This is a genomic window from Bacillus sp. MMSF_3353, assembly GCF_030733445.1.
GTDB classification, from domain to species: domain Bacteria; phylum Bacillota; class Bacilli; order Bacillales; family Bacillaceae_G; genus Bacillus_A; species Bacillus_A wiedmannii.
On record NZ_JASHJA010000017.1, the window covers coordinates 1 to 57,671 of the forward strand.

Below are 57,671 nucleotides of genomic sequence, written 5' to 3' on the forward strand. Positions count from 1 at the left end.
AAAGAAAGAGGGAGACGTTTACGTCTCCCTCTTTCTTTATTATATATTACGCCTTATGACACTCTGGACAAACGCCATAAATTTCTAAGCGATGACTATTAATAACGAAGCCTGTCGTTTTCGCAGCTTCCTCTTCAAACTGTTCCAAACCTCCATAAGGAAAATCAACAATCTTACCACATTTTTCGCAAATCACATGATAATGTTGACTTGTAACATAATCAAATCTACTTGAAGCGTCTCCATAAGTTAATTCCTTTACAAGTCCAACCTCTTTAAATACACGTAAGTTATTATAGACAGTTGCAACACTCATATTTGGAAACTTACCTTCTAATGCTTTATAAATGTCATCCGCTGTTGGGTGCGTCATAGATTCCACAAGGTACTCTAAAATAGCATGACGCTGTGGAGTAATGCGTACACCCGTATTTTTCAGCATTTCTAGCGCTTCTTTTAATTCTTCTTTGACCACCGTCATGCACCCCGATTCTATACGGATTATTATTTTATAATTCTTATAAAGAGTGTACTCCTTTTCTTATAAATCGTCAATATTTCTACTATAAGTATGTGGTTTATTTTTGTATATAGCCTTATTCTTATATATCCTTCCCCATTTTCTATACATTTACATAGAAAAAAAGTGCGACATAATCGCACTTGGAATACTATCATCTGAGGAGGTATGCCCTACACTTCACTTTATGTAAGACGATAAAATATGTATAGACACTCGCCTTACTTCTATATATTTTATCTCCACAATGAATTTACTTTATATAAGAAAGAACCTCGTCAGTATGTCCCTTCACTTTCACTTTACGCCACTCTTTTACAAGCTCACCGTCTTTATTAATAAGGAATGTAGAACGCTCGATTCCCATATACTCTTTTCCAAAGTTCTTTTTCAATTTCCAAACATCGTATAATTCCGCTACCTTATGATCTTCATCTACTAAAAGTACAAATGGAAGCTCATGCTTCTCAATGAATTTCAGATGTCTGTTCGCTGAATCAGGACTTACACCAAGAATAACTGTATCTTTCTCTTGAAATAATCCATACGCATCGCGAAAATCACATGCTTCAGTTGTACACCCTGGAGTCATATCTTTCGGATAAAAATATAGCACTACGTTTTTACCACGAAAATCAGCTAAGCGAACTTGTTCCCCGTTACTTCCCTCTAATGTAAATTCTGGAGCCATTTCTCCTACTGTGATCATTGTTATCACTCCTACTCTTTTCTTTTACTATATCAAATGCTATCTTATTTTTCATTGTCTATTACAGACCTCATTACAAAAGCAAACGGTAATGTATATCCAATTAGCGCTTCTGCAATCGCAATCCATCTCCCTATTCCAATCGGAGCTATATCACCGTACCCAACGGACAATAAAGTAACCGCGCTAAAATATAAGCAAATTTCTACAAGTTGAAAAGATTGGGCATGCAAGCTTTCTCCATCTTCTTTCAAAACTGCAAAACCCATTTCTTCTAATACAACATAACTTAACCCAAACGCAATCAATACCGTTGTATAAATTAAAAATAAGGAGGCTAAATTATAAAGCGAAAAGAAACGCCTAGAATCTGAATATGAACTCCATAACAATTGGACACTTCTCAAAATAGCAATTGCTGCAATTAATAGAATAAATCCCCATAACATGTCCTCCACCTCATTTTATATGTATGAGACGGCCATTGGATTTATCCCTTAGAAACAAACAAGCTTCTATAATTAATTCCCAGCACCACGGTACCTTTTTACCCCTTGATTCCAAAGAGTAATTGCAATCGTAAAACAGATAACACCAACGAATGGTGTTGCAAATGCATAGCTATTCCACTCTGTTTTTCTTAAAAAGTATGCTGCTGGATACACTCCGACAAACGCAAATGGTAAAACAAACGTTAAAATGAAGCGAATCACACGGTTATAAATGTTAACAGGATAGCGACCATAGTTACCTATGTTATACATTAGCGGCATAATTGAACTTTTCGCATCCGACCAAAAACCAAGGCTCGCAAGCGTAACAAATATCCCTCCGTATACAAGTGCTCCTCCTCCTACCATCAGTAAGAATAAGAAGAAATCGTACCAGTAAAAAGATAATTGCAGCTCCACTGCTGCATATCCCATTACAATTATTCCTGTAATCGCTCCAATTAAAGATTCCAGTTCCATTCTTTCTAATATAATTTGAAATAAACTATGAATCGGTCTCGTTAATATACGATCCATTTCTCCTTTAATAATGTAACGATCATTAAAGTCCCATATGTTAAAGAAAGCTGAGAAAATGGCAAACGGCACTAAAAAGAAACCATAAATAAAGATTACTTCTTCTCTACTCCAGCCCTTTAATGCTTGTGTATGCCCAAACACAACGAGAATAAAGATTAAATTAACAGCCTGTAGTGCTAAATCAGAAAGTAATCCAACGATAAAATCGCCCCGATACTCCAATTTTGTTTTTATATATTGGCTTGCATATTGCAAAAATAGGTTTATATATATCATCTCATCATCCCCCTTGTACAATTAGACGTTTTCTCGCCGTTCTCCACATGAGTACAATTGGAATAATAAGTACAATTGCCCAAATTACTTGGAATAATAATGCCTCATACAATTTACTTCCTTGTATACCTTCTGAAAAAATCATACTCGGAATATAACTAATCGCCTGAAACGGTAAAAACATCATTGCCTTTTGGGCCCATAACGGATAAAAACTAATTGGTAATAATAGACCTGAAAATAAATCAATAACGACACGTTTCGCATACATAATTCCACTATTATTAAATAGGAAGAACGTGAGCATTCCCGTCATTAAATTAATTTGTGTATTAATAATAAAACTAAATATTAAAGATAAGAAGAAATATAACCACGTTTGAAAATTCGTTGTAATTTGCAATGAAAATAATAAGGTAACGATAACCATACCTGGAATTGAAAAGAAAGCAAAACGAAATATTCCTTCACCAAGACCTTGCATCACTTTCATGCCTAAATAGTTATATGGACGAATGAGTTCTACTGCTACACGTCCTTCTTGAATCTCCATCGCAATTTCCCTGTCTATATTATTAAAATAAAAAGCACGTGCCATCCACGCAATTGCGATATAAGTAGTCATTTGCGAAATAGATAAACTTTCAATATTCTCTTTTCCACTATAAATTGCTTGCCATAAAAAATAATACGCACCGATATTAATTGTATAAATTAAAATCCCACTATAATAGTTTGTACGATACGCAAGCATCATTAAAAAGCGAATCCGAATCATTTCAATGTACTTACCCATGTTTAATACCTTCTTCATAAATGTTACGAATAATTTCCTCTGTAGATACTTCGTTAATTTTTAAATCTTTAATTTGAAAGGCTTGTACTACTTTAGAAATAAGCATTGAAATGATAACTTCTTCATTCGGTATTTTTGCAACCCACGCGTTTTCCTCTTTCGCTTTCGACCAAACGACATGACTATCTGGCATAACCATTGATAAAGCCTGATAGGAAACTGGTGCAATAAATTGAAAATGGATTTCCTTCTCTGCTCCCCACTGTGTACGAAGATTATTTAAAGAACCGTCATACATAATATTTCCTTCATCCAGCATGATAACGCGCTCACATAAAGCTTCAATATCAGTAATATCATGGGTTGTTAATAAGATTGTTGTTTTATAACGTTCATTCATTTCTTTTAAAAATTCACGTATTTTTAATTTCACAAGAACATCCAACCCAATTGTTGGTTCATCTAAAAATAATAACGGTGGATTATGAATTAATGCTGCCGCTAATTCACAACGCATTCTTTGACCTAGAGATAACTTTCGAACTGGCTTATCTAATAAAGGACCAATATCTAACGTTTCAATCACGTGTTCCATATGCTCTTTATACTGAGCGTCTGATACACCGTACACTTTTTTTAATAAACGAAAAGATTCTTGTACAGCAATATCCCACCAAAGTTGTGAGCGTTGACCGAAAACAACACCAATTGTTCTTACGAATTCTTCTCTCTGCTTATGCGGGTTCATCCCATTTACTAAAATTTCTCCTGATGTCGGAGTCAAAATCCCCGTAAGCATTTTAATAGTTGTTGATTTACCAGCACCGTTCTCACCGATATATCCAACCATTTCACCTTGTTTCACATTAAAAGATACATCATTTACTGCTGGTACTATTTTATAATTACGATTTAATAAATCGCGAAAAGCACCCTTTAATCCCGGACGACTTGAATAGGCTGTAAACTCTTTACGTAACCCTTGTACCTCAATTACCGATTTCATAATCGGACCCCCCTTCCTAAATGTCACAACGAATAGTTTACCCAACTGCCTTCTCTATCACAAACAATACGTCTTTTCGAAAAACATGTTAGAATAATACATAGATTTTTGTAAGGAGATGAATTGTAGTGAAATTCACAAAATCAGAAGCATTACATAAAGAAGCTTTAGAACATATCGTTGGTGGCGTTAATAGTCCTTCTCGTTCTTTTAAAGCAGTTGGCGGCGGCGCTCCTGTTGCTATGGAACGTGGAAAAGGTGCTTATTTCTGGGATGTAGACGGAAATAAATATATCGATTATTTAGCAGCATACGGTCCTATTATTACTGGACATGCTCACCCGCACATTACAAAAGCAATTACAACAGCTGCTGAAAATGGTGTACTTTACGGAACACCAACAGCACTAGAAGTAAAATTTGCAAAAATGTTAAAAGAAGCAATGCCTGCATTAGATAAAGTCCGCTTCGTAAACTCTGGTACTGAATCAGTAATGACAACAATTCGTGTCGCTCGTGCTTACACAGGCCGCACAAAAATTATGAAATTTGCTGGTTGTTACCACGGTCATTCTGATTTAGTACTTGTAGCAGCTGGATCTGGCCCTTCTACGCTAGGAACTCCTGACTCAGCCGGTGTACCACAAAGTATCGCTCAAGAAGTTATTACCGTTCCATTTAATAATGTAGAAACTTTAAAAGAAGCATTAGATAAATGGGGACATGAAGTAGCAGCTATCCTTGTAGAACCGATTGTTGGAAACTTCGGTATTGTAGAGCCAAAACCTGGCTTCCTTGAGAAAGTGAATGAACTTGTTCACGAAGCTGGTGCACTAGTAATTTATGATGAAGTTATTACTGCTTTCCGCTTCATGTACGGTGGTGCTCAAGACTTACTTGGCGTAACACCAGACTTAACAGCGCTTGGTAAAGTTATTGGCGGCGGACTTCCGATCGGTGCTTATGGTGGTAAGAAAGAAATTATGGAACAAGTTGCCCCGCTCGGACCTGCATATCAAGCTGGTACAATGGCAGGAAATCCTGCTTCTATGGCATCCGGTATCGCTTGTCTAGAAGTTCTTCAACAAGAAGGTCTTTATGAGAAATTAGATGAACTTGGTGCGATGCTTGAAAAGGGAATTTTAGAGCAAGCTGCAAAACATAATATCGATATTACATTAAACCGACTAAAAGGTGCTTTAACTGTATACTTCACAACAAATACAATTGAAGATTACGATGCAGCACAAGATACAGACGGTGAAATGTTCGGTAAATTCTTCAAGCTTATGCTTCAAGAAGGAGTTAACTTAGCACCTTCTAAATACGAGGCATGGTTCTTAACGACAGAACATACAAAAGAAGATATCGAATATACAATTGAAGCTGTAGGCAGAGCATTCGCTGCTTTAGCGGATAATAAATAATCCCTTCATTAAAAAGGAAAAAAGAAAGCACATCTTTCTTTTTTCCTTTTTTCTATTTCATAAATCCCTTATTAATAGTATAATTATTCATAATTATCTGTTTTATTTTTCTTTTATATCCTTACTATCCTTGTATATAAGGCTGCTCACGCCTTGAATAGTAAGATTATTCAAACTTCAATAAAAGGGGGGATTGACGGATGCTCAATAAAACAAATACATGGACACCGTCTTTATTTCGAGATTATAAAAATGCAGAACATGATGCGTGTGGAATCGTTTCCGTTATGGAGAAACGAAAAGTTGCCACGAAAGAAAACATTGATCTTTGCATACAATCACTTGTCAAAATGAATCATCGAGCTGGTTTCATTAATGGTGAAGGAGATGGTATCGGAATTCACATTGATGTCCCAAAAGCACTTTGGAATGAAAAGCTGAAAAATAACGGATACAATCCAACGATTGTGGATCATCCCCACTTTATCGTTGGACATTTTTTTCTAAACAAAAACGCAAATATCGTTAATTTAAAAAATCATATTCGTACGCAATTAAATAACGAAAGTTTTACTATTATTTTTGAAAGTGATGATGTAATAAATTCCGATGCACTCGGTCCACTTGGTAAACAGGAAGAACCTTTATTTTGGCAAGTTGCTCTTATCGCAGAAAATAAAGTTGAAAATATTGAGCAAACATTATTTTCAGTAACGATAAAAATAGAGGAAAACGAAGCGATTCATGTTGCTTCATTAAGTCGTGACCATGTTGTATATAAAGTTCTAGGCGCTGGGGATACACTTGTTGCCTATTACAATGATTTACAACATCCACTTATCGCTTCAACTATGACACTAGGACATAACCGCTATTCTACTAATACATTATCTAATTTTTTTCGTGTACAACCATTTAGCATTCTCGGACATAATGGTGAAATTAACACAATTGCAAAATTACGTGATCAAGCTGACATGATTCATGTTCCACTTACTGCTGGGGGCAGTGACTCCCAAGATTTAAACCGCACCTTAGAAACTCTACTTGTTCAATACGACTACAGTTTATTTGAAGCAATGGATATACTATTCCCACCAATTATTAATGAAATGAAACTTTATGAACCGCATTTACAAGATTTATATACGTATATACGTGAAGCTTGGGGCCATTTTGCGCAAGGTCCAGCTGGTATTATTTCACGTTATAAAGATGAGGCTGTTTTCAGCGTTGATTCCCTTGGACTACGACCAGTATGGAAAGTAGAGACAGCGAGTTCTTATGTTTTCTCTTCTGAACCTGGAGTTGTATCACCAACTGAATATGTAGCAGAACCAAAACCACTCGCTCCTGGAGAAAAAGTCGGTCTAAAGTGGAATGAACAAGATGAACTTGTACTCTACGAATACGATGACTACCAAACTCAAGTATATAACCGTTTTAAAAAGCGATTTGATACTAAAGATTATCATTTAAACTTATCTATCCCAGAAACGAAAGAAATCCCAGGATTATGTGATTCTATACAAGTCGAAACGAAACAATACGTTGCTTTCGGATGGGACCGAGAACATATTCAGCTTCTTGAACAGATGGCAACAAAAGGCGTTGAGCCAATTCGCTCACTTGGGCATGACTCACCACTTGCAGCACTCGATACTGGTAGACGAAATATCGCTGATTTCATTAAGGAAAGTGTAGCCGTTGTTACAAATCCAGCAATCGATCGTGATCGAGAGGTCGAGCACTTCTCCACACGAACAATACTTGGAGAGCGCCCAAGTTTATTAAGCGGAGCTAAACGGACATTTGTAGTTGAGATGCTTTCCCCCATTATTTTAGAAGGAAGTGTAGCACAATCTATTACAGAGGAATTACACACAATTACGTACGAACAACTTATACAGCTATTCAATACTCATAGCTCTATCGCTACAATCTCTGCTACATTCAGTCCGACAGAAACTTTACAATGCGCCTTAAATCGAATTAGTTCTGAAGCGATAAAGGCCGTGAACGATGGAGCTTCCCTACTATTAATAGACGATGCCAACGCTCATCTAAATGAACAGTTATGGATTGATCCGCATTTAGTTACCGCTAAAGTACATCAAGTATTAAGCGAAAATAAATTACGCCGAAACTGCTCTCTCGTTATACGTTCTGGTGCCCTTCGCTCCTTACATGATATCGTCACACTGTATGGATTAGGAGCAGATGGTATGAATCCATATTTATTATTTGCAACCGTAAATGATGGAACAAAAACGCCAATTACGAATTTGTATAATGCTCTTAATAAAGGACTAGAAAAAGTCATTTCAACAATTGGAATTCATGAATTACGTGGTTACGGCCGCCTCTATTCTTCTATCGGATTACATGAGGAAATCGCAAATATATTACAAATTACGAATTTCTTCGGTTCAAATGATTTAGCTTTTTCGCTTGAATCACTTGCTGAAGATGCACAATTGCGAGCGGATGATTATAACAATCCTAAAGTTAGAATGCGAAAATCTTTTCATATATTCCCGCGAATTTGGAAAGCAATCGGCGATGTCGCAAAAGGAAATTCTTATGATGATTACCGTGACAAATTAAGTGAGTTAGAAGAAAATAATCCAATCGCGATTAGACATCTTGTTCAAACGAAAGAAACAAAACATGTCGTTCCGGCTGAAGAAGTATCCATCAGCATTCAAAATCATGATTTACCATTTATTATTAGTTCCATGTCATTCGGTTCTCAAAATGAAATTGCCTTTCGTGCATATGCAGAAGCGGCCGATCAGCTAAATATGATTAGCTTGAACGGTGAAGGCGGCGAAATTAAAGATATGATTGGAAAATATCCACATACACGTGGACAACAAGTTGCATCTGGGCGATTTGGTGTAAACGCCGAACTACTAAATTCATCAAACTTAATTGAAATAAAAATTGGGCAAGGCGCAAAGCCTGGTGAAGGCGGACATTTGCCTGGTTCAAAAGTAACAGCAAAAATCGCTGAAGCGCGTAATGCTACAATTGGCTCTGATTTAATTTCACCTTCTAACAACCATGATATTTATTCCATTGAAGATTTAGCTCAAATGATTACAGAAATTAAAACGGCTAATCAACTTGCGAAAGTAGCTGTAAAGGTCCCTGTTGTCCCTAACATTGGAACAATTGCTGTCGGTATCGCAAAGGCTGGTGCTGACTTTATTAACATTAGCGGATTTGATGGTGGTACAGGTGCCGCACGTATTCACGCATTGCAACATGTAGGCCTTCCTGTAGAAATTGGTGTGAAAGCCGCTCACAATGCTTTATTAGAAGCAAATATGAGGCACAAGGTAGAAATTTGGGCTGACGGTGGTATTCGAAGTGTTAATGATGCCTTGAAAATCATGCTCCTTGGGGCAAACCGTATTGGATTTGGTACATTATCCATGATTGCAATCGGCTGTACAACTTGCCGCGGATGTCATCTAGATACTTGTCACGTTGGAATTGCAACACAAATTGAGTCTGAAGCTCAGGCGAAAGAACACGGATTACGCCGCTTCGTCCCGCGCGAATTAGAAAGCGCCGTTGCTGGATTATTACATTTATTCACCACTTTTGGCGTAGAACTAAAACGATTAACAGGAAATCTTGGTTATACAAATTTACAAGAAATTGTCGGACATTCCGATTTATTAGAACAAGTTCGAGGCGAAAATTTATTAGACTTATGTAATTTACTACAAACGATAGAACACCCATCTGTTACAAAAACAGAATACGTACCAGAAAAACAATTTGAAACAGTTCATTCCCCTCATTCAAAAGAATTAGTAGGCGTTGGCGTAGAGCAACGCGTTATGGGTGGTCTAGAATCTTGCTATCGCGTTCGTAGTAAATTATATGAAGACACGAAGCTTGAACCACTTACATTAAAGTATACGAATGGCTCTATTCCTGGAAATGGATTAGGTGCTTACAATAGTGAGAACTTATTTATACACGTAAATGGCGGTGCACAAGATGGTATTGGTAAAACCTCCTTTGGTGGTGGTATTTATATAACGAAAGCAAAAGGAAAAGACGGCATATATTATAACGGTTCTGTCGGAAAAGGTTTTGGGTACGGTGCACAAAAAGGATCGCTATACGTTCAAGGTAACGCTGATGCTCGCGCTGGCATTCGCCTCTCTGGAGCAGACATGATAATTGGAGGGCGAATGACAAAGCCACTCCGTGAAAAAGAGCAAGGGAATATAGGTGTATACTCTAATATTAAAGGTTTCGCTTTTGAATATATGACAAATGGGCGAGCGCTTGTTTTAGGGGATCCTGGTCCATGGATTTGTGCTGGTATGACTGGTGGTGTTGTTTATTTACGTCATGATTCAAGCTCGGGTTTAACAGAACACGCCTTAAAAAGAAGAATCGCAAAAGGGGCAAATGTTACATTACAACCAATTAGTAAAAACGGCGTGCAAGATGTGACTGAGTTATTGTTAGATTACATTCGTGTATTAAATGAACATGAGCAATACGAGGAAGTTGCTTTATTAACACCGTTACTCGATGATATGCAGCAACAGTTTTTTGAAATTATCCCGAAAAAAGAGCAGGCTGATCCATCTATCTCAACAGAGTGATATACCAACTTTCCATTTTCAAGAAAAAATTGACGAAGTACACTTCTCATAGTAATCTATAGTAACAATTTGAAACCTGCTGAAATTCAGCAGGTTTTTTCACTAAAAATTGATGTTTAAAAAGAATTAGGAAAAAGTATAAAATGAATCTTAATTTCTTATTAACGTCACTAAAATATCACTTGCTAACATATTGTAATGAATGTATAGTATCATGTTGTACATTCATTATGACAAGAGAAAGGATCTTATTAAGGGTATGAAACTTGGTGCTCGCATTTTAAAAACGGGTATTGCCATCACATTAGCTTTATTTGCTTGTATTTTACTTCAATTACCGAGTCCAGTATTCGCGGGAATCTCAGCTATATTCGCTGTTCAACCGTCTGTATACCGCTCGTATTTAACAGCTCTTGAGCAAATTCAAGCAAACGTCATTGGTGCCGTATTCGCTATCGTATTTGCTACTGCTTTTGGACATAATCCTTTTATTATTGGATTAACATGTATATTAGTAATTGCGCTTACGTTACAATTACGATTAGAAAACACAATATCAATTGCTTTAGTAACAGTTATCGCCATTATGGAGTATCAGGGCGACGATTTCTTTAGTTTTGCCTTACTTCGCTTTGCGACGATTATGATTGGAATTATTGCGGCTTCACTTGTAAATTTAGTGTTTATGCCGCCAAAATACGAAACAAAACTATATCATCGTATCGTTGATAATACAGAAGAAATTGTAAAATGGATTCGAATGAATAGCAGGCAAGCTTCTGATTTTACAACGCTAAAAACTGATATTGATCGTATGAAAGAAAAGATGATTAAACTAAACCATTACTATTTGCTGTATAAAGAAGAAAGAAGCTACACGAAAAAAGTAAAGTTCGCAAAAATTCGTAAGCTCGTTTTATTCAGACAAATGTTAGCGGCGACAAGCCGTGCTTTAAGTACGTTAAAATCATTACATCGTACTGAAAATGAACTGCGCTATATGCCAGAAGAATTTCAGGAATCTATCCAAAACGAACTTGACTCATTAACCCATTACCATGAACAAGTTTTATTAAAATTTATTGGTAAAGCAAAAAAACAACAATCCGTTGAAATGCTTGATGAAGTTGAAACAGGTAAACAAGAATTAATTGATATCTTTATGGATTATCAAAACAAGGACGATGAGGAAGCGTATAAAACATGGCTACACCTCTTCCCTCTTATTTCTGCCATTATTAACTATAGCGAAGAAGTAGAGCATTTAGATTTACTTGTGGATAGCTTCTACACATACCATAAACCAGAAGCAGAACTCCAAATCGAAGATAAAAAAGAAGACGAATAAAGAAAACAGCTCCTTTTACGCTAAAGGAGCTGTTTCTGTTATATGTTGAAGTTGATATAAATTGTAATAAAACCCTCTTTTTTTCATTAACTCTTCATGAGAACCTGTTTCTTTAATTTCACCATCTTCAATGTAAATAATCGTATCCACATGTGTAATCGTCGCCAATCGATGTGCGATTACGATCGTCGTCCGATCAGCAGCTAGCGTCTGAAGCGCCTGCTGAATATACCGTTCATTTTCTAAATCTAAAGCGGAAGTCGCCTCATCTAATATAAGTAACGATGGATTCTTTAGAAACACTCTTGCAATCGCTACACGTTGCCTTTGCCCACCAGATAACTTCACACCGCGTTCCCCAACGACAGTATCATAGCCATCAGGTAACTCTATAATAAAATCATGGATTTGCGCAGCTTTAGCAGCTGCAATCACTTCTTCCTCTGTAGCTTTCGGGTTTCCATATAAAATATTTGCCCCGATTGTATCACTAAATAACAAATTATCTTGCAGTACAATTCCAATATGACTACGTAAATTTCTCATATCATACTTTCTAACATCTATCCCATCTACATAAACTGCACCTGAAGAAACATCATAGAAACGTGGGATTAAGCTAGCAAGAGATGACTTCCCTCCCCCACTTGCTCCTACAAGTGCTACCTTCTCTCCTGGCAACATAGTTAACGAAAGGTTATGTAATATCTCTTTTTCATCCGAATTGTAACGAAAAGATACATTATCAAATATCACTTCACCATTTAATTTTGTCGTTTGTACCGCACTTGGCACATTGACAATATCGTATTTTTCATCTAACAATTCAAACACTCGATCCATCGATGCGAAAGACTGTGTTAATGTTGTAGAGGAATTGACAAGGCGGCGAAGCGGACTATACAAACTATCCATATATCCAACAAAGGCAACCATAGTCCCTAATGTTAACTGCCCCTGAATTACTTCATATGCTGCAAAACCGATTACCAGTAACGGGCCTAAATCGGTTAACGTATTCACTGCTGAAAATGTCCTTGCAGTCCAACTCGTATGCGTTAATGCTTTCGTCAAAAATTCATTATTTCTTTTTTCAAACTGCTTACCCTCATACTCTTCTAATGCAAAGCTACGTGTCACTTGCATCCCTTGAATACGTTCATGTAAATACCCTTGCATCGTTGCTAACGCTTGCGAACGCTCTTTCGTTAATTTTCGAAGACGCCCGAAAAAATATTTCACTGCCACTACATAAATAGGTAAAATTAATAACGCAACAAATGTTAATTTTATATTCATAGAAAACATAACAATAATAGCAATTGCAATTGTTGCAGTATCTAGCCAAACATTCATCAAACCAGTAATTACAAAATCCTTCGTTTGTTCTACATCATGGATTACACGTGAAATAAGCTCTCCTGTTTTTGTATTCGAATAATAGCGTAAACTCAACTTTTGTAAATGACCAAAAATATGTTTTCGTAAATCATATAGTATTGTATTTGCGATACGCTGCGCGAAATATTGACGATAATATTCAATTGGCGGTCTTACTACTGCAAAAATAAAAAAAGCAATCCCAACGGCTGTTACTAATTGGGATGTTTTATCTTGAAGTGACCCTCCCCCTTGAATTACATCATCGATAATATATTTTAATAACCACGGCATAATAAGCGGGATGCCGAATTTAACTAGACCAATCATAATCGTAATAGCAATAAGCCATCGATACGGTTTAACAAATTGCAAATATCTTTTTATACCTTGCACATAATCCCCCCTCTAATAGGACAAACCTGCCGGGAAATCCCCTGCAGGTTTGTTTTAATTTCTGTACATTAAATATCTTTCATACCACATATCTACGAAATCTGGCGCGAATGGCCCTTTTCTTTGATGAATCCATTGTGTTAATTGTGCTACATTTCGTTTTAAAATAGTATCAATAACAGGTGGATACTGCATAATTTGACTATGCTTTTCATACTCATCTTCATCTAAAAGCGTATATGTCATATCTGGATATACTTTAATATCTAAATCATAATCAATGTACTTTAATGCTTCAGAATCATATGCAAAAGGTGAGCCTAAATTACAATAATAATATACTCCCTCTTCCCTTAGCATCCCAATCACATTAAACCAATAATTTGCATGAAAATAACAAATTGCTGGTTCACGAGTAATCCATGTTCGGCCATCTGATTCTGTCACTACTGTACGATCATTTGCTCCGATCACAAGGCTCTGTGTCCCTTTTAAAATTGTTGTCTCTTCCCACATTCTATGAATGGAGCCATTATGTTTATAACTATGTATTTGTACTTTTTCTCCTTCTTTGGGAAATCCCATATATGCTCCCTTCTTTCAACTGCAAATGCCCTTTGAGCTGCATTCACTTTTTTTCTATTATAACTTTTTTGTCGAAATTTTAAAACTAAAGCGACAAGACTCTATTTTTCACACTGAATACTATATCCCTAATCTTCTTAGGAGACGGGGTCTTCGCTGAATGATTTACAAACGAGGAAATAGAAATAGAAAAAGCCCTTCCTTATTTCTATCTAAAGAAGGACCTTTCACCGGAAGGTAGCAACATGCCTTACCCTAAATTCGAAATCATTTTTTCAGTCTCAAAAGATTGAATCACACTATTTGTTTGCTCTTCAAATTTCTCATGTAACAGTTTTAACGCTAATTCTGTTCTATATATTTCTTGGCGGATAAAATGTAATTCCTTTTTATCGCACGTATCCTTTTCGCTCATTTCAATTTGCTGATACTTCTCTAGATGAGCTTGTAACTTTAACAACTCATCCATCGTTTCCAATTGCTCTCCTACCAACTTATCAAAGTCGTTCATTACTTACCCCCTTTTGGACTTATTTATCAGTTATTCTTCCTCATTACATATTTCTCATCTTTAACTTCCTTCTCCTTTGACTACATTTGTTGACTTATTAGAAGTTATGTCGTTCACTTTATTTTCATTACTATGACCCAGGCACAAAGAAAACACTTCTCCCGAATTAGAGAAGTGTTTTTCTTTCATTACTGATTTGAACTAGAAGATTGTGATTGTTTTGCAGCTGATTGTGCATTTTGTTTTTTCACAGCATGCACATCTGTTTCAGTTGCGAATTCTGTACCATAACTAGCGTTTGCACTTTGTGCACCAGAAGCTTGTGCTTTCTTTGCTTCTGATTGTGCATTTGCTTGTTTTACTGCTTGTACATTTGTTTCAGTCGCGAACTCTGTACCATAACTAGCATTTGTACTTTGAATGCTAGCACCAGAAGTTGCCTTGTTATAACCTTGTTGTTTTTTACTCATCTTTCTCACCTCCACAACCAATAATGTAACCAATTCACTTAGAAGTTATCCGTGATTTTCTTTTTTTAATCTCCGTATATATCTCTTATCACTCATTCAAACTATAGGAAATGGAGGTGGAAATATGTATATAGGACGCGATATGACTGAACTAACGATGGTTTCAAAAAATGAGTGGAAAGAAGATGAATTAGCTTATTTTCATCACTCATTACAACAGATTTTGCCGTATTTAAATGCAGAAGGTCAAAGTATCTATAAAGAAATTGTAGTAGAAATTGAATCAAGAGGTGGCTTACAACAAGGTGAAGCTAATTGGACTCATGGGACAAAAATTTCTTACGATTAAAAAAGTGTTCCCAATCTAGGGAACACTTTTTTAATTTATTGCATTGTAATTTTCTCAACGCAATTCTCATAAATCGTACGATGCGATTTCGAGAATGGTAACTGCTCAAATGCTTCTTTCGATACAAATTTCAATGTATCTGTTTCAACAATATCACCAGTTACTTTTCCGTAAAATACGAATATATCCCAAGTGCGATGTGTAAACGTATGTTGTACATTCATTGCGTATTCTTCAATAGAAATCGAGAGCTCAAATTTTTCTTTCATATAATCTGTAAGCTGCTCTTTCTGATTCCGAATCCCTTCTCCAAGTTCAGCATTTGGAAACTCCCACATGTTAGCTAATAACCCGGTACTTGGACGTTTATTAATGACGTAACGACCATCTTCTGTTTGAAGTACCCCTGCAACAATCGGTACCATTGTAGGAGCCTTCGCTTTACTTTTTACTGGTAACTCCTTTTGAACACCTTCAGCATATCCTCGGCAATGTTCACGTACAGGACAAAGTAAGCAAGATGGATTTTTTGGAATACAAATTAGTGCACCTAATTCCATCAAACCTTGATTAAAATAAGATGGATTTTCAGCCGAAATAATTTCACGTACAATCTCTTCAAACACTTTTCTAGTTTTCGGTTTTGCAATGTCATCCCATACTGATAAAATGCGAGATAATACACGCATAACATTTCCGTCAACTGCCGGCTCTGGTATACCATATGCGATACTTAAAATAGCACCTTTTGTATAGGGGCCAACTCCTTTTAATTTTTCAATTTTCTTTACATCACTTGGTACTATCCCGCCGTATACTTCTTTCACTTCTTTTACAGCCGCATGTAAATTTCGTGCTCTAGAATAATATCCTAAACCTTCCCATGCTTTTAACACTTCTTCATCACCAGCATTTGCCAAAGCTTCTAGAGTAGGAAACTTCCCCATAAAATTCGCGTAATATGGTTTTACAGCTTCTACCCTTGTTTGCTGCAACATAATTTCCGAAACCCAGACGCGGTATGGATCTTTATTTTTACGCCACGGTAAGTCGCGTTGCTCTTTTTCAAACCAACCAATTAAATCATTTTGAAACTGCTCTATGTTAAAATTATTTAATATTTCAAGTGTCAAACTTGATCCCCCTCATTTTTTTGCATATAAGTACTATTATAAAGATTTTAGGAAAAAATTTAAGTAAGATGACATAGGAAATAGAAGGCAAAGGACTTGAGGTATCGAATAAAAAGAGTTACATTAATAAAAAACGGAGGTGGATTTCTATGGACACAGCCACTCACCTTGTTATGGGCGTTACTCTAGGCAGTTTGGCAACGTTAGATCCAGCCATAGCACAAAGTGATATTGGGCCACAAGCAGTTATGCTTGCTACAATTGCCGGTTCCAATATTCCTGACATCGATACAGTTTTAAAATTGCGTAATAACGCTAAATATATAAGAAATCATCGCGGGATTACTCATTCCATTCCTGCAGTGATTCTTTGGTCATTCCTTATAAGTGGCATCTCTTTCGCCTTCTTTTCACACGCTCCATATTTGCATCTACTACTTTGGTCATTTATTGCCGTCTTTCTTCATGTCTTTGTAGATATTTTCAACGCCTACGGTACCCAGGCATTACGGCCCTTCACAAAAAAATGGGTAGCGCTCGGCATCATTAATACATTTGATACCGTCATTTTCTTTATCCACCTACTCGCGATTGCTTGTATGCTTGTAGGTTCCCATAAAGGGTATACTGCCTTAGCAGCGTATATATTGATGATTATTTACTATATCGGACGGATTATGATGCATAGAAACATACGTAGCGTCGTATATAAACGTTTCAATCATGTGGAGAAAATAATCATTTCCCCTTCTTACAGATTTTATCATTACCATTTAGCAATCGTTACAACTGATTATTACTACGTTGCTAGATGGCATCGTGGTAACATCATGATATATGATAAGTTCGACCGGGTACCGTTCCCAGATAATGCTATTATGCGCGCAGCTAAACAAGATGAAAACATCTCAGCATTTCTATCTTTCTCCCCTGTGTATCGCTGGGACATTTTCGATTATGATCATTATTACGAAGTTCGCTTCATTGATTTGCGCTATCGCAGTAAAGATTATTATCCATTCGTTGCAATCGTTCAACTCGACCACAATTTAAATATTATTAGTTCCTATACAGGATGGATTTTTAGTGAAGAAAAACTTCGAAAAAAACTGGAATTACTTCCACATTAAAAAAAGCGACTTAAGTCGCTTTTTTTAATGTTTCAAATGATCTTCTTGATTGATTAAATGGCTATATTTCGGATTATTTGTACGCATTTCATGAAGGCGACCTCCATGATTATTAATCCATGTTCGTACCACTTGTTCAGTCATTTCATCACCTTGATAACGACCTGATTTAGCATAAGTTGTTTGAAAGTCTTCCCACAATAATTCAACCCACGCACGAGCTTGTGCGTAAGAAAGTTTGTCATTTTTGTCTAACAATTCTTTTGTTAATGTTTCGTGAATATCATTCATGTTCTATTCTCCTTTTACCTATTTATTCCCTTAATTTCTAAAGGATAGTTTCCTCTATTTTGCACATTCTATAAGTGATACTTCTTAAAGAGGTATCAACTGATGATGAGGAGGGCGTTCGCAATGGGTAAACAAGCCGAATTTTGGTCTGAGTCAAAAAACAACAGCAAAATCGATGGTCAGCCGAAAGCGAAATCACGCTTCGCTTCGAAACGACCTAACGGCACAATTAACACGCACCCACAAGAACGTATGCGTGCTGCAAATCAGCAGGAAGAATAGTTCAGGTACAACCTAAAAAATTAACTTCCTACACGAGGTGATAAAGATGAGCTACCGTGATCGCTTAGATAGTCGTTCTGAATTATTTAACCATACGTGGACTCGTCCGAAACATGCAAAGGCGCAAGTTAACGGACAGACGCAACAAACCCAGTCTCTCATTATACTGGCGAATGAATGTAAAAAACGCCAATTTTAGAATCTCCTATCTCCTGTAACGCCTACCAAAGATGAAAACCAGAGAGATATTCGCTCTCTGGTTTTCATTTTTCTTGCAATAAAGAAATCGGTATTCCAATCTCTTCATTATCATTTTGCTTATGTCCCCAAGCAAATACCCCGTTGAAATACGTAATTTCAAATAATATACCAGGTTCTTCTACTAATTCATATGTCTCACCAATATGGAATTTGTTTATATCAGTCATATAAGCACGAGCCATTGCCATCTTGCGCATTAATACATCGAACTCATTTACAATACCAAGCTGCTCTGCCTTTATTGCTTGCTCTTTCAAAACCCCAATTTCTTCCCTTAGCTCATGTGGTGTCATTTCACTGTAGCGCTTTGGCATATTCATCTTATTCCCCTCATCCCTCTTCACGTTTCATCTGCAAAAATATCTCTATCTCATCAATAGAGAACCCTTTGCGATATAACGCTTGTTTCATCTTATTTTCGAATGTCCATCCATCATACTTCTTATATTTCTCATAATATTTATTCCCATGATAGTGTAACGCTTCTTGTTGCTGTTCGTCATCTTTTTCGTCTTTCAATTCTTCCAAACAAATTTGAATCACATCTCTAGAATATCCTTTACGAACAAGCATTTCGTCTAACTTTAGCTTCATTTGTAAAAAGGAATGCTTTTGATAAGACCTTTTCTTCTTTTCTATAAGAAGTAAAGCATTCTCAATTTGCTTTTCCTTCGGATATTCTTGTAAACTATGTGTAATGATTAGATCCTGAACACCTTTATTTAATAACTCTCTTTTAATAACAGTCGGACCCTTTCGATTCACATTACTTTGCGTTCGCGTATATAAAACAGCGTACTCTTTATCATTAATATATCGATCATGTAATAATTTCGAAACGACTTCAGAGATGACGGCCTGTCCCACTTCTTTTTTTCGTAAATAGTCTTCTACTTCTTTTTTTGTTCTCATTTGATAGGATAGATAGGAAATTGCTTGTAAATATGCTTTTTGTACCTCTTCATTGTATAAAATATTCCCTAACGCTATTTCATCAATTTCTAATCCTTTTTGTAATCCATGTTTCATTAAGATTACTTGATCCACACTAAATCCGTATTCTTCACCTTGACCTTTATCAATATAAATATTAAATCGTTCTTTCGATCGTTTTTGCACTTCTATTTTTGTAATGACAGCCATACTCTCACCTCTCTATTATTTTAACATAGTCAAGGAACGTTTTTGCTTTTCAAGAATATATATAATGAGGAGGAAATAATTGTGAGAATCGCAATTTCTGGTGGTACCGGCTTTATCGGTAAATACCTTTCTACTTTTTTTATTCAAAAAGGATATAATGTTTACATTCTTACTCGAAACAAAACTACTGAAACTTCCCATCCTAACCTTCAGTATGTACAATGGACACCAGATTTACAAACCTTCCCCCTCTCTTCTATCGATGTAGTTATTAATCTAGCTGGAGAGTCTATTAATAGTAGATGGACAAAGAAACAAAAGGAATCCATTTTAAACAGTCGAATTCAAACAACAAAAGGACTCATTAAACAATTGCAAACACTTGGTACAAAGCCAAATACATTTATTAACGCAAGTGCTATTGGATACTATGGAACGTCTGAAACTGAGTCTTTTACAGAACAGCATGAGATTCCTGGAAATGACTTTTTAGCAAATACAGTATATTCATGGGAACAAGAAGCATCTAAAGCACGTTCTCTTGGAATGCGAACAATCTACGCAAGACTTGGAGTTGTATTAGGCGCAGACGGAGGAGCTCTTCCCAAAATGCTACTCCCCTATCAATTCTATATTGGAGGTACAATTGGATCTGGAAACCAATGGTTATCATGGATTCATATAGACGATGTCGTTCGCCTAATTGATTTCATCATACACAAAGAAGAAATTGATGGCCCTTTTAACATCACAGCTCCCCTACCTATAAGAATGAAGGAATTTGGAGAAACCATTGCAACTATAATGAAAAAACCTCATTGGTTACCTGTCCCTTCATTTATGATTCACACTTTATTAGGTGAGATGAGTATACTTGTACTCGAAGGACAACATGTATTACCTAGTAAAGCAATTGAACATGGGTATCAATACACATTTCCGGCAATAGACCATGCATTACAAAATATACTTTCGCATACAATGTAGTACTTCTAAAACACAGTTTTACAGGGTCCCCTTTCAAAACTTTCATTTTCTAGAATCCGGAGCATTATTACACAAATAACCTTTCAGTTACTTTCCCTTAAATTCCATTAACATTGTAAAGTAACAGAAATGAGGTACCTATGAAAATATTGCTCAAACAAGCCATTGTCTATCCTATTACATCCCAAAAATTTCAAGGGGATGTACTCGTTATAGGAGAAAGAATTGCCGAGGTCAAGCCTTCCATTCAACCTACTCAAGATATGACAGTTATAGACGCTCGTGCTCTTCATCTTTTACCTGGATTTATTGATGTCCATACTCATCTTGGTCTCTATGATGAAGGTACTGGTTGGGCTGGCAATGATGCAAATGAAACATCTGAAGTTTCAACACCACATATCCGTTCTTTGGACGGAATCCACCCTTTTGATATTGCCTTTCAAGATGCTGTACAAAACGGAATCACAACTGTTCACGTTATGCCAGGAAGTCAAAACATTATCGGTGGTACGACTTGTGTAATAAAAACAGCTGGAACTTGTATTGATCATATGATTATTCAAGAACCTGCCGGCTTAAAGATTGCCTTCGGAGAAAATCCTAAAAAGGTCCATAGTAATGGAACAAAAGAATCCATAACACGTATGGGAATTATGGGATTACTTCGGGAATCATTCTATGAAGCACAGCACTACGGGCATGAAGCTGATTTTCGAATGCTTCCTATCTTAAAAGCATTACGCCGCGAAATACCCGTACGTATCCACGCTCACCGAGCAGATGATATTAGTTCTGCTCTACGCTTTGCAACAGAGTTCAATCTCGATTTACGTATTGAACATTGTACAGAAGGACACTTTATTGTTGAAGAACTTTCGAAACACAATTTGAAGGTTTCAGTTGGCCCCACTCTTACACGCCGTTCTAAAATCGAACTTAAAAACAAAACATGGGATACTTACCATATATTATCGAAAAATGGTGTGGAAGTTTCTATAACAACAGATCACCCTTATACACCAATTCAATATTTAAATATTTGTGCTGCTGTCGCAGTAAGAGAAGGATTAGACGAAAAAACTGCACTAGAAGGAATCACCATATTTCCAGCACGAAATTTACGTTTAGAGGATAGAATTGGAAGCATTGAGGTCGGAAAAGACGCTGATCTTGTGTTATGGACTCATCATCCTTTCCATTATTTAGCCAAGCCTGTACTAACCATGATTGATGGAAAAATAATTTACAAAAAAAATAAAAAAAACTAGTTTATTTTTTTGACTAGATAAAGTATTATACGATTATAAACTGAATGAAACCATAATCAATTTGTGTCGTGATTATCATTTTCAAATTGATGAATGGGGAAGGCAAATGGTGCGCCACCAGCGTTAGAAACTGGTTCTAGTGGGTTCGATTCCCACCCCGAAATTTTTTAAAGATTGATATAAAAATTTCGAGGGTGGGGTGTTTTTTCGTCATGCTACCCTCGTGTGAGGAGGAGTTAGTATGTTGAAAAAACGCGACTTACACGACAGCCACGTTCTATACGAGTTAATGGTGGACCCAGCTGTCTTCCCTTTTGTGCGTCAAAAGGCTTATTCTTATGAAGAGTATTTATTTTTAACGAAACAAACGATTGAAGCTGAAGAGCGTGGGGAATTAATTTCACGCACAATTTTAGATGAATGGGGTAACCCTATCGGAACAATTACTTTATTTGATGTGCAAGAAAAAGCCGGATTTCTCGGAACATGGCTTGGCAAACCCTATCATGGAAAAGGCTATAATAAATTGGCGAAAGATTCATTTTTTAGTGAACTTTTCTATGAATTAGATATTGAAACAATCTTTATGCGTATTCGTAAAATAAACATTCGTTCTATTAAAGCTGCCGAAAAACTACAATATGTAAATCTAGCAAACGAAACAAGAAAAGCCGTTTATGATGAAATTAACGCAAATGAAGAAGTATATAACTTATATGAAATCCCAAAAGATCAATATACACTTGCTACAATGCGAGATACAACGTTCCAAGATGCTCACCAATTAAAAGAAGCATAATCTAAATTTACAGAAAAAATAATTAATCATTAACATTTTACCATATACGTATATCACCCTATGTCTTTGGAAACGATAGATAGTGACTTTAGGACACGAGGTGATTTGTAATGGATAAAAAGAAACGTGACAAAACAAAAAACACATTATCTAGTACACAAGAAGTTCTTTACCAACGAGAATTTCGCAAAGCAGATCGCGCAGCGGGTTATCGCTCGAAAAGTATTTAAAGTGAGAATGAATAATTAGAAGTTTTCCCCCCCTAATTATTCATTCTCATTACATATTTTTTCTACGTGATAGAATAGACAAAAAGGTTCCTTATTTATAAGGAACCTTTTTTGTGTGGATAACGTTATCCACACAATTTATAGAATTGTGAATAAATTCAACAAATCCTTCACAAGTTTATATGTTGTAACGCATAGTAAATGTTAGAATTGTGGATAGTTTTCTAAAAATTGTGGACAATGTGGATATAGTTGTTAATATTTCGACTTTACTGTTTAATGAAAACGTAATCTTCATGTGGATAAGTTACTACTTTATCTTATAAAACAATAAAGAACCCTCTTTAAACATATAAAAGAGGGTTTCATATTAAGTAAATAATTGTGCAAGAGCAGGTGATTTAATAGGTATATGATTCGGTTCTACATGATTTTCTGTCAAAATTGTATCCACAATATGACCAGCTGGCTCCGGACGATAAATGCTTTTCATCGCTTCTTTCATTTGAAGAAGCTTCATATCATCTTGTAATAACGCCTCTGTCTTTGCAAAAACCTCACTATCATCACGAATGACAACTGCAGCTCCTTTTCTTTCAAAGTACATCGCATTTTCATTTTCTTGCCCTGGAACAGGCTTATATAAAATGACAGGTACTTGCAATGCTGCCGCTTCACTTAACGTAATACCGCCTGGCTTCGTAATCATACAAGAAGTAACACGGAATAATTCATCAATATTTTCAACATAACCAAATACTTTTAATGCATCAGGATTTTTTTCCTGTACTCCTAATAAATCCTGTTTTAACGCTTCATTCTTTCCACAAACGACAACTACTTGTAAATCAGGTAATGACATAAATGATTGGCATAGTTCTTTTACACTTCCTAATACCCCATGAGCACCTGCTACAATTAGTAAAATCTTTTTATTCTTACATAACTGATATTTATTATATATAATGTCTGGATTGATCTTCAGCTCAAAACTACTACGAATCGGAATTCCAGTTTCAACAATTTGCTCCGAGGGCACACCAATATCAACCATAATTTTTTTCACGTGATCCGTTGCTACAAAATAACGATCTACTTCCCGATGAATCCATATTTTGTGCACACAAAAATCCGTTAATACGTTATAAACAGGAATTGAAATACCTGTTTGCTTTTTTAACTCTGGTACAGCTATGATCGGAAAAGTATTAATAACAATATCCGGTTTCTCTGCTTGTAAAAGTAATTTCAAACGTTTTCTTCCAAAGTTCGCATACCAAGATGCTATTTTTTTATCATAAATTTTTTCTACGCCATAATAAAACAAGCGGTATAATTCTTTTCCTATTGTATAACTTTTTAAATATAAATATTTTGTAATATCGGTTATAACTGGATGTGATTCTCCGAACAAATCGCATACAATTACATCTTTAATTCCTTTTTGGCGAAATGTTTGTTCTAATGTTTTCGCTACTTGCACATGACCATTACCGTAATGTGCAGTTAATATTAAAACCTTGGGGTTTTTTATCAAACAAATCCACTCCTAGCTTATTGTTTCTCCATATTGCATATACGACAATAGGAAAAACATTTTCCTTAAAAATTACATAAACAGATTCTAATACTTCTCTTTCAGCTATGTACCTGTCGTGGATATGCAAAGCATATAAGATTGACCCCTTAATCCTATCTGTGCTCATATCTTTACATTATACTTTCCTATAAGAGCTTTCGCAATAACTTACAAATGTTCTCTATTCCATGATACTCACTCTTTTACTTCTTAATTCTTTTTACTATTTTGATTTCCCTTTACAATTATGTAAATTTCTCCACTTATTCCTTACAAAAATATGGATATTCTATTTTTAGTATACTCTTTTCTATATACATACTCTAGGTTTTATTGTAAAGAAAGCAAAAAGCCTAATCCAATATTTGGATTAGACTGCTTGTAAAATATGTCTTGCTTGCTCTACATTTTTTTCAGTAGGTGGTTCTACATTCGCGAGTGGATATTTATGCCCAAGTGCCTCCCATTTATATACACCAAGCTTATGATATGGTAGCACTTCAACCTTCTGAACATTAGACAAGCTTTGAATAAAGCTAGATAATTTTTGTAGATCCTCTTCATTATCCGTAACACCAGGAACTAATACGTGTCTTACCCAAATTGGTTTATTTTTATCCGATAAATAACGAGCAAATTGTAAAATATGTTCATTTGGTTTCCCTGTTAATTTACGGTGTTTCTTTGAATCAATATGTTTCAAATCCAATAAAACTAAATCTGTGTAATCCATTAAAATATCTAGCTTATTTTGGAATTCTGGTTCTTCAGAATAACAACCACCCGAAGAATCAATTGTTGTATGAATTCCAACTTCCTTACATTTCTTAAATAATTCAATTAAGAAATCTAGCTGTAATAATGGTTCACCACCACTAACTGTTATACCGCCTCCAGAAGCTTCAATAAAAGGAAGGTAACATGTCACATCCTGCATTACTTCTTCAACTGTTATTTCTTTTCCTTTACCGATCTCCCACGTATCAGCATTATGACAGTATTGACAACGTAATAAACACCCTTGTGTAAATATGACATAACGAATTCCTGGGCCATCAACAGTACCACAAGACTCTACAGAATGAATTCTTCCTTTTATCATGTTACTTCCTCCTTTATTGAAGCAGCCCCCCTCTGCTATTTATAAAAAGCAGAGGGACACTTTTTCACTTACATACTTTCATGCATTGTACGATTAATTACATCGATTTGTTGTTCACGAGTTAATTTAATAAAGTTTACAGCGTAACCAGATACGCGAATTGTTAATTGTGGATATTTCTCAGGATGTTCCATCGCATCCATTAATGTTTCACGATTAAATACGTTAATATTTAAGTGATGGCCTTCTTTTACTGCATAACCATCAAGCATTGATACTAAGTTACGTACTTGTACATCATCTTCTTTACCAAGTGCTTTTGGAATAATAGAGAATGTATTAGAAATACCATCTTGTGCATCTTCATATGGTAATTTAGCTACAGATAATAATGAAGCTAATGCACCTTTTGTATCACGACCATGCATTGGGTTCGCACCTGGTGCAAATGGTTCTCCAGTACGGCGACCATCTGGAGTGTTACCAGTTTTCTTACCGTATACAACGTTAGATGTGATTGTTAAGATCGACATTGTATGAACAGAATTTCTGTATGTTTTATGTTTACGAAGTTTATTCATAAATGTTTTTACAAGATTTACAGCGATTTCATCTACACGGTCATCATTGTTACCGTATTTAGGGAAATCTCCTTCGATTTCAAAGTCAACTGCAATACCGTTTTCATCACGAATTGGTTTTACTTTTGCGTGTTTAATTGCACTTAAAGAGTCTGCTACTACAGATAGACCCGCGATACCTGTTGCCATTGTACGAAGAACATTTGTATCATGAAGTGCCATTTCAATACGTTCGTAGCTATATTTATCATGCATGTAATGAATAACATTTAATGTGTTTAAATATAGACCTGCTAACCATTCCATTGTCATATCAAACTTACGCATAACTTCTTCATAATCTAATACTTCAGAAGTAATCGGTGCGTACTCAGGACCAACTTGTGCTTTAGATTTTTCATCTTTACCACCGTTAATCGCATATAGTAATGCTTTTGCTAAGTTTGCACGTGCGCCGAAGAACTGCATTTGTTTACCAATTCTCATTGCAGATACACAACAAGCAATTCCGTAGTCATCGCCGTAGTCAGCACGCATAATGTCATCATTTTCATATTGAATTGCTGATGTTTTAATAGACATTTTCGCACAGTAGTTTTTAAAGTTCTGCGGTAATTGTTTAGACCAAAGAACTGTTAAGTTTGGTTCTGGAGCTGGTCCTAAATTATCTAATGTATGCAAGAAACGGAATGAGTTCTTTGTTACTAATGGACGACCATCTAATGCCATACCACCGATAGACTCAGTTACCCAAGTTGGGTCACCAGAGAATAATTCATTATAATCAGGTGTTCTTGCAAATTTCACAAGACGTAATTTCATAATGAAGTGATCCACAATTTCTTGTACTTCTTCTTCTGTTAAAGTACCATTTGCTAAATCTCTTTCAATATAAATATCTAAGAATGTAGAAGTACGTCCAAGACTCATTGCAGCTCCGTTTTGCTCTTTAATTGCTGCAAGATATGCGAAGTATAACCATTGGAATGCTTCTTGTGTGTTTGTTGCTGGCTTAGAAATATCAAAGCCATGAGAAGCAGCCATTTGTTTTAACTCTTGAAGTGCACGCATTTGCTCAGATAACTCTTCGCGTAAACGCATTGTATCTTCGCTCATTACACCGCCAGTTAAATTCAAATCAGCTTTTTTCGCTTCAATTAAATGATCAATACCATATAATGCTACGCGTCGGTAGTCACCGATAATACGTCCACGTCCGTATGCATCTGGAAGACCAGTAATTACACCTGATTTACGTGCATTTCTCATTTCTGGTGTATAAGCATCGAATACACCTTGGTTATGAGTTTTTCTCCAATCTCTAAAAATACGACTAAGCTCTTTATCCATTTCGTATCCATAAGATTCACAAGCTTGTTCCGCCATACGAATACCACCATATGGTTGTAAAGAACGTTTAAATGGTTTTTCAGTTTGGAAACCGACTACTTTTTCAATATCTTTATTTAAATATCCTGGTTCATGTGATGTAATAGAAGAAACAATTTTTGTATCCATATCAAGAACGCCACCGTTTTCACGTTCTTTCGTTGTTAAATCCATTACTTGATCCCAAAGTTGTTTCGTTGCTTCAGTTGCTCCCGCTAAGAAAGATTCGTCTCCTTCGAAAACGTTTACATTATTTAAAATGAAATCGCGAACATCAATCTCTGCTTTCCATTTTTCACCTTTAAAGTTTTCCCATGCGTTTTTAACATTTTCTAATACTTGAGTCATCCTAATCTCCTCCATTTTTGATTAGTACAGGACTAAGATTTTTTATATAACAGCTTACACACTTAGAATACTACTTTTTTGCTAAAGTGAACGAAATAGTTGTGACATGTTTGTGAAATGTTGAGCAAACTACTATATGCACAGTGTTAACTTCACTTAAAAGTCTTTATAATTAACCCTTTCCTTAATTGTATTTTTTTGGTATCCTTAAATACGAGTCCTATTTTGTAATATAAGAACAATACCCATTGTAGAGCTGTAATACTCTTATCTCCTAATCTGTTATAGTTTTTATAACAGAACAAAAAAGTGTACATATGTTGTACACTTTTTTTGTTACTACTCTAAAACATCTCTTTTTCTATTCCCATCATAGAATCCACCACGGCTACCTTCTAATACAATTAATTGCTCTAATCCTTCTATATGATCACCTATAATTCGCAAGACAGCTGGAGGATGACCTATTTTTGCAAAATGTTCACTGGGACGAATGCGGTTCATCTTATCGACCTCTACACGACTTACACACGCAATTTCGAATCCTGAAAGAATAGCTTTCACTTGCGCTACGCAAGGTGACAATAAAGACCTATACCCAATTGATTTCAAACACTTCTGGCTAAACGCATTAGGTACAGCGATAAGAGATCCTACTCCTAAATCTTTTCTATCACAAGCTAAATTTAATGCATATTTAAATGCAGTTACAAGATGAAGCGGTACTCTTAAATCTAAATAATGATTTAGATCATTTAATGCGACATCCATTCCATCTGCAATAGCTTTTGCAAATGGATATAGCTCACTAGCTGGAATAACAAAATCACCGTCTATAAATAATACAATTTCTCCTTTGGCGAAATAAGTCCCAAGTGAACGTCCCACATCGTTGCCAAGTGCTTCTTTATATACAATTGTTGTTGCTCCCTTGTCTTTTGCAATCGTTGCTGTTTTATCAGACGAACCATTTACAACAACGATAATTTCAAAAGGTTCAATTTTGCGAAGCTCTTCTATAACATTTCCAATTGTTTTCTCTTCATCTTGTACAGGAATAATGACTGATAATTGCTTTCCTTTATACAATTTAGATGTAATGCCCCATCCTTGATAAAGATCTTCGAAATCTAAAGTATGATAGACACTATCTCTTTTCCTATTTCCATCATAATATCCTCCGCGCTCATCACTACCTACTATTCGCTCCGCTACAGCTTCTATATGATCACCTATCATCCGTTTTTCAGATTGCGAAAGACCCGTGCCATATGCAGCATGCTCGGCCGGCCGAAATTTATTTGGCGTAATAACGTCAATTGCACAATGTCGACTAATTCTCCATTCGCTTTGAACGAGGCGTAAATGAGCCAAAATAGGATTAACAAAACATTCATATCCGATGCTTTGAACGACCTCTTTCGTCAGCGCATGAGGTGCATCTAATAAGGAATCAATTTTTAATTCTTCACGCTCTAACATTGCATTTAATATTTGGCGCCATACGGTAATAGAATGCGGTTTTTGTTTCTTTAAAAATAATGCGTCCAAATTATTTAAAACGATGTCGGCCTGATCATGTAAAATCGGATTCAGGAATAATTGTAATTTTGAAGTTTGAATAGCAAAATCACCATCTATAAATAGTAATACATCACCTATCGCGTGTTTTGCGCCAATCGCGCGGCCAACATCGTTCCCTAGTAGCTCTATATACTTGATTACTTTACACCCTAAACGATCAGCAACCTCTTCTGTACCATCGTTACAACCGTTTGCTACTACAATAATCTCTATTGGATTTAATCCTTTTGCCGATTGGATAACATCTGAAATCGTTTCAACTTCATTATATACAGGTATAATGACCGATAGTGACTTAGCCATTATTTTCTTCACGGAACCACTTAATAGTTTCTTTCAATCCTTCTTCCCATGTTACTTCTGCTTGAAACTGAACAAGTTCTCTTAATTTCGCAACATCTGGTCTTCTATTTGGAATTTCTTCAAAGCCATGTGGGTACACCTCTTCAAAAGGAACTTGAACAATCTTTGAAGAGGATTTCGTTAGCTTTTTAATTACTTCTGCCACTTCTTTTATACTCTTTTCATTGTCAGAACCTATGTTAATAATTTCACCATTTACATTCTCATCCATCGCTCGAATCGTTGCCTCTACCGCATCACTTACATACGTAAAACAACGTGTCTGCTCTCCATCTCCATATACGAGAATGTCTTCTCCTTGCAAAGCCGCACTAATAAATCGTGGGATTACCCCTGCATACGGACCATCTTTCGCTCTTGGACCATAAATATTAAAATAACGAACAATCGTTACCGGTAAACCTTCTAATGCGTATCCTAAACATAATGTTTCTTCTAATGTTTTACACACTGCATAACTCCAGCGTATTTTAGAAGTTGCCCCGTATAATCGATCTCCCTCTTCAGAGAAGGGTGGCTTTGCCTTACCATATACTTCTGAAGTAGAAGCAAAGACCACTTTCTTCTTTTCTTTTAGCGCTGCTTGTAAAATGTTTCTCGTTCCATCAAAATTCGTTTCAATAAGCTCTATACTCTTTTCCATTGTCGTTTTCACGCCTAAAATTGCTGCTAAATGAAACACTACATCATGTTGGTTTACTAATTCATAAATAGAATTTTTATCTAAAACACTTATTGGAATAACTCGAATTTCTTTCATTAACTCATCATGATATTTATTTTTCCCTTTATAGAAGTTATCAACGATCGTAACCCCATACCCTCTTTTCACCAGCTCTTCAGCTAAATGTGAACCAATAAATCCTGCTCCACCTGTAATTAAACATTTCTTACTCATACACTCACCTTCTTTATAATTCCACGTGTATCTATTACTCGCTTCATACCTTTAAAAAGCTTCCAATCGATATTAGAGTGATCAGTTAAAATTAATATACAACCCGCTTGTTTAACGACATGTTCATCCAAAGAAACAGATTGGTACACCTTGCCTTCAAACTTTGCAGAAGAAATATATGGATCGTGATATTCGATTTCATATCCTTCTTTTAGTAACAATTCAATAATTGGTAAAGCCGGTGATTCTCTCAAATCATTTACATCTTTCTTATATGCAATTCCTACAATTAAAACTGATGCAGGTGATTGCACCATGCCTTTTACTTTCCGGACTATTTTCTCTGGCATTTCTTCATTAATCACATGTGCAGCCTCAATTAATTGACTAATTTCCCCATTCCTTTTTATTCTCCATTGGAAATATAAAGGATCTACTGGAATACAATGTCCTCCTATTCCTGGTCCTGGCCAATATGGGGTAAATCCAAACGGTTTTGTAGATGCGGCTTCAATCGCCTCATAAAAATCAATTCCTAAACTTTCACATAGTGTGTTTAACTCATTTACTAATGAAATATTGACTAGGCGCTGAATATTTTCAAATAACTTACACATTTCCGCTACTTTCGGAGAACTAACTGGAACAACGACATCAAATGTAGTGCTATACAACTCCTGAACTTTTTGTTTACACTTTTCTGTTTGTCCACTAATAACTTTTGGAATCGTTTGAACAGAATAGTGACTATTAGCCGGATCAATTCTCTCAGGGGAATATCCGATATAGAAATCTTCTCCTACCTTTTTACCTGTTTGAGAAATAATAGGAATGATAACTTCCTCGAGTGTACCTGGATATGTGGAGCTTTCAAAAATGAAGGTTTGTCCTTTTTGAAGGTTTTGTTGTATATAATGTGAGGCTGAAATGAGGGCACTTAAGTCTGGTTCTCTTTGTTCATTAATTGGAGTCGGGACAGTAACAATAACATAATCACTATTTTGAAAATCAGCAATGCCTTGATCCGGTGTGTTCACTATTAATTTTTTTTTCACCAATAAACTTTGTAACTCTTTAGAAGAAACATCCGGAATATAGCTTTCTCCTTTTATAATTGATTCTATTTTTCTAATATCTTTATCTAACCCAAGTACTGTATGCCCTCTCTCTGCAAAATGGACTGCTAAAGGAAGGCCAACATACCCTAAGCCAATAATAGCTACTTTACTACTATTCATTTGTATTCTCTTCTTCCCTTCTCAATTGTTGAATGATATCTCTAGCTCTATCTCCATCCGTAAAGCCACCGCGTTCGTCTGTACATTGTAATAAATACGCAATCGCCTCAATTTGATCACCGAAAATACGATCAAATGCTGAAATACGCCCATTTACAAATTCGTGTTGCTCTGGACGTACTCGATTTGTTTTTATAACATCTACTAACTCTACTGCTGTAATAGAGAATCCTTCTAAAATAGCTTTCACCTGAGCTAATGGAGGAATCACAAGAGAATCATAACCAATTTTCTCTATTACTTTTTTATGCATAGCGTGTGGTACTGCTGTTAATGAGTTATTCCATAAATCTGGTCGCTTCGCTATCAAATTCACAAAATATTTTCCCATGCTAATTGGATCTGCTGGATGAAACATATCTAATAAACACTGTAAATCATTTAATGCCACATCACTTCCATCTTCAATAGCACGCAAAAATAGAATTAAATTTGTTGCTGGAATAACAAAATCACTATCAACAAATAAACAAATATCTGCCGTAGCATACATGGCCCCTATCGCCCGTGCTACATTATGCCCAAGCACTTCATCCAACTCAACAACAATAACATTCTCTAGCTTTACTTGTTTAATGGTCTTTACGGCAGCTCCATTCACAACAACTATAATTTCATCTACACCTGCTTTTTTCACTTCTTGTATAACAGACCTTATAGTTGTTTTCTCTTCTGATACTGGGATAATGGCACTATATTTCGCTTTTTTCTTTTGTAATAAAACTGGTTTATACTTTCCTACAAACTCCCTATCTTTATTGCCCTCTGAAAAACCACCGCGATTACCGTATGTTTCGATTACGTATTGTAAAGCTCGCAAATGATCACCCATAATACGACTAGTCGCTTTCGGATAAGGAGAGCCAGGTGATGTGCCCGTATGGACAGGACGAACTTTATTTGTGTAAATGACATCAACTGAAGCCATATCAGAAATATCTACTCCTCTAGACATCGCCATCGCTTGAAATAGTGCTGGATCCGCTAAATTCCACCACCCTAGTTCTTCAATCACTTCACGACTTATCGCATGTGGTATCGCAATTAAAGATCCTACAACAAATTCTTTTTTGTTCAAATAACGGTTTAACATATATTTTCCAACCGTCGTATAATGCGGTCTCATCTTCAAATAAACGGACCATGTTAAATTATTTAAAACAATCTCATGTCCTTGCTGTATTCCTTTAATAAAATTGTATAATTCTTCACTTTTCATGATGATATCGCCATCTAAAAATAAAACAATTTCACCTTTTGCTTCTCTAGCACCAATTGCCCGTCCCACATCATTACCAAGAGAATATCTATAATAAATCACACGGCAATTATGCTGTAACGCTATTTCTTTCGTACCATCTGTCGATCCATTATCTACTATGATAATTTCATATGGTTCCAACTTCCTTACTTCTACTAAAACTTTTGATAAAGTACTTGCTTCATTATGCACTGGAATAACAACTGACACTCTCATACTTGTATCACGCTTACCCTTCCAAGCGAACATAAGCAATAATCGGAATACGTACAACTACATCTTCTGGTGGTCCATAAGAAGGAGAAGTACGAACAATTACTGCCCCATCCGTCACAGATAAAAGAACGCCTGCAATGATTTCTACAGCTGTCACAACTTGCACTAGTTCACCAACATGGTTACGTAATTCATCAGTAAATAACATATATAACTCTCCTTTCTTACGCTTCTTTAATTGATATAATACTTGTAAATGGTAATAAAACTTCTGTTCCTATTCCTTCTTGCAGTGTTAAGAAATCATCACCAACTGCTACAATCACACCCGTTAACTGTCCAACTGTCACAGTAATCTCTACGTTTTTACCCAAATACTGCTCTGCAATTTCTTTAAAAGGTGATGTATTACATTCTTTTAAAATGTTACAAATAATAGATTGAAATCTACTTGATTCAATAACTTCTTCCGTAGCTTGCTTAGAGTTTCTTTGAATAAATCTCGCGAAGTTTTGTGAAAATAAAAGTCTCTCCACAGCAGGCAATAACTTATTATCTAAAAAATAATCTAATTGTCTATTAAACAATCTCGATAGCTTTTTCCAATACTTACCGAACAAACACATACACTTCTCCTCCTATTATTTTTAAAGTATAAAAACACATCCATACATCTTAATGTATACAGAACAGGCTTTTTTTGTGATAGGTAAGGCATACATTTTTCAAAGAAACCATCTTTTCTAGTCACACAAAAAAGATAGATGGTATCCCATCTATCTTTATGTATATTTTAATTTTTAATTGTAACAATGGCAGCTGCACTATAATAAACCGCTCGTGGTAATTCTGCCTGTTCACTTATAGAAGCTGTAACAAGTGAACCACCACTTGCCGAGAAATACTTAACAGCTTCTAAAGGAATACCATCTTCTTTTACATCAATATGCGTTCCATCTCGCCAATCTATTTTCTGCATTGTTGCTGAGAAATCGCCAGCCACTTTACCAATTTCTTCACCATCCATCCCTAAAAAGGTCCATTCCCACTTTGTTAAACTTAGTACTTGTTTCAACTCTCCAATTTTCTTTCCATCTATATTAGAAAAAGTATAGAAGTTTCGTACTCCCATCTCCTTTTGAACACGCAACAATCTTTCTCCCGAGTGATTATATAAATAAAATTGTTGCTTATGTAGTCCCTTTAAAAGAAAAGAAAGTACAACTTGCCATACACGTTGAATAACAAAATCATACTCTTCTTTTAAAAAACCTAATGCACTGCCATCTAATCCAAAGTACGTTATTACTTGAAATATCCCTACCTCTTTACGAACAACAAATTTTTGCTGCTCAAATAATTCAGAATTCTCTATATTATAAATTTCCTTTTTAAGTATTTTTGATCTTCGTTTTTCCATAAAGCTATATATGAATAATCCAAATGCCGGTATTACAACACTTATTAATTTCAAATTTTCTTTCTCCGAAGTGAATAGCGTCCCTTTTTTATATTCCATCACTAATACAATTGTGACAATAACCCATACAATAATAGATACAAAAAAAATGCGTTTTGCATTACGTGCGTGATGCCTATCTATACTCATACTCCTCCCCCTTTTCCATTTATCCCGCTATTCGCCGGGCAGTAAGACCCCCACTTCAAAATTCAGCGAAAGCAAAGAAGTTAGGTGGGGATCGACTGCCCGTAAAAGCCCGATTGGTGAGGGCTAATAATCAGTGAGGGATGAAGAATCCCCCACTGATTAAAGTTTCACTTTATTTCATTATCCCATTGCCCCTACACTTCCTCAATAAAAAAAGACTATCCAATAGGATAGCCTCTTACACTTCAATATTTCGCAACATCGTATAAATGTCGTTATTCACTTTACCAAACGATTTAATATTATTTTGAATATTAGATAATAAAACGACATACACACTTCCGTTTTTGCTAAATCCATTTAAACAATTCCATCCTGGCATTACACCGTGATTCGAATAACTTCCCGGGTCTACATACCAACCAAATCCGTAATCCTTTTTCACAGCCGTAAACATTTGATTATAACTCTCTTTTGAAATCAGCTTTCCAGAGAAGAGTGCTTCATTAAATAAATATAAATCATGTGCACTCGTATATATATCACCACAACCATATAGTTGTGACATACTTGGAATATTAGGTGTTGTCATATTGTTATTTACTATTTTATAACCTGTTGATGGGAACCTTGTTTGCTCTAACGCTTTACCGAAACCAGAATGTTTCATACCCGCAGTAGCAAAAATATGTTGTTTAATATAGTCTTCTAACGGTTGTCCACTTACCTTCTCAGCGATATAGGCGAGTATCGAATAGTTCGAATCGGAATATTTCCATTTCTCTCCTGGGCTCCCAACACGCTTTTGCTTTCCTATTCGTTTTATCAGTTCTTCATGAGAAATATCCTCTGTTCCTTGCTCATACTCTGGAATTCCTGATGTATGTGTTAGTAAATGCTTTAACTGAATCCCATTACCTTGAGGGAAATCTGGAACATACTTTGCAACCGTATCCTCTACATTTAATTTATTTTGATCCTTTAATTGCATAATAGCAGTCGCTACAAATGCCTTTGAAATAGAACCAATATAAAAAGTTGTCTCTGAATTATTCGGTACTTGTTTCTCTTTGTTCGCCATACCGTATCCTTTATTCAAAAGAACTTTTCCGTTCTTCACAATAACAGCTGTTCCGCTAAATCCTGCGTTTTGTAAATATTGATCTAATTGAGCGTTTTCATTAATTTCTTGAGGTGGTCCCTCAGCAGGCTTTTCCACAGCTTGTGCTTGCTTCACTTGTTCTTCTTGTTCTTCTTGTTCTTCTTGTTCTTCCTGCTCTTTTTGTTTTTGTGCTTCTTGTTTCTTTTTTTCTTCTTCTTTCTTTTTCAGCTCTTCTTGTTTCTTCATTTCTGCCGCTGCTTTTAAAGTTTCTTCTTTCTTATTATGCGCAACAATTTTTGTATACATGAAATATACAAGTGAAAATAGTAAGACGAGAATGATTGTTCTTTTTATGTATACAATCGGCCGACGTGCTTTCCCATTCGCATTATTTTTTTCCTGATCCATGATTGCTTTTTTCCCCTTACTCACCAATAATTTACTTCCTCTACTAAAGATTTATTTTAGCAGATTATGGATACTCTATTCTATATCATCCCTACTTTATCACGCACTGCACATATTACCAACCTATATGTATAAAAAAGAAAAAGAAAATTTACAAAAGTAAGATTCCCGTTAAATCGTTAACATAAAAAAGAGGATATCCTCTAAAAAAATTGATGTTATCAATCTTTTGGGATATCCTCTTATCTCATTATTTATACGTGTTTTTTCATATCATCGGCAACAGATTCAACATTTGTACCTACGATAACTTGGACACTCGTGTTACTTAATTTCATAACACCTTTTGCACCAGCACGTTTTAATGCTGCTTCGTTTACTTGACCAGCATCTTTCACTTGTAAGCGTAGACGTGTTGCACAGTTATCAATAACTGTTAAGTTTTCTTTTCCACCTAAAGCTGCTACGTAAGTTTCACCAATTGAACCTGCAACAGGTGCGTCACCCTCTTCAGCTAGCTCGTCGTCATCTTCGCGACCAGGAGTTTTTAGATCGAACTTCTTAATTAAGAAGTAAAATACAACGAAATAAATTACTGCGTAAATTAAACCGACTCCCGCCAGTAATACTGGTTTTGTTGCAATACCGAAGTTTAAGAAGTAATCGATTGCACCGGCACTAAATGTGAAACCATCGTGAATGCCAAGAGTTGTTGTAATAAATAGAGACAGACCTGTTAATACAGCATGAATACCATATAATACTGGTGATAAGAACATGAATGAGAATTCAATTGGTTCTGTAATACCAGTTAAGAATGAAGTTAATGCTAGACCACCTAACATACCTGTAACCATTTTACGTTTTTCTGGTTTAGCAGCCGCAATCATTGCGAAACATGCTGCTGGTAAACCGAACATCATAACTGGGAAGAAACCAGTCATAAACATACCCGCTGTTTTATCTCCTGCAAGGAAGCGAGCAATATCACCATTTACAACATTACCTGCTGCATTTGTAAAGTCACCAAGTACGAACCAGAAGTATGTGTTCATTACGTGGTGTAAACCGATTGGAATTAATAGACGGTTTAATAAACCAAATAGACCTGAACCAACTGCCCCTAAATTAACAATTCCATGAGCTAATGCATCGATAGCATTTTGAATTGCTGGCCAAATTTGTGCGAATAGAATTCCTAATAGTAACATCACAACCGATGTAACAATCGGAACGAAGCGTTTTCCAGCAAAGAACCCTAACCATTCTGGAAGTTTAATCTTATGGAATTTATTATAAAGAAGTCCTGCTATAACACCGACAATAATACCACCTAAAACTTTCATATCCACTTTAGTCGATAATTCGGCTGCCTTAGATACCTGTGTCATTGTATCTGCAAGCTTAGATGGATCTACATTAGCGCTATTACCTATTAAATCTTGAACTTTGCCTAATTTATCTTGTAATTCTACAGTAGAATATCCCTTACTAAGTGCATCAATACTGTTTTTCATAACTAGATAACCAATTGCACCTGCAAGACCTGCTGCACCACTACCATCAACAGACAAACCGATTGCAATACCAATTGCAAAAATAAGTGCTAAATTATCAAAAACTGCTGCACCGGCCTGTGCCATAACAGGAATATCAAATACATCTGGTTGTCCTAGACGAAGCAATAATCCTGCTGCTGGTAGCACTGCGATTGGAAGCATTAACGCTTTACCAATACGTTGTAGAAACTGCAACATTTTAATTCCCCCTAATTCAATTTATGAAATCGTTATCATTATAAGTACGCCTTAGAAAACGCTTTCTATTTACATAACCATAATAACATATAGTTGTATAGATGTGTAGTTTTTATTTTTGAATTTTTTATGGATAAATCTCCTATTTCCAAACTGTTATATAAAAGGAAAATTCTCCTTTTTTAATATAGAATACTCGAAACGAAATACCTACTATAGAACATGTAACTTTCGTTTTATCATTCCACCTTTTCATGTTATTATTTATTTCCGAGCATATCGGGAAAAGTAAACGTAGTTAATTCGAAATAGGAGCGTTGGTACTATGCAGTGCATTGAAACAAACAACTTACAACAGTTGTTAGAACAAGTAAAACCATATACGAAAAAAGGAAAGCTTGCTACTTATATCCCCGAACTAGGAAATGCAAATCCAGACGATTTAGGGATTGCCATTTTCCATAAAGAAACAGAATATATCCATGCTGGCAACTCACAAACACTATTTACTCTTCAAAGTATTTCAAAAGTAATTACACTTGCACTTGCCCTTTTAGATCGTGGTGAAGAATATGTATTTTCTAAAGTTGGAATGGAACCAACTGGTGATCCATTCAACTCTATTATTAAGTTAGAAACGACAAGTCCTTCTAAGCCACTTAATCCAATGATTAATGCAGGGGCACTAGCTATTACAAGCATGTTAACAGGAAAAGATAATGAAAAAAAAATGGAGCGCATCCTTCATTTTGTACGTGAAATAACAGATAATCCTACCATTAATTATTCTTCTAAAGTTGCCAATTCAGAATTAGAGACAGCTTACTTAAACCGTTCACTTTGTTACTACATGAAACAAAACGGAATTATCGATTGTGACATCGAAGAACTTATGGATTTATACACTCGACAATGTGCAGTTGAAGTAAACTGTATCGATTTAGCACGTATCGGCTTAATTTTTGCGATGGATGGATATGATCCATATAAGAAAAAACAAATTATCCCTAAACATATTACAAAAATCTGTAAAACATTTATGGTTACATGTGGTATGTATAACGAGTCTGGTGAATTTGCGATCCGCGTTGGTATCCCCGCAAAAAGCGGCGTAGCTGGTGGCATTTTCGGCTGCGTAAAAGGAGAAATGGGAATTGGCATTTTCGGACCGGCTTTAGATGCAAACGGAAATAGTATCGCTGGTTTTAAAATTCTTGAACTTCTTTCTGCTCAAGAAGGTTGGAGCATTTTTTAACTCAGAGTTATCCTGCTATACTAGCAGGATTTTTTTCATTTCATAAAAACCTCAACTTTATCCGCTATCCATCCCCTTACAAAACAGTACTAAAAGTTTCTCTATATCATGCATATTTGCTCCCCCCTCCTGAATAATATAGTACAACCTAGCGCTATATGTGGAGGTGTGAAAGATGAAACTAATATTTCAAATGGAAAAACAGCCTGTTCTTGAAAAAACGATTCTTCTTTTTATATTGAGTATTGTAGAAAGCTTGAAGTTAAAAGTGGTTTCACTCGATGAAGCTCACCGATACATATTCAATTTAGAAGTACTTGAACTACTAATGGATCGGAACATCGATGATCAAGTACTTGAACTTATTCATTTCGGAATGGGACTTGAAGACATTCATCATGTGCTTCCTGAAGAACTTGAACATACTATCGAAGAATTAAAGTGGCTCTGTATTCAAGTTTTAAGTGAGTACAGTATGCATGAAGAATCGGAACAACTAATTGAAGATATACGTTGAAAAAGCACCTATGTAGGTGCTTTTAATGTTTTTTTAAACTATTTTTATACGCCTCAATATTTACTGGTAGCTCTTCCTCTTCTAAAGTATGTTCATTTACATCTTTATGAATAAACGCACCTTTAGGCGGTTGATGGTCATGCCCTTTTTTCTTATGATCAAATGCTTTTCCGCGTCCCATACAGATCACCCTTTCTTTAAAAGAAATCCGTATTAGTATGGAGAAAAGTACGTCGATATATGCAATCCTTTGCCATATTTCCAAGGAAATACTCGAATATTGTTTTCTGTTCTCCTCACAATAACTGATCTATCCCAATAAGAATTAATAGCACGCCCGCAATAACAGTAGCCCATTTCCCTAAGTATTCTGCTAAAAATCGTTTTCCTACATAAGCAAAACCACTAATACAAATAAAACTAAACACCCCAGAAATAGTTGCTGTAAGCCACAGATTCAAGTTTGTTACCCCAGCGTCAAATCCACCTGCAATATTATTAATAGACAACGCAACCCCTAAAACAATTGCTTCTGAAAAACTAATTGTTTTAGAACCATCAAAATCTGCTTTTTCTGGATCACGTAAAATGCCCATAAGTACATTACCATCTTTAGAACCTACAGTATTTCTTTGCCCCAAGAAAGGCTGGCACAAAATAAACACACCGATTATACCTAAAACGATTGCTCCAATTAGGTTTGCAGTAAACTCTGAAATAAATAACGCTATCCAGTTCCCAAAAAAGCCAGCTAATAAAGTAAATAAAAAACCAAAAAATGCGATGATAAAATTGTTAAGCCACGAAATTCGAATTTTACGAATGCCATATGCAATCCCAACACCTGCATTATCTAAATTAGAAGCAATACCGATTAAAAAAATTGAAAATAGACCTGCCGTACTCATAAACAGCCACCCCTTTTTCTCACTTTTCAATGCATATTATGAAAATGTTGAGCAACTGTGCCTGTCTGTTTCATATACATGTAAGAAATGCTCAACATTTTTTCAACAATAAAAAAGGAGTGCCTTCACTATGCCTAAAGAAAACCCAAATGAGCGGCTTAGTACATTAATAAAAAAACTTTTAAAAGAACGTGCCTTATCCATGCGTCAATTAGGAATGCATACAAATATTGATCCCGCAACAATCTCAAGAATTATGAATGGTAAACAACCGCCAAAACAAAAACATCTACAAAAATTTGCAGAATGTTTGCAAGTTCCACCCCAATTGTTATTTGATGAAATGTATCCTGATTCTCCTCACATTAATAAAGAAAAGACGGATATGTACACATCTCTTGATACAATTCAGCAAACGCTGCAATCCTCTAACTTATTCGATTTTGACTATACAACAACTCGCGTAAAACAAGAACTTGAAAACTATGAACGCTATGCTCAGACAACAGAAGGTGAAAAACGTATTCATGAAAGTTTCGCGAGTAAATTAGAACAAATTGATAGCGCTGGTCCTTTTATTGAACAATTAACCGATATGTATCAACAATTTTGCAATGAAACTATCTCAAAAGAAGAGCGTGCAGTTCTTGGAGGCGCATTACTGTATTTCATTTTATCGACAGATATTATTCCCGACTATCTCTTTCCAATTGGCTATTTAGATGATGCAATTGCTGTTGAATTAGCGAAAGAAAAATTAATCGAACTAAAACGAAAAACATAGAAAAATAAAGAACTATTTCAGTTGTTTCTGTTCAACTCTGAAATAGTTCACTAAAAAATCGTACAAGTATACATACCTGTACGATTTCAACACACTAATCTATTTTTTCGTGTGACACCATTCATATATAAATGCTGTTATTACTTTTGTAAATTCAATTAACTGTTCTACTTCAACTTTCTCATTTATTGAATGAGCTTCTTCTAATGTACCTGGTCCGTAAATAACAGCTGGAATATGAAATTCACTAAACCAACCACCATCCGTTACCGTTGCAGACATATCTAAAATTGCATTTTTAGATAGAATTGATTCGTGTACTGAGCTAAGAGTTTTTACTGCTTCATGTTCACTATCTACTTCTAAAGAAGGGAAAATTTCGCCACGATCCACAATCATTGATTCTCCGCCCCACTTAAATTGTGGTGGATTTTCACTTAACCATGGATCGGCAGCCGCTACTTTCTCAATATACTCTTCAATTTCTTTTATTATTTGTTCATGTGTTTCATTCGGATAGAAGTGCACCGTTATCCATAACCGGCACTCATCCGCAATAAATGCTGCATGCCGTCCGCCTTCAATAACAGCTGGGTTAATTGTTGTTGTTCCAGATGGATAACCTTCATATGTTTTCATAACTGCCCAATGACGCTCTAATTCTTGTAAACTTTGTACAATTTTCATCATTTTTTCAATCGCACTCGCTCCGAATAAACGTCCTCCAGCATGAATCATTTGCCTGCGTGTTGCATCATGAAACGTCTGGGGGCTTTTCACAGTAATCCATCCAGTAATTACGCCGCCCTGTCCTTGCATATGTAAATCACTTGTATCCACTACGACTGCAAAATCAGCATCATAACCTCTTTTGCAGCATTGAAGTGTACCTGCTTCTCCAACTTCTTCCCCAATTACTGATTGAAAGATTAAATCTCCAGGTAATTCAATGCCAGCTTCTTGTAACAGTTGAATAGCAAATAGTGCTCCAGCCAGTCCTCCTTTCATATCCGCCGCACCACGTCCAACTAACCAACCATCTTTTATAAATGGCTCAAACGGATTGGTTTCCCACGCTTCATCTACCGATACTTCTGCTACATCCGCATGTCCATTAATAATAAGACTTTTATGTGTGTCACTTTCTAGCCCTTTTCTCACCCCAACAACGTTCGGGTCATTCGGATATACATCCCATTTATCAACACTAAAATTTCGTTTTTTTAGAAAATCTGCAACAAATTCTTGCGCCTCATTTGTGTTTCTCGCCGGCGGTGCTGGTGTTTCAAAACGAATTAAAGTCTTTGTAAGCTCTAGTAACTCATCTTTTCGTAAATCAATCTGTTCTAATAGCTGTGAAACTTCTTGATTCATCGCTAGTTCCCCTTTGCATACATAGTATGTTTCCAGCTTTATTGTCACAAAAAAAGAGACTGTTTACAATTTTACAGTCTCTTTTTTTAGCATAAGTTTCTAATATATTTACAAACTTTCTGCCTCTGTTGTATTCGTTTTTTCAATATGTTCTACCTTACGTGCCTTATTTCTTGTCGCACGGTAAAACAGTAAACAAACAATCATAAATGGAATACCACAATATAATGCCATTCTTTGTTCTGGAATAAAAGCCATACCAACAATTACTGTTACATTTAATACTAACGCAAGCAGTGGTACGAATGGATACAGCGGTGTTTTAAATTTCAAGTCCTTCACATCCCCGCCCTGCTTAATGTATGACCTTCTAGCCAACAAGTTAGATAGAGCAATAGATGCCCAAACTAATATCGCCCCGAACCCGGCAATAGAAAGTAGCCATAAATAAACTGTATCTTCCGCATAAATACCTGATAGTAATGAAAGGCAACCTACAATTGTACTTACAATCAATGCATAAATAGGAACACCATTTTTAGATAACTTACCGAAAATTGGACTAATCATTCCTTGATTAGACATAGACCATAGCATACGAGAAGTTGCATATAATCCTGAATTCGCAACGGATAGAACCGCTGTAATAATAACGAAATTTATAATATCGGCTGCATAAGGAATACCAATTTTATCAAATACAACTACGAATGGACTTTCTATCACTCCCGCTTGCTGCCAAGGGAATAAGCCTGCAAGAATGAAAATAGATAATACAAAGAACACAAGTATACGCCAAACTGTATTATTAATTGCCTTCGGAATCGTTTTCTCTGGATTTTCACTCTCTCCAGCTGCAATACCAACTAGTTCCGTTCCTTGGAAGGAAAAATTAACTGCAATCATCGTAATTAAAATGGCTGATAATCCATTTGGAAACAACCCACCATAATCAGTAAAGCTAGAGAACATCGGTGCTGGTTCATTTCCTTTCATATCTAGAAAACCAAACATTGCTGCCCCGCCTAAAATAATAAATGCAATGATTGTAATTACTTTAATACTTGCAAACCAAAATTCAACTTCTGCAAAACTTCTTGAAGATAACGCATTGATAGCAAAGAGAAGCACCGCAAACGCTACACACCAAATCCATGACGGTACATCAGGAAACCATCGTTTCATTAAAATACTAACTGCAATCAGTTCAATACCTATCGTAGCAGACCAGTTTAGCCATGACATCCAGCCGACTACATAACCCGCTGCAGGGGAAATGTGCTTTGTAGCATACGTTTGATAAGATCCTGCGTCAGGCATCGCAACAGCTAACTCTCCAAGACAGAGCATCGTTAAATACATAACAAATCCTCCAACAAGATACGCTACAATCGCTCCTCCAGGCCCAGCTTCATGAATTGTATACCCAGATCCTAAAAAAAGACCGGTACCAATAACTCCTCCAAGTGCAATCATAAAGATGTGCCTGCTTTTCAATTCCCTTTTTAACCCTTGGTTTTGATCCATCATATAAATCCCCCCTTTTCACTTTGGAAACCCATTTCATGTAAGCGTTTTTAAAAATGTTCATAATAAGAATAATTATTGAAAAGAGCAAAATACATAGTATCAATCACTACCTGTTATTAAAAGATCATCCCTCACTGTTATTAATAACTTTTTATCAGCGATAGCTTGTCCTTCTACTACTTCTAATGATTCGATATATCCACTGATTCCTACTTTAATTTCTACTTTCTGTTTATCTATTGTTTCAATTAACGCTAATTTCTCCCACTCGTATACGTAAGAACTTTCCGTAACAAATAACTTCTCTACTTTCCCGTAACAAGGACTATACACGCCTTCTATAACCATCTTCACTTTATAAACTCCTCCTTCTTATTAATCGGTACTGAAACGTTGCATATCCCTCCTTTAGAGATTTCAACTATTATTTATGCAAAATGCGTACCAATCTCCAATTCCTATTTAAAATGAAGGTTTCTCAAAAAAAAATCTTCATAACCGCAAAATTTTTCTATCATTTGAGAAGTTTTAAAGGGAAAATAGCAAAAAAATTTTGCGATTTTATAAGAATTTTAATAAAATTATAAAAAGTCAGTCTTCATAGGGTGAAATGAGGAGAAGATAATCTATGCGTACAGAAGAAATTAATTTTAAACAGATCATTGAAATGAATATGCTATATGAAACTTTACTCAATGAGCTCGATATCGGGATTCATATTATTAATGAGGAAAGTAAAACGATTATCTATAACCGCAAAATGATGGAAATTGAATCAATGGAACGCTCAGATGTGCTATATAAAAGTCCTTTAGAAGTATTCGCATTTGAAGAAAATAAAAATAGTACTCTAATAGAGGCATTAAAATTAGGAAAAACAAACAAAAATATAAAACAAACGTATTTTAACAATAAAGGGCAAGAAATTACAACAATTAACAATACTTTCCCTATAATAGAAAACGGAAAAATTAAAGGCGCTATTGAAATTTCAACAGAGATTAGCCATTTCAAAAAAACAATGAAAACGAACCTTTCTCGAAAACAAAATAATAAGTTTACCTTTGATCACATAATCGGTGATTCTAATGCTATTCAATCTGTCATTACAGAAGCAAAGAGAGTAATTCGTACATCCTCATCCATACTTCTCGTAGGAGAAACAGGGACCGGTAAAGAACTATTTGCACAAAGTATCCATAATGAAAGTCAACGTTCAACAAAACCATTTATTTCACAAAACTGTGCCGCTATACCTGATACACTCATGGAAAGCTTATTATTTGGTACGAACCGAGGTGCATTTACAGGAGCTATCGATAAAGCTGGTTTATTTGAAGAAGCAAATGGAGGAACTTTGTTATTAGATGAGATCAACTCATTAAGTCCAGCACTTCAAGCGAAGTTACTACGAGCTATACAAGAAAAAACAATACGAAGAATCGGAGGCACACAAGAAAAAGAAATTGATGTTCGTATTATAGCAACTATTAATGAAGATCCTCTTGAAGCTATTACACATAATCGATTACGGGAAGACTTATATTACCGATTAAGCGTCGTTACTTTATGTCTCCCGCCTTTACGTGAACGAAAAGAAGATATTCCTGATCTTGTGCAGCACTTTATCGAAAAGTACAACATTCAATTTGGACTTGGCGTAACGGATCTAGATGTACATGTAAGAGAATTCTTGTATGCATATGATTGGCCTGGAAACGTACGAGAATTGGAACATATCATTGAAGGTTCGATGAATTTAGTTGAAGATGAAAATATTATTACAGCGTTTCATCTTCCCGCTCGCTTTCGTGAACAAATAAAAAAAGAATTCAATATGCAACCTTCCCTAACTAATAACGAGGATGATGCACCTAAAACGTTAAAGCACACAATAGAGACAATGGAGAAGAACTACATCAATCAAATTCTGACAGAGTATCACGGTAATATCTCACAGGCTGCAAAGTTTTTAGGATTAAGTAGGCAAAACTTACAATATCGAATTAAAAAATTGCATTTACACATATGAAATGAAACTTTAATCAAATATAGGATGAATCCGCTTCCAAGTACAAATGAAAATTGGGAAAATATGCTACAATAAACATATAACATACTAGAAAGGAACGATATATATGAGTAATGATAACAAATTAAAGTTATTACACTACTTAGCCTTCTTCCCTACCCTTGTATGTATGATGTTACTAGTTGATATGAATGCTTATCCTTATGCAAAACTATTAGCAACAATTAGCGGCTCCTTTGCAGCTATTATGCTTGCTGCTTTTTGGAATTTGAAGATACGTATGAAGAAAGAAAAATCTTCTTAATGCCAAAACAATAAAAAAATCGAGCTTACACAGCTCGATTTTTTTATTGTTTATTAAAATTCAACATTCTCCAAATACAAACCACTCGCCTCAGCAAGACAATTAATTTGATTACGTTGTTTTTCCTCTAAAATATTTGGGATTGCGTCCGCATCTAATTGTCCTAATCCAACTTCAATTAATGCTCCAACAATTTTTCGTACCATGTTATGAAGGAATCCGTTACCACTTACTCTAATTTGTACAAATCCTGCTTCTTCCATCACTTCAAGTGTATATACTTCTCGAACCATAGACTTTTTCTTTGATTTCGCATTTGAAAAAGCAGTAAAGTCATGTGAACCAACTAAATGTTTCGCAGCTTCTTTCATGCTTTTCACATTTAATTTTTTATTCACATGCATGCTGTATTTACGCATAAATGGATTTGTATGCTCTTCATTCCAAATTTTATAAAGATATGTTTTTGCTTTAGAATTATAACGAGCATGGAAGCGATCTTGTACTTCTTCTACATTCGTAATGCTAATATCGTTGGGTAAATATTGATTTAAATATTTTTTCACTTTATGTTCCACTAACTTCTCATCACTTTGAAAGTTAGCAACTTGATTCAAAGCATGTACACCCGCATCTGTTCTACTACAACCGATAATTTCAATTTCTTTTCCGATCATTTCAGATATGACACTCTCGATTTTTCCTTGAATTGTATTATCGTTATTACCGAGACGTTGCCATCCTTTAAAACGTGCACCATCGTACTGAATCGTTAATTTATAATTATTCATTTTACTCTCCTTCATAGAAAATATTCCCTCATATCGTGAGGGAATATGAATAAACTTTACTTTCTAACAAGCTTCACTACATTTTCTACATGGGCTGTATGTGGGAACATATCAACTGGTTGTACATATTCCACTTCATAACTCTTCATTAATGCTTGTACATCACGTGCTAATGAAGAAGGATTACAAGATACGTAAACAACTTGTTTTGGTTTCACTTTTAAAATTGTTTCCAGTAATTTATCATCGCAACCTGTACGAGGTGGATCGACAACAATTACATCTGGACGCCATCCTTCTTTTACCCATTTCGGTAACCATTGTTCAGCTTTACCTGCTTCATATTTCGTATTTGTAAATCCGTGACGCTTCGCATTTTTTCTTGCATCTTCAATCGCTTCTGGAATTACATCCATACCACGTACTTCCGCTGCATCATTTGCAAGCCAAAGACCGATTGTACCAACACCACAATAAGCATCTACAATTTTCTCATCGCCTGTTAAAGCAGCTGCTTTTTTCGCTTCATCGTATAAAACAACTGTTTGTTCTGGATTTAACTGGAAGAATGCACGTGCTGATAATTCAAATGATAAATCACCTAGTGTTTCTTGAATTACTTCTTTTCCAGCTAATTTAAATGTTTTATCACCGAAAATAACAGATGTTTTACGCCAGTTTACGTTTTGCATAATTGATTTAACAGCTGGCATCTGTTTTTGTACTTCTGCGATAAATTGATCTTTATTTGGTAATTCTTCTTTTGTTGTAATAAGTGTAACTTGTACTTCCCCTGTTTGAACTGCAGTACGTGTCACAATTGTGCGTACTAAACCTTTTTGTTTTTTCTCATTGTAAATAGAAACATTTAATTTTTCTAATATACGTCTTACAACTTTTGTCGCTTCATTCGTTGCTTTATGTTGAATCATACAGTGAGCAATATCAATTAACTGATGTGAATTTTGCTTATACAGCCCTGTAATAACCTTTTCGTCTTTACGTCCCACTTGTAATTGACTCTTATTACGATAATGCCATGGGTTTTCCATACCAAGCGTTGGACGAATTTTTTCTTCCAAACTGTTGTTCATATACTTCTCGAATGCTTGTACGACGATATCACGCTTTTGATTTAATTGTTCTTTATAATCTAAATGTTGCAGCTGACAACCGCCACACTCTTCATATACCGGACATGGTGCTTTCACACGATGTGGTGAAGCTTTACGAACTTTTTTCACTTTCGCTTCAGCGAAGCCACGCTGAATTTTCGTTGTTTCAGCAACAACTTCTTCTCCTGGTAATGCCCCTGGAATGAAAACAACTTGTCTCTTAAAATAACCAACGCCTTCTCCGTTAATCCCAAGACGTTTAATTGTCACAGGAAACGTTTGACCAACTTCCAACTTACTCTCATGTTGCTTTTGTATCATTATTACACCTCTACTCTATACTTTTCCATAAATATAACGCTGCATAACTGCAGTATGGTTCACACTCTTGTTTCACTTTTTCTAAAAATGCATCATCAGGTTTATCATCTAATTGAAATACACCTTGCACTGCACGCTGAATCCCAATGTCCGCTTTCGGAAACATATTTTTCCGTCCAAGCCCGAACATTAAAAAATTTTGCACTGTCCATGTACCAATCCCCCTAATTGGTAACAATTGTGCGGAAACCTCTTCATCCGCCCTGGTTTCTATACTCGCTAAATTTAATGTACCGCTGACAATACTTCGACCTAACCCTACTATATATTCAGCCTTTCGCTGACTAAACTTCTGCTCCCTCAATTCTTCTATTGAAATATTTGCTACTATTTCTGGAGTGGGGAAAAAGAATACACCGTTCTTCTCTGTTCCATATCGTTTCACAAACTGTTCTGTTAACACAGTAGCAAATTTCAAATTTATTTGTTGATGAATGATACAGCGAAGAAGACAAGCAAAATAATCAAACTCTAAAATAATTGGAGTATAAGCATATGTTTCAAATAGTGGACGTAATGATGTGTTTAAAAAATGATTTTGTATATCTTGAAACGGTTCATTCCAATGAAAAATGGCCCTCATTCGTTTCATGACTTTCTCTTGATCTCCTGCCTGACTAGAGATCCAAAACTGTGGATTTTGAACAGTACCAATCCCTTGCAAGCGAACAACAATCTGTTCCTCGTCTATACAAAGCGGGACATAAATGACTTTCTCATCTAATTGAATGACGTTAAGAGGATCAAAAGATAAACGTTTTAATACCTCTTCAAAATGATACGGATACTCTAACGTAACATGTTCGCTCCACATACGTTTCCCCATCCTTTTTACACATCATTATAGCATGAGAAAACCGCAAGCATACATGCTTACGGTTGATTGCTTTTTACTAAGTCATCTAGACTTTTAAAATGATACCCTTTCTCGCGCAAATCATCAATGATTTTCGCAAGTGCTTCTGCATTATCTTTTGATATTGCATGAAGTAATAAAACAGATCCTGGATGAATCATCGTCATTACATTATTATGTGCATATTGCCATCCTCTTTGCTCGTCCACTTTCCAATCCAAAAATGCAAGTGACCAAAATACATTATAATAGCCCATTTCTTTCGTAAGAGCCAACGTTCTTTCACTAAATACGCCGCGCGGCGGACGTACATATTTTACTTCTTTTTGCCCAGTTACTTTTTTAATCTCTTCCGTTACACTCGTTAATTCTTCACGAAGTTTCGCATCATTTACCGTTGTAAAATCAGGATGACTCCACGAATGATTTCCAATAATATGTCCTTCATTCTTCATTCTTAATAACAAATCTTTTTGGGTTTTAATATAATGACCCGTTACAAAGAAAGTTGCCGGTACTTTTTTCTCTTTTAATACATCTAAGATTTTCCCTGTGTATCCATTCTCGTACCCATTATCAAATGTTAAATAAATATCTTTTTTCTTTGCATCCCCTAAATAAAACCCACCATTTTTTTGTAGTAAATCTGTGTATAACTTTCCTGCATCTGGTACTGTTTCATTTTTAGGACGCGGGATTCCCCAGTTATGTGGAGTATTTGTATAAGCTAATGCTGAAACTGGAACAAGTGCCATCATAATTGAAAAAATGAGACCGATATATAACCATTTATATTTCATAAATAGTCTCCTTTCCATATATAATCGTACTTGTAGTTTCTGTTGCCGTGCATTCTTTCATGCTGAACATGTTTTTCTATATATACCAAAAAAATGCATCTCGAATCATTCGAGATGCATTTTTGTTTACTTAAATACTGGCTCTTTAAAGCTAGCTAATTTTTCAAGTGATGTTTTATCAACATCTGCATGTAAGCTATTACCATGAGAATCCATCGTTACAACTGCTTTAAATCCTTCGATACGTAAATGCCACATTGCCTCTGGAATACCAAATTGTAAGAAATCAACATCTTTTACTTCTTTAATACATTCGGCATAATATTGCGCTGCACCGCCAATTGCATTTAAATATACACCACCGTGCTCTTCTAAAGCCGCTAATGTTTTTGCACCCATACCACCTTTTCCAATGACAGCGCGAATACCGAATTTCTTCATAATATCGCCTTGGTACGGTTCTTCACGAATACTTGTCGTTGGACCTGCCGCTTTAATTTGCCAGTTTTCATTTTCATCTTTCACGACAACTGGACCACAGTGATAAATAACTTGTCCTTTTAAATCTACTGGACAATCGTTATCCATTAAATGCTTATGGATTGCGTCACGACCTGTATACATCATGCCATTAATTGTTACAACATCACCAACGCGAAGTTCACGAATTTGCTCTTCTGTAATTGGTGCTTGTAATACAATCTCACGTTGCTCTGTTTTTTCTTGCGCTTCTTGCTGAAGTGTATCCTCACCTTCTTGATATAGCCAATCCATAATTTCACCTGTTTCAGGATGGATTGTTACGCCAAGGCGGCGATATGCCCAGCAATTATACGCAACAGATACGTAGAAACTAGCTGGCAGACGATTATACACGCCAATTTTACAACCAAGTAAAGTTGTTTCTCCGCCAAATCCCATCGTACCAATGCCAAGCTTATTCGCATTTTCTAATACGTACTCTTCAAGTTTTTGTAACTCTGGTACTGGATTGACATCATCTAATGTACGGAATAATTGATTTTTTGCTAATTCGTAACCTGATGTGCGGTCTCCCCCGATACCAACACCAATTACACCTGCACTACAGCCTTGACCTTGCGCTTGATATACAGCATGAAGAAGGCATTTACGAATCCCTTCTAAATCACGGCCAGCGCGTCCAAGTCCTTCTAATTCACACGGTAAGCTATACTGAATATTTTTATTCTCACAGCCACCACCCTTTAGGATTAAGCGTGCATCAATATAATCTTTTTCCCATTGTTCAAACTTAATAACCGGTGTACCTGGTCCTAAATTATTTCCACTATTGTCTCCAAAAAGAGAATCAACAGAATTGGGACGAAGTTTACCATCTTTTGTCGCCCGCTCAAGCGCATTATAGATAGCTTCCTTCAAATGTAATTGATTCACACCAACTGGTGTATAAATTTTAAACGTTGGCATCCCTGTATCTTGGCAAATTGGCGAGATGTTATCATCAGCCATTTTAATATTATTCGTAATTGTGCCAAGTGCCATCGCAGAACGAGTCCCTGCATTTTCTCGTTCTTTCGCTTGTTGAATCGCACGACGAACATCTTTCGGTAAGTTCGTTGACGTTTCAACAATTAGTTGATACATGCTTTCTTGAAGCTTTTCCATTGTTACTTCCCCCTCAATTGTGAACGCTACCAAAACGTTATGAGCTGAAAATTCCATCGTTATGCTCTTCAGCTTTTTATTTGTTTCACGCTATGAAAGCATAAATGAAATTTTTCACAACTTGATTATACCTTTTTTTCTACCGTCCTTCTATTATCCATACAGAAAAAGGCTGCCAATTTTGCATTGGCAGCCTTTTTAATATATTATTCGTCTTTTTTAAATTGCTCACATTTTAATTCTAATTCATCTAACATCGCAAGAAGACGATCTACATCTTCTAACTCTACTTCTTCAGGTTCAATTGTATCAATTACTTCAATGAACATATTTAAACGTTCTTTTAAATATACTAGTTGTGAATCTTTATCTTCAATTGCTTTTCCCATGAAGGCACTCTCCTTTTAATTCGAGATGCTTTTATTATACCGCAAAAATGATTGCTATGGGCATGAAATTTCATCAATTTTGTCACAGCCATTCATTCAAATGTAAGCCCTCTCTCTTTTTTCACAAAAAAGTTTCACTTTATAAAAAGTACATATTCTTCTATTATAGAGAATGGACAAATTGTTATTTCAATAGTCAAAGGAGTATTTCATATGACGATATCACAAAAAATGAAGCCGATTACTCCTTCTTACGATCCATGGGAAGCGTATATGGACCTTGAAGAGTACGGCAAACTACTATTAACAAACGTTGAGTTTACAACGACAACGTTATGCAATATGCGTTGCGAGCATTGTGCTGTTGGTTACACATTACAGCCGAAAGATCCAAATCCGCTTCCTATGGAACTTTTATTAAAACGATTAGATGAGATTCCTCATTTACGTTCTTTAAGTATTACTGGCGGAGAACCAATGCTTTCAAAGAAATCCGTCGACAACTATGTAACACCACTCTTAAAATACGCTCATGAACGAGGCGTTCGCACTCAAATCAACTCAAACTTAACTATAGATTTAGCACGTTACGAACAAATTATTCCTTATTTAGACGTATTGCATATATCTCATAACTGGGGAACAATTGATGACTTCGTTGAAGGTGGATTTGCAATGATGGAACGTAAACCTACTTATGAACAACGTGCAAAATTATTTGAACGAATGATTACAAATAGTAAAGCTCTATCAGATGCAGGTGTACTCGTATCAGCCGAAACGATGTTAAACAAAAGGACTCTACCGCATATTGAACATATTCATCGTCAAATTGTCGAAGAGATGGGCTGTAAACGTCATGAAGTTCATCCAATGTATCCAAGTGACTTCGCGAGTAATCTAGAGATCTTAACAAAAGCTGAAATTCGAGATGCAATTGAGCATTTACTAGAAATTCGCGATGAAAATGTATGGATGTTATTTGGAACTTTACCTTTCTACGCTTGTAGCGATGACGAGCGAGACATCGCCACATTTAAGAAATTACAAGAAAGCAAAAATGTAACAGTTCGTAACGATCCAGATGGTCGTTCTCGTTTAAACGTCAACATTTTCGATGGAAATATTATTGTAACTGATTTCGGTGACGTTCCTCTTCTAGGTAACGTACAAACAAACACACTACAAGAAGCGTATGACAAATGGAGTGCTTCAAAAACAGCACAATCATTAAGCTGTCACTGTCCTGCAGTAAAATGCCTTGGACCAAATGTTCTTGTAAAAAATAGCTACTATCCGACAGAAGACTTCTTATCAAAAACAGCAAACATAACATTTTAAAGTTCAACTTTAATCAGTGGGGGTTTTGTTCATTCCCCACTGATTATTAGTTGAACCAATTGCCCACAAATAGCGGGATAAATAAAAACGTCAGCTTATAAGCTGACGTTTTTTCATATTATTGCGAGTGAGAAGAAGAAATGAATTTAAAATACAAATGATCATGAATTGGAATAGCAGCTCCGATTCCTTGTGAGGTAATATTTTTTACTACAAGCCTCTTTTGATTTCCTTTTAACACAAGGTACACTTCTCCAAATGTTACTTTTCCTTTTTCATTTACTGCTGGTGTATAAGCGTATAAATATCCAAGTTGACTCGGACTAATATTATACACACGCTCATGTCCAGTACCATAACCAATGGTCGTTTTAAATGCAAGTGGCAATTGTACTTTTTCAAGTGCTTTGAGAAGCATCATTTTTTTCACATCCGCAGTATTTTTCATATCTGCTGTTAAATCACCTTCAACCGTCTTTTGCGTTTCTTGCTTATAGCGTAGCGGATATAAGCGATCTCCTCCGCGATTATCGTACACATTGCGATTTACTTGTTTATATTCCCAATTAATCGACGTATCAACCGATTCATAATTTAAAGCCCATTGACCTAGATAAATCTTCGCTCGGTACCCTACCGCAAGCGGCGCATTCGAAATTGTCGTTTCATTAAACATTCGAATTAAGTCCGGATTTTCAATTTTAATATTTGCTGTTTTCAATAGTTCTTGAGCAAACTTACTCGGTTGTAAGCGCGGCAAATCTTGCGCATCATTTGGAAACGTATTGTCTTTAGAAATATTTAAAACAGATGAAGGCATTTTTGTTTCTACCGTTGTCTTTGCAAAACTCATGTTAGGAAATAATAGAATAAACGAGACCATAGTTGAAAGACATATGCTGTATACTCGTTTCACCTGTCTGGCTCCTTCCTATGTAAAGGTATATATACTACTTTGTTTATTGTTTTCTCTCAATACAATTGTTATGCCTATTTTTCATAATAAATAAAAACCAATTCCCATAATGACATACGCCGCTAATAAAGTACCGCCTTCAAACCAATTTGTATCTCCATCATTTGAAATCGCAATCGTTAAGAAAACAGCTGTAATCATAGAAACAAGTTCTGGTATTGTAAATACTAAAGGCATCCTTTGTGCAAGGAACATAGAAAGCAGTACTAATACAGGAGCAACAAACATGGCAATTTGCAACGTAGAACCGACTGCAATTTCAACTGCAATATTTACTTTATTTTTATACGCCATAATAATTGCAGATGCATGTTCCGCTGCATTCCCAACAATTGCAACGATAATAACCCCTATAAATAACTCTGACCAACCAAATGACTTTGCAACTGTCTCAAATGTATGCACAAGCGCCTCTGACACATAAGCGACCGCAATTGTCGCTATTGCTAAAATGAGTAGCGCTTTACCTTTCGACCACTCTGGTTCTTCCTCATGAGCTACTTCATCCGTTTTATGTTGATATACACCACGATGCGTAACGAGCTTAAATAGCAGTGCAGCAAGGTACATAATAATCATAATGATAGAAACACCGATACTTAATTGATACGTCTTCCCAGCATCCATCTTCATTGAAAAAATCTCTGGAATAACAAAAGCTACTACTACCGCAAAGATTAATAAAGCTGAATTATGCCTTGCATCATATACATTAAAACTTTGTCTTTTGTATTTAAGCCCTCCTATAAAGAAGGATAGCCCTCCTACTAATAATAAATTCCCAAGTACAGAACCCGTTAAAGAGGCTAATACCACCTCAATTAATCCCGCCTGAAGTGCAAAAATCGAAATAATTAGTTCAACAGCATTACCAAAAGTAGCATTTAATAATCCGCCTATTCTAGGTCCAGAGACAATTGCCAAACTTTCTGTCGCTCTCCCCATAAAACCCGCTAAGGCGATAATAGTAATGCAATACACAGCGAACATAATTGTTTGAGGCCAATGAAGCATTTTTCCAAGTACAGAAAGTGGTACCCCGATCAGCGCTACTATAAGAAATATTTTATTAAACATGCTTTTCATCCTTCCATCGTATGTATTTCTCCTCGATATTATTATTATTCTTCTCCTAACTTGTCCGATTTCATCACAATTACGTTTAAAAAATCGGATTGAAGAAAACAGTATAAAAGATATTTAAATTATCTTGTTTAAACGGAGAAAACAATAAATTATGAACAGGGGTTAAAAGCATGCATTTAAAAGAAAAAATTGAAACTATTATTTGCGGTCAACGAACTGGTGTATTATCTACTGTACGTGAAAATAAACCTCATAGTACCTTTATGATGTTTTTCCACGAAGATTTTGTGTTATATGTTGCAACAGATCGGAAATCAAAAAAGATAACAGATATCGAAAACAATCCAAATGTACATGTACTACTTGGACGTGAAGGAAAAAAATTAGATGAAGATTATATTGAAGTTGAAGGCTTAGCCTCCATCGAGGAAGACTCCACATTAAAAAACAAGTTTTGGAATAATAGCTTAAAACGCTGGTTACTTGGTCCTGAAGACCCTAATTACGTATTAATAAAAATCAATCCCGACACAATTTATTACATCGATGGTGCTGGTACGACGGAGCCCGAGTTTTTACGACTATAAAATAAAACAAGCCCCCTTTAGGTGGGCTTGTTTTGTCGAAAAGTTCTTCTGAAAAAAACAATAAAATAGGTGGAACTTTCTAAAGATTCTGTTATATAATAGCAGTAACTTAAATAAACTGTATTAAAACAGATTGAGAGGAGAAATCAAATTGATGAAAAGAGAAGAACGCAAAAACATGATTGAGTTTATTGAAAAGAAAAAAGGGATTGAGCGTGATGAATTATTGTTTATGACAGACGATGAAGTAGAACATATTTATAATGTAACGTACTTTTTGTATGAAGAAATTGCAGAGTAGTATAATAATCCCCACCTTATTAGAAATATAAGGTGGGGATTATTTCGTTATTTGCGGAGCGGTAAAATCCCACTGATTAAAGTTTCGTTTTATACGTGAGAATGGTTTTCATGTATAATAATGTAAGATTGGAGGAATTTTACTATGAGTTCATGGCTCTTATTCGCACTATTATCAGCAATCGCTGCTGCCCTTGTATCTATTTTCGGAAAGATTGGTTTAGATGGAATCGAT

60 protein-coding genes (1 of these 60 running past the window's edge) are annotated in these 57,671 nt (G+C 35.7%); 20 read left to right on the top strand and 40 right to left on the bottom strand.

Annotated features, from left to right (window positions below; all coding sequences use genetic code 11):
- Positions 1-46: 46 nt before the first annotated feature.
- From perR to RBB48_RS23340, 6 genes are all read right to left on the bottom strand, one after another.
- Positions 47-475 carry a peroxide-responsive transcriptional repressor PerR gene (gene perR / locus RBB48_RS23315; RefSeq protein WP_306008155.1) on the bottom strand — a complete coding sequence of 143 codons (429 nt, stop codon included), beginning with the start codon at positions 473-475 and terminating at the stop codon, positions 47-49.
- Positions 476-773: 298 nt separating this feature from the next.
- Positions 774-1,229, bottom strand: a complete 456-nt coding sequence (gene bcp / locus RBB48_RS23320; protein WP_097889312.1) for a thioredoxin-dependent thiol peroxidase — start codon at positions 1,227-1,229, stop codon at positions 774-776.
- A 44-nt stretch (positions 1,230-1,273) separates the two neighbouring features.
- Positions 1,274-1,678: a potassium channel family protein gene (locus RBB48_RS23325; protein WP_000964347.1), complete on the bottom strand. Its 405-nt coding sequence runs from the start codon at positions 1,676-1,678 to the stop codon at positions 1,274-1,276.
- Between the two features lie 72 nt (positions 1,679-1,750).
- The gene (locus RBB48_RS23330) at positions 1,751-2,536 is read right to left on the bottom strand and encodes an ABC transporter permease (RefSeq protein ID WP_000639385.1); all 786 of its coding nucleotides are present in this window, start codon (positions 2,534-2,536) and stop codon (positions 1,751-1,753) included.
- A 4-nt stretch (positions 2,537-2,540) separates the two neighbouring features.
- Entirely contained in the window at positions 2,541-3,332 is a 792-nt protein-coding gene (locus RBB48_RS23335; protein ID WP_000521517.1) for an ABC transporter permease, read from the bottom strand.
- Positions 3,325-4,338: an ABC transporter ATP-binding protein gene (locus RBB48_RS23340; protein ID WP_000843640.1), complete on the bottom strand. Its 1,014-nt coding sequence runs from the start codon at positions 4,336-4,338 to the stop codon at positions 3,325-3,327. The genes RBB48_RS23335 and RBB48_RS23340 overlap by 8 nt, the downstream gene beginning before the upstream one ends.
- A gap of 128 nt (positions 4,339-4,466) precedes the next feature.
- Between RBB48_RS23340 and hemL the strand changes: the two genes are divergently transcribed.
- The 3 genes from hemL (at position 4,467) to RBB48_RS23355 (ending at position 11,750) form a co-directional block, all read left to right on the top strand.
- Positions 4,467-5,765: a glutamate-1-semialdehyde-2,1-aminomutase gene (gene hemL / locus RBB48_RS23345; RefSeq protein WP_000673249.1), complete on the top strand. Its 1,299-nt coding sequence runs from the start codon at positions 4,467-4,469 to the stop codon at positions 5,763-5,765.
- Positions 5,766-5,965: 200 nt separating this feature from the next.
- Positions 5,966-10,402, top strand: coding sequence for a glutamate synthase-related protein (locus RBB48_RS23350; protein WP_306008156.1), 4,437 nt, complete (start codon positions 5,966-5,968; stop codon positions 10,400-10,402).
- 259 nt (positions 10,403-10,661) lie between these two features.
- On the top strand, positions 10,662-11,750 hold the full coding sequence (locus tag RBB48_RS23355; protein ID WP_306008157.1) for an aromatic acid exporter family protein: 1,089 nt from the start codon (positions 10,662-10,664) through the stop codon (positions 11,748-11,750).
- A 15-nt stretch (positions 11,751-11,765) separates the two neighbouring features.
- On the opposite strand, the gene RBB48_RS23360 is transcribed toward RBB48_RS23355, so the two are convergent.
- The 4 genes from RBB48_RS23360 to RBB48_RS23375 form a co-directional block, all read right to left on the bottom strand.
- Positions 11,766-13,526, bottom strand: a complete 1,761-nt coding sequence (locus RBB48_RS23360) for an ABC transporter ATP-binding protein (RefSeq protein WP_097889310.1) — start codon at positions 13,524-13,526, stop codon at positions 11,766-11,768.
- A 54-nt stretch (positions 13,527-13,580) separates the two neighbouring features.
- The gene (gene ntdP, locus RBB48_RS23365) at positions 13,581-14,111 is read right to left on the bottom strand and encodes a nucleoside tri-diphosphate phosphatase (protein WP_000506626.1); all 531 of its coding nucleotides are present in this window, start codon (positions 14,109-14,111) and stop codon (positions 13,581-13,583) included.
- Positions 14,112-14,361: 250 nt separating this feature from the next.
- Complete coding sequence (locus RBB48_RS23370; protein ID WP_000997582.1) at positions 14,362-14,622, bottom strand: YgaB family protein; 261 nt, start codon at positions 14,620-14,622, stop codon at positions 14,362-14,364.
- A 188-nt stretch (positions 14,623-14,810) separates the two neighbouring features.
- On the bottom strand, positions 14,811-15,092 hold the full coding sequence (locus RBB48_RS23375; protein ID WP_000039039.1) for a gamma-type small acid-soluble spore protein: 282 nt from the start codon (positions 15,090-15,092) through the stop codon (positions 14,811-14,813).
- Between the two features lie 124 nt (positions 15,093-15,216).
- On the opposite strand from RBB48_RS23375, the gene RBB48_RS23380 reads away from it, so the two are divergent.
- Positions 15,217-15,441 (top strand): hypothetical protein, encoded by a 225-nt coding sequence (locus RBB48_RS23380; RefSeq protein ID WP_048542097.1) that lies wholly within the window; start codon positions 15,217-15,219, stop codon positions 15,439-15,441.
- 35 nt (positions 15,442-15,476) lie between these two features.
- Here the strand turns inward: RBB48_RS23380 and mutY are convergent, their stop codons facing one another.
- Complete coding sequence (mutY, locus tag RBB48_RS23385; RefSeq protein WP_046953679.1) at positions 15,477-16,574, bottom strand: A/G-specific adenine glycosylase; 1,098 nt, start codon at positions 16,572-16,574, stop codon at positions 15,477-15,479.
- Between the two features lie 149 nt (positions 16,575-16,723).
- Here mutY and RBB48_RS23390 point away from each other — a divergent pair, with 149 nt between their 5' ends.
- Entirely contained in the window at positions 16,724-17,704 is a 981-nt protein-coding gene (locus RBB48_RS23390) for a metal-dependent hydrolase (protein WP_060486949.1), read from the top strand.
- 24 nt (positions 17,705-17,728) lie between these two features.
- On the opposite strand, the gene RBB48_RS23395 is transcribed toward RBB48_RS23390, so the two are convergent.
- Positions 17,729-17,995, bottom strand: coding sequence for a YfhJ family protein (locus RBB48_RS23395; RefSeq protein ID WP_000997857.1), 267 nt, complete (start codon positions 17,993-17,995; stop codon positions 17,729-17,731).
- Between the two features lie 123 nt (positions 17,996-18,118).
- On the opposite strand from RBB48_RS23395, the gene RBB48_RS23400 reads away from it, so the two are divergent.
- Entirely contained in the window at positions 18,119-18,277 is a 159-nt protein-coding gene (locus tag RBB48_RS23400) for a small, acid-soluble spore protein K (protein WP_000517891.1), read from the top strand.
- A gap of 46 nt (positions 18,278-18,323) precedes the next feature.
- Complete coding sequence (locus RBB48_RS23405; protein WP_000122093.1) at positions 18,324-18,476, top strand: YpzG family protein; 153 nt, start codon at positions 18,324-18,326, stop codon at positions 18,474-18,476.
- A 64-nt stretch (positions 18,477-18,540) separates the two neighbouring features.
- Here RBB48_RS23405 and RBB48_RS23410 read toward each other — a convergent pair whose 3' ends face one another.
- Positions 18,541-18,858, bottom strand: a complete 318-nt coding sequence (locus RBB48_RS23410) for a YfhH family protein (RefSeq protein WP_001057030.1) — start codon at positions 18,856-18,858, stop codon at positions 18,541-18,543.
- A 10-nt stretch (positions 18,859-18,868) separates the two neighbouring features.
- Positions 18,869-19,681, bottom strand: a complete 813-nt coding sequence (recX, locus tag RBB48_RS23415) for a recombination regulator RecX (RefSeq protein ID WP_000268506.1) — start codon at positions 19,679-19,681, stop codon at positions 18,869-18,871.
- 81 nt (positions 19,682-19,762) lie between these two features.
- Here recX and RBB48_RS23420 point away from each other — a divergent pair, with 81 nt between their 5' ends.
- The 4 genes from RBB48_RS23420 to RBB48_RS23435 all read left to right on the top strand — a co-directional run bounded on the left by RBB48_RS23420 (position 19,763) and on the right by RBB48_RS23435 (position 22,968).
- Positions 19,763-20,668, top strand: a complete 906-nt coding sequence (locus RBB48_RS23420; RefSeq protein WP_087982357.1) for a TIGR01777 family oxidoreductase — start codon at positions 19,763-19,765, stop codon at positions 20,666-20,668.
- A 140-nt stretch (positions 20,669-20,808) separates the two neighbouring features.
- Complete coding sequence (locus tag RBB48_RS23425) at positions 20,809-21,939, top strand: amidohydrolase (protein WP_000698306.1); 1,131 nt, start codon at positions 20,809-20,811, stop codon at positions 21,937-21,939.
- A gap of 241 nt (positions 21,940-22,180) precedes the next feature.
- On the top strand, positions 22,181-22,738 hold the full coding sequence (locus tag RBB48_RS23430) for a GNAT family N-acetyltransferase (protein ID WP_000914737.1): 558 nt from the start codon (positions 22,181-22,183) through the stop codon (positions 22,736-22,738).
- Between the two features lie 110 nt (positions 22,739-22,848).
- Entirely contained in the window at positions 22,849-22,968 is a 120-nt protein-coding gene (locus tag RBB48_RS23435; RefSeq protein WP_000358487.1) for a YfhE family protein, read from the top strand.
- A gap of 370 nt (positions 22,969-23,338) precedes the next feature.
- Here RBB48_RS23435 and RBB48_RS23440 read toward each other — a convergent pair whose 3' ends face one another.
- From RBB48_RS23440 to RBB48_RS31720, 13 genes are all read right to left on the bottom strand, one after another.
- Positions 23,339-24,505 carry a diglucosyl diacylglycerol synthase gene (locus RBB48_RS23440; protein ID WP_000594705.1) on the bottom strand — a complete coding sequence of 389 codons (1,167 nt, stop codon included), beginning with the start codon at positions 24,503-24,505 and terminating at the stop codon, positions 23,339-23,341.
- A 412-nt stretch (positions 24,506-24,917) separates the two neighbouring features.
- The gene (gene pflA / locus RBB48_RS23445) at positions 24,918-25,649 is read right to left on the bottom strand and encodes a pyruvate formate-lyase-activating protein (RefSeq protein ID WP_000589742.1); all 732 of its coding nucleotides are present in this window, start codon (positions 25,647-25,649) and stop codon (positions 24,918-24,920) included.
- 68 nt (positions 25,650-25,717) lie between these two features.
- On the bottom strand, positions 25,718-27,967 hold the full coding sequence (gene pflB / locus RBB48_RS23450) for a formate C-acetyltransferase (RefSeq protein WP_088609562.1): 2,250 nt from the start codon (positions 27,965-27,967) through the stop codon (positions 25,718-25,720).
- A 339-nt stretch (positions 27,968-28,306) separates the two neighbouring features.
- Positions 28,307-29,854, bottom strand: a complete 1,548-nt coding sequence (locus tag RBB48_RS23455) for a glycosyltransferase family 2 protein (protein WP_142310771.1) — start codon at positions 29,852-29,854, stop codon at positions 28,307-28,309.
- Positions 29,847-30,812, bottom strand: a complete 966-nt coding sequence (locus tag RBB48_RS23460) for an NAD-dependent epimerase/dehydratase family protein (protein WP_097907801.1) — start codon at positions 30,810-30,812, stop codon at positions 29,847-29,849. Before RBB48_RS23460 ends, RBB48_RS23455 begins: the two co-directional genes overlap by 8 nt.
- Positions 30,809-32,050 carry a nucleotide sugar dehydrogenase gene (locus RBB48_RS23465; RefSeq protein WP_075313226.1) on the bottom strand — a complete coding sequence of 414 codons (1,242 nt, stop codon included), beginning with the start codon at positions 32,048-32,050 and terminating at the stop codon, positions 30,809-30,811. Before RBB48_RS23465 ends, RBB48_RS23460 begins: the two co-directional genes overlap by 4 nt.
- Entirely contained in the window at positions 32,043-33,587 is a 1,545-nt protein-coding gene (locus RBB48_RS23470; RefSeq protein ID WP_142310769.1) for a glycosyltransferase family 2 protein, read from the bottom strand. Before RBB48_RS23470 ends, RBB48_RS23465 begins: the two co-directional genes overlap by 8 nt.
- A gap of 13 nt (positions 33,588-33,600) precedes the next feature.
- Positions 33,601-33,795 (bottom strand): LSm family protein, encoded by a 195-nt coding sequence (locus RBB48_RS23475; RefSeq protein ID WP_000899469.1) that lies wholly within the window; start codon positions 33,793-33,795, stop codon positions 33,601-33,603.
- 16 nt (positions 33,796-33,811) lie between these two features.
- Positions 33,812-34,213: an LSm family protein gene (locus RBB48_RS23480; RefSeq protein ID WP_046953685.1), complete on the bottom strand. Its 402-nt coding sequence runs from the start codon at positions 34,211-34,213 to the stop codon at positions 33,812-33,814.
- Between the two features lie 167 nt (positions 34,214-34,380).
- On the bottom strand, positions 34,381-35,196 hold the full coding sequence (locus tag RBB48_RS23485; RefSeq protein WP_088609561.1) for a sugar ABC transporter ATP-binding protein: 816 nt from the start codon (positions 35,194-35,196) through the stop codon (positions 34,381-34,383).
- A 238-nt stretch (positions 35,197-35,434) separates the two neighbouring features.
- On the bottom strand, positions 35,435-36,706 hold the full coding sequence (locus RBB48_RS23490; protein ID WP_306008159.1) for a serine hydrolase domain-containing protein: 1,272 nt from the start codon (positions 36,704-36,706) through the stop codon (positions 35,435-35,437).
- Between the two features lie 254 nt (positions 36,707-36,960).
- On the bottom strand, positions 36,961-38,463 hold the full coding sequence (nagE, locus tag RBB48_RS23495; protein ID WP_048567302.1) for an N-acetylglucosamine-specific PTS transporter subunit IIBC: 1,503 nt from the start codon (positions 38,461-38,463) through the stop codon (positions 36,961-36,963).
- A gap of 142 nt (positions 38,464-38,605) precedes the next feature.
- The gene (locus RBB48_RS31720) at positions 38,606-38,719 is read right to left on the bottom strand and encodes a transcriptional regulator (protein ID WP_074651593.1); all 114 of its coding nucleotides are present in this window, start codon (positions 38,717-38,719) and stop codon (positions 38,606-38,608) included.
- A 69-nt stretch (positions 38,720-38,788) separates the two neighbouring features.
- On the opposite strand from RBB48_RS31720, the gene glsA reads away from it, so the two are divergent.
- Together glsA and RBB48_RS23505 are read left to right on the top strand one after the other, a co-directional pair.
- Positions 38,789-39,718: a glutaminase A gene (gene glsA, locus RBB48_RS23500; protein WP_001149862.1), complete on the top strand. Its 930-nt coding sequence runs from the start codon at positions 38,789-38,791 to the stop codon at positions 39,716-39,718.
- 175 nt (positions 39,719-39,893) lie between these two features.
- Complete coding sequence (locus RBB48_RS23505; protein ID WP_000766602.1) at positions 39,894-40,235, top strand: DUF3969 family protein; 342 nt, start codon at positions 39,894-39,896, stop codon at positions 40,233-40,235.
- Positions 40,236-40,257: 22 nt separating this feature from the next.
- On the opposite strand, the gene RBB48_RS23510 is transcribed toward RBB48_RS23505, so the two are convergent.
- Together RBB48_RS23510 and RBB48_RS23515 are read right to left on the bottom strand one after the other, a co-directional pair.
- Entirely contained in the window at positions 40,258-40,416 is a 159-nt protein-coding gene (locus tag RBB48_RS23510; RefSeq protein WP_000532409.1) for a hypothetical protein, read from the bottom strand.
- Between the two features lie 115 nt (positions 40,417-40,531).
- Positions 40,532-41,143 (bottom strand): manganese efflux pump, encoded by a 612-nt coding sequence (locus RBB48_RS23515; RefSeq protein ID WP_000100745.1) that lies wholly within the window; start codon positions 41,141-41,143, stop codon positions 40,532-40,534.
- A gap of 130 nt (positions 41,144-41,273) precedes the next feature.
- Here RBB48_RS23515 and RBB48_RS23520 point away from each other — a divergent pair, with 130 nt between their 5' ends.
- Entirely contained in the window at positions 41,274-41,927 is a 654-nt protein-coding gene (locus tag RBB48_RS23520) for a DUF1232 domain-containing protein (protein WP_001123723.1), read from the top strand.
- A 99-nt stretch (positions 41,928-42,026) separates the two neighbouring features.
- On the opposite strand, the gene RBB48_RS23525 is transcribed toward RBB48_RS23520, so the two are convergent.
- The 3 genes from RBB48_RS23525 to RBB48_RS23535 all read right to left on the bottom strand — a co-directional run bounded on the left by RBB48_RS23525 (position 42,027) and on the right by RBB48_RS23535 (position 45,185).
- Positions 42,027-43,349, bottom strand: coding sequence for an acetylornithine deacetylase (locus RBB48_RS23525; RefSeq protein WP_306008160.1), 1,323 nt, complete (start codon positions 43,347-43,349; stop codon positions 42,027-42,029).
- Positions 43,350-43,409: 60 nt separating this feature from the next.
- The gene (locus tag RBB48_RS23530) at positions 43,410-44,831 is read right to left on the bottom strand and encodes an amino acid permease (protein ID WP_000969239.1); all 1,422 of its coding nucleotides are present in this window, start codon (positions 44,829-44,831) and stop codon (positions 43,410-43,412) included.
- A gap of 99 nt (positions 44,832-44,930) precedes the next feature.
- Positions 44,931-45,185: a biotin/lipoyl-containing protein gene (locus RBB48_RS23535; protein ID WP_000784766.1), complete on the bottom strand. Its 255-nt coding sequence runs from the start codon at positions 45,183-45,185 to the stop codon at positions 44,931-44,933.
- 274 nt (positions 45,186-45,459) lie between these two features.
- Here RBB48_RS23535 and RBB48_RS23540 point away from each other — a divergent pair, with 274 nt between their 5' ends.
- Positions 45,460-46,863 (top strand): sigma-54 interaction domain-containing protein, encoded by a 1,404-nt coding sequence (locus tag RBB48_RS23540; RefSeq protein WP_306008161.1) that lies wholly within the window; start codon positions 45,460-45,462, stop codon positions 46,861-46,863.
- Between the two features lie 106 nt (positions 46,864-46,969).
- Positions 46,970-47,167, top strand: coding sequence for a hypothetical protein (locus tag RBB48_RS23545; protein WP_097889303.1), 198 nt, complete (start codon positions 46,970-46,972; stop codon positions 47,165-47,167).
- Between the two features lie 53 nt (positions 47,168-47,220).
- Here the strand turns inward: RBB48_RS23545 and truA are convergent, their stop codons facing one another.
- The 6 genes from truA to RBB48_RS23575 form a co-directional block, all read right to left on the bottom strand.
- Complete coding sequence (gene truA, locus RBB48_RS23550; RefSeq protein ID WP_075313210.1) at positions 47,221-47,958, bottom strand: tRNA pseudouridine(38-40) synthase TruA; 738 nt, start codon at positions 47,956-47,958, stop codon at positions 47,221-47,223.
- Between the two features lie 56 nt (positions 47,959-48,014).
- On the bottom strand, positions 48,015-49,394 hold the full coding sequence (gene rlmD / locus RBB48_RS23555; protein WP_000615214.1) for a 23S rRNA (uracil(1939)-C(5))-methyltransferase RlmD: 1,380 nt from the start codon (positions 49,392-49,394) through the stop codon (positions 48,015-48,017).
- 10 nt (positions 49,395-49,404) lie between these two features.
- Positions 49,405-50,268: a DNA-3-methyladenine glycosylase family protein gene (locus RBB48_RS23560; RefSeq protein ID WP_000269433.1), complete on the bottom strand. Its 864-nt coding sequence runs from the start codon at positions 50,266-50,268 to the stop codon at positions 49,405-49,407.
- 59 nt (positions 50,269-50,327) lie between these two features.
- The gene (gene pdaA / locus RBB48_RS23565; RefSeq protein ID WP_060486931.1) at positions 50,328-51,110 is read right to left on the bottom strand and encodes a delta-lactam-biosynthetic de-N-acetylase; all 783 of its coding nucleotides are present in this window, start codon (positions 51,108-51,110) and stop codon (positions 50,328-50,330) included.
- A 126-nt stretch (positions 51,111-51,236) separates the two neighbouring features.
- Positions 51,237-52,757 (bottom strand): class I fumarate hydratase, encoded by a 1,521-nt coding sequence (fumA, locus tag RBB48_RS23570; protein ID WP_000413499.1) that lies wholly within the window; start codon positions 52,755-52,757, stop codon positions 51,237-51,239.
- A 206-nt stretch (positions 52,758-52,963) separates the two neighbouring features.
- Complete coding sequence (locus tag RBB48_RS23575; RefSeq protein ID WP_000513547.1) at positions 52,964-53,146, bottom strand: SE1561 family protein; 183 nt, start codon at positions 53,144-53,146, stop codon at positions 52,964-52,966.
- A gap of 213 nt (positions 53,147-53,359) precedes the next feature.
- Between RBB48_RS23575 and yfkAB the strand changes: the two genes are divergently transcribed.
- The gene (gene yfkAB, locus RBB48_RS23580) at positions 53,360-54,487 is read left to right on the top strand and encodes a radical SAM/CxCxxxxC motif protein YfkAB (protein WP_000156029.1); all 1,128 of its coding nucleotides are present in this window, start codon (positions 53,360-53,362) and stop codon (positions 54,485-54,487) included.
- 118 nt (positions 54,488-54,605) lie between these two features.
- On the opposite strand, the gene RBB48_RS23585 is transcribed toward yfkAB, so the two are convergent.
- Positions 54,606-55,403, bottom strand: a complete 798-nt coding sequence (locus tag RBB48_RS23585) for a YfkD famly protein (protein ID WP_088061643.1) — start codon at positions 55,401-55,403, stop codon at positions 54,606-54,608.
- 81 nt (positions 55,404-55,484) lie between these two features.
- Positions 55,485-56,540 (bottom strand): calcium/proton exchanger, encoded by a 1,056-nt coding sequence (cax, locus tag RBB48_RS23590; protein WP_142291666.1) that lies wholly within the window; start codon positions 56,538-56,540, stop codon positions 55,485-55,487.
- 179 nt (positions 56,541-56,719) lie between these two features.
- Here cax and RBB48_RS23595 point away from each other — a divergent pair, with 179 nt between their 5' ends.
- The 3 genes from RBB48_RS23595 to RBB48_RS23605 form a co-directional block, all read left to right on the top strand.
- On the top strand, positions 56,720-57,136 hold the full coding sequence (locus tag RBB48_RS23595; RefSeq protein WP_000550224.1) for a pyridoxamine 5'-phosphate oxidase family protein: 417 nt from the start codon (positions 56,720-56,722) through the stop codon (positions 57,134-57,136).
- A 154-nt stretch (positions 57,137-57,290) separates the two neighbouring features.
- A complete protein-coding gene (locus RBB48_RS23600) occupies positions 57,291-57,437 on the top strand; it encodes a BH0509 family protein (protein ID WP_000817786.1) in 147 nt (48 codons plus the stop codon).
- Between the two features lie 144 nt (positions 57,438-57,581).
- A protein-coding gene (locus RBB48_RS23605; protein ID WP_000100307.1) for an EamA family transporter crosses the window boundary here: on the top strand, positions 57,582-57,671 show its beginning. Its footprint extends 339 nt past the window's final position; the window shows 90 of its 429 coding nt (coding positions 1-90); it begins with the start codon at positions 57,582-57,584; its stop codon lies off the right edge, out of view.

Coding starts and splice junctions, on each gene's coding strand:
- bcp (WP_097889312.1), bottom strand. CDS start 1,229: ATGATCACAGTAGGAGAAATGGCTCCAGAATTTACATTAGAGGGAAGT.
- RBB48_RS23325 (WP_000964347.1), bottom strand. CDS start 1,678: ATGTTATGGGGATTTATTCTATTAATTGCAGCAATTGCTATTTTGAGA.
- RBB48_RS23330 (WP_000639385.1), bottom strand. CDS start 2,536: ATGATATATATAAACCTATTTTTGCAATATGCAAGCCAATATATAAAA.
- RBB48_RS23335 (WP_000521517.1), bottom strand. CDS start 3,332: ATGGGTAAGTACATTGAAATGATTCGGATTCGCTTTTTAATGATGCTT.
- RBB48_RS23340 (WP_000843640.1), bottom strand. CDS start 4,338: ATGAAATCGGTAATTGAGGTACAAGGGTTACGTAAAGAGTTTACAGCC.
- RBB48_RS23350 (WP_306008156.1), top strand. CDS start 5,966: ATGCTCAATAAAACAAATACATGGACACCGTCTTTATTTCGAGATTAT.
- RBB48_RS23355 (WP_306008157.1), top strand. CDS start 10,662: ATGAAACTTGGTGCTCGCATTTTAAAAACGGGTATTGCCATCACATTA.
- ntdP (WP_000506626.1), bottom strand. CDS start 14,111: ATGGGATTTCCCAAAGAAGGAGAAAAAGTACAAATACATAGTTATAAA.
- RBB48_RS23370 (WP_000997582.1), bottom strand. CDS start 14,622: ATGAACGACTTTGATAAGTTGGTAGGAGAGCAATTGGAAACGATGGAT.
- RBB48_RS23375 (WP_000039039.1), bottom strand. CDS start 15,092: ATGAGTAAAAAACAACAAGGTTATAACAAGGCAACTTCTGGTGCTAGC.
- RBB48_RS23380 (WP_048542097.1), top strand. CDS start 15,217: ATGTATATAGGACGCGATATGACTGAACTAACGATGGTTTCAAAAAAT.
- RBB48_RS23390 (WP_060486949.1), top strand. CDS start 16,724: ATGGACACAGCCACTCACCTTGTTATGGGCGTTACTCTAGGCAGTTTG.
- RBB48_RS23395 (WP_000997857.1), bottom strand. CDS start 17,995: ATGAATGATATTCACGAAACATTAACAAAAGAATTGTTAGACAAAAAT.
- RBB48_RS23400 (WP_000517891.1), top strand. CDS start 18,119: ATGGGTAAACAAGCCGAATTTTGGTCTGAGTCAAAAAACAACAGCAAA.
- RBB48_RS23405 (WP_000122093.1), top strand. CDS start 18,324: ATGAGCTACCGTGATCGCTTAGATAGTCGTTCTGAATTATTTAACCAT.
- RBB48_RS23410 (WP_001057030.1), bottom strand. CDS start 18,858: ATGAATATGCCAAAGCGCTACAGTGAAATGACACCACATGAGCTAAGG.
- recX (WP_000268506.1), bottom strand. CDS start 19,681: ATGGCTGTCATTACAAAAATAGAAGTGCAAAAACGATCGAAAGAACGA.
- RBB48_RS23425 (WP_000698306.1), top strand. CDS start 20,809: ATGAAAATATTGCTCAAACAAGCCATTGTCTATCCTATTACATCCCAA.
- RBB48_RS23430 (WP_000914737.1), top strand. CDS start 22,181: ATGTTGAAAAAACGCGACTTACACGACAGCCACGTTCTATACGAGTTA.
- RBB48_RS23435 (WP_000358487.1), top strand. CDS start 22,849: ATGGATAAAAAGAAACGTGACAAAACAAAAAACACATTATCTAGTACA.
- pflA (WP_000589742.1), bottom strand. CDS start 25,649: ATGATAAAAGGAAGAATTCATTCTGTAGAGTCTTGTGGTACTGTTGAT.
- pflB (WP_088609562.1), bottom strand. CDS start 27,967: ATGACTCAAGTATTAGAAAATGTTAAAAACGCATGGGAAAACTTTAAA.
- RBB48_RS23455 (WP_142310771.1), bottom strand. CDS start 29,854: ATGGCTAAGTCACTATCGGTCATTATACCTGTATATAATGAAGTTGAA.
- RBB48_RS23460 (WP_097907801.1), bottom strand. CDS start 30,812: ATGAGTAAGAAATGTTTAATTACAGGTGGAGCAGGATTTATTGGTTCA.
- RBB48_RS23465 (WP_075313226.1), bottom strand. CDS start 32,050: ATGAATAGTAGTAAAGTAGCTATTATTGGCTTAGGGTATGTTGGCCTT.
- RBB48_RS23470 (WP_142310769.1), bottom strand. CDS start 33,587: ATGAGAGTGTCAGTTGTTATTCCAGTGCATAATGAAGCAAGTACTTTA.
- RBB48_RS23475 (WP_000899469.1), bottom strand. CDS start 33,795: ATGTTATTTACTGATGAATTACGTAACCATGTTGGTGAACTAGTGCAA.
- RBB48_RS23480 (WP_046953685.1), bottom strand. CDS start 34,213: ATGTGTTTGTTCGGTAAGTATTGGAAAAAGCTATCGAGATTGTTTAAT.
- RBB48_RS23485 (WP_088609561.1), bottom strand. CDS start 35,196: ATGAGTATAGATAGGCATCACGCACGTAATGCAAAACGCATTTTTTTT.
- RBB48_RS23490 (WP_306008159.1), bottom strand. CDS start 36,706: ATGGATCAGGAAAAAAATAATGCGAATGGGAAAGCACGTCGGCCGATT.
- nagE (WP_048567302.1), bottom strand. CDS start 38,463: ATGTTGCAGTTTCTACAACGTATTGGTAAAGCGTTAATGCTTCCAATC.
- RBB48_RS31720 (WP_074651593.1), bottom strand. CDS start 38,719: ATGAAAAGGTGGAATGATAAAACGAAAGTTACATGTTCTATAGTAGGT.
- glsA (WP_001149862.1), top strand. CDS start 38,789: ATGCAGTGCATTGAAACAAACAACTTACAACAGTTGTTAGAACAAGTA.
- RBB48_RS23505 (WP_000766602.1), top strand. CDS start 39,894: ATGAAACTAATATTTCAAATGGAAAAACAGCCTGTTCTTGAAAAAACG.
- RBB48_RS23510 (WP_000532409.1), bottom strand. CDS start 40,416: ATGGGACGCGGAAAAGCATTTGATCATAAGAAAAAAGGGCATGACCAT.
- RBB48_RS23515 (WP_000100745.1), bottom strand. CDS start 41,143: ATGAGTACGGCAGGTCTATTTTCAATTTTTTTAATCGGTATTGCTTCT.
- RBB48_RS23520 (WP_001123723.1), top strand. CDS start 41,274: ATGCCTAAAGAAAACCCAAATGAGCGGCTTAGTACATTAATAAAAAAA.
- RBB48_RS23530 (WP_000969239.1), bottom strand. CDS start 44,831: ATGATGGATCAAAACCAAGGGTTAAAAAGGGAATTGAAAAGCAGGCAC.
- RBB48_RS23540 (WP_306008161.1), top strand. CDS start 45,460: ATGCGTACAGAAGAAATTAATTTTAAACAGATCATTGAAATGAATATG.
- RBB48_RS23545 (WP_097889303.1), top strand. CDS start 46,970: ATGAGTAATGATAACAAATTAAAGTTATTACACTACTTAGCCTTCTTC.
- truA (WP_075313210.1), bottom strand. CDS start 47,958: ATGAATAATTATAAATTAACGATTCAGTACGATGGTGCACGTTTTAAA.
- rlmD (WP_000615214.1), bottom strand. CDS start 49,394: ATGATACAAAAGCAACATGAGAGTAAGTTGGAAGTTGGTCAAACGTTT.
- RBB48_RS23560 (WP_000269433.1), bottom strand. CDS start 50,268: ATGTGGAGCGAACATGTTACGTTAGAGTATCCGTATCATTTTGAAGAG.
- pdaA (WP_060486931.1), bottom strand. CDS start 51,110: ATGAAATATAAATGGTTATATATCGGTCTCATTTTTTCAATTATGATG.
- fumA (WP_000413499.1), bottom strand. CDS start 52,757: ATGGAAAAGCTTCAAGAAAGCATGTATCAACTAATTGTTGAAACGTCA.
- RBB48_RS23575 (WP_000513547.1), bottom strand. CDS start 53,146: ATGGGAAAAGCAATTGAAGATAAAGATTCACAACTAGTATATTTAAAA.
- yfkAB (WP_000156029.1), top strand. CDS start 53,360: ATGACGATATCACAAAAAATGAAGCCGATTACTCCTTCTTACGATCCA.
- cax (WP_142291666.1), bottom strand. CDS start 56,540: ATGTTTAATAAAATATTTCTTATAGTAGCGCTGATCGGGGTACCACTT.
- RBB48_RS23595 (WP_000550224.1), top strand. CDS start 56,720: ATGCATTTAAAAGAAAAAATTGAAACTATTATTTGCGGTCAACGAACT.
- RBB48_RS23600 (WP_000817786.1), top strand. CDS start 57,291: ATGAAAAGAGAAGAACGCAAAAACATGATTGAGTTTATTGAAAAGAAA.